The sequence below is a fragment of the Rhizobium sp. YAF28 genome (assembly GCF_052113285.1).
Classification (GTDB): domain Bacteria; phylum Pseudomonadota; class Alphaproteobacteria; order Rhizobiales; family Rhizobiaceae; genus Rhizobium.
In genome coordinates, this window is the sequence record NZ_JBFRCX010000012.1 from 1 (window position 1) to 55,492 (window position 55,492).

Here is a 55,492-nt window from a genome sequence, read left to right on the forward strand (position 1 = left end):
GGAGGACCCGATGTCTTCGTCCATGTCTCCGCGCTCCAATATGGCGACGCATTGAAGGAAGGTCAGAGCGTCTCCTACGATCTCGGCCAGGATCGGAAGACCGGCAAGTCGAAGGCGGAAAACGTCAGACCACTCTGATCTGCACGAGATATATTATCGCAAGAGACAGCTGATTGCGGGGCGTCCATGGAGGCGCCCGGCTTGTTTAAGACCTATACATCGCTGACGTATTCCAGGTGAAGGGCGAACCACCAGCAAATGGAGGAATTGCAAGGAGGCTTTCTTAGGCGAACCGGTTCGCCGACCGTGCCCGCGCTTTCGCGGCTACTTCATCGCGGTCGCGAGGAGGTTGAGAGGTCTCCAGCGAATTAAGCAGTTCCTTGGCGCATTTCGCGATCGACATCACCGCGTGTTCAAAAGCGGCCTCATTGCGTTTTGATGGCCTGGTGGTTCCGCTCAACTTGCGTACGAACTGAAGCGCCGCATCATGGATTTCCTCGTCCGTCGCTGGTGGATCGAAGTTGAAGAGGGGCTTGATATTTCGGCACATGCCTTGCTTTCCTTTTCGTCACGCCGCCGTTTCAAAGGGTACGGGGTATAAAAGCTAGTTCCGTGAGCGCTAATTGCAACGGACCGGGCGCCAACTCCCAGTCACCGATCACATTGAGTAGACAGCGCCGTTAACTCGGCCATGAAAAGATAGTTCACAAGCTCGCTTCTAACTCGGCCTCTACAAAGGCAGAGCTCCACGCCTACCGATTGCTTGCGAACTCAACCGATGATATTTCGACCGACCAATCCAGTTCCTGTGGCGTCAGTTTATCCGGCAAAGTCTGCAGGCCTCGATATTGGTTTAGCGCCCAGCAGTCGTCATAGGTGCCGCCAGGCTCGATAATTTTATAGCTCGTGAGGTGGTCGGAATAATACTCAATGCTGAAGCCGCGACGTTTTGCGATCAGCCGGAAGCGGACGACATCCACCTGCTGACGAGAGCCGTTGAAAAGCCGAACGAAAACGGGCCTGGCAGGATCTACGCATCCCTTAGTTCCACTGCTTGTTCCTTCTATCGAGCCGCTCGCTCCATCGCGGTTTGTTTGCTGAAAGTAGATGAAGGTCGCAACACCGCCGCCCACGACCACGAGTGCGGTGAGGGTAAGCAGCGTCGGCTTTGGAAACAGAAAGAAGAAGACGATAACGATCACCACCGCGACTATCAGCAAAATCATATGGCGGGTCTCGTTTCTTTACTTTTGTGCCGTCCTGAAGGACGCGCTGATATGAAGCCTTTGTCATCGCCTGGCTCTTGGCCGCTTGGATTAGTCGCGAACGCGATGTTTTGGTATCTCAACATGTAGGTGTTTGTCGGTTGATCTTCCAGCCGGTTAAGGGCGATCAAATGTCTGCCGGAGTGCGGGATTACTTAGCCCCGGTGTGGAGAGACATGATTTTTCCTTTTTCATTGGGATGATAGATATAGGCGGCGCAGTAACAACCGACGAAGGCCACAGGCAGACCCCATGGTTTTAATGCGATGGATGACATATGGCTTCGCAATTACGTTTCTTCTTGCCAGCATTGCCGATGTCGTTGCGGCAGACGAGCCAGATCCCTTTGACCAGTTCAATGAACGCTGCCTCAACCGGGGAACGGATTTTCAACGGACGGTCGCCGTAGCAAAGGACCGGGATTGGCCAGCACTTGCCGAGGATATGACTACAAGTCTGGTGCCGGTGGAAAATCCTGTCGCATTGGAAGGCTGGAACCTGAGCGCTGGCGAAGACGTACCATTCAGGGCGCTGGTGGTGGCACGGGCGTCCGTAGGCGACAACACCGTCGAAAGCTGCACCATGGCGTTCGCGGAAATCGATGCTGCGGCCTTCGAACGACGCCTGGTCAGCGAGACGCATGCTAAAGCGTCCGGAGAAGGGAATGGACAGGGGCGCGCCAGAAAGTTCTTCAAAGCATCGTCCCCGGAGCGCCGGGAAGCGATTACGCTCGACCTGCCGCTTTATCCGAACGGAAGCGACGAGGTCATCGTCAGCGTTGTTTCGGACCAACAGATAGAGAACTGATGCGCGTTCGATCGCAACTAACCAGGCCCGCCGAAATCGGTGAAGGCTTCCGACATCAAGCCGCTGAGGCCGCCGGGATGACTCTTGACGGTATTGCCGATGAGGCTGCCGGTATGTCGAGAAGACTCATTGCGTCCTCCTTACGTGGAGATGAGGCGTCGCGTCATCGCGACGCCTATCCATGCGATATGTGACCTCAGGATTTTAGCTTGCTGTTGCAGATGCTGTAATAGCCGCCGCCCTTCTTGATCCAGGTCAGGCCGTTCAGGCTGTTGTTGGCTTTATCGGCATTGTACTGATCGAGGCAGGTATGCATCCGGCCCTTGCCGGGTGTCTCACTCGCATATTTTGCATCGACCTTCGTTGGGAAGACCACGCCCTTCGGGACCACGGCCTTGGTTGCCGCGGGCTCGGCCGCATTCTCGGTATTGGCGGTCGTCGGCTCGTCGGTCGCGGCGGGCTTTGCGGGCGTCGCTGCAGTGGGTGCTGGTGTCGCTGCGGCGGTATCTGCTCCGCATTGCGCCTTGCGGAAGTCGTTCCACTTCATGCCATTGAGACTATTGGCTGCCTGCGCCGCTTTATATTTGGCACTGCAGTCCTGCATGGTCATTGCATCGGCGCTTGACGCGGCAATGAAGGCGCCGACACCAAGTGCTGCGGCGACCGCGAGAGAAGCAAGTCTGTACATGTTTTTCTCCTCCGATTTATTTGGCGCATGGGGTATGCGCCATGCCGGATGCCTTGAGCTTTCGGCACCCGGTCGAGCAAAAGTCGCGGAGCAATGAGGTCAATTTAGCGGCAGCGAACCGACTGCTACCCCATGCCGCAGCAAACACTAAAATGAGCTTGTTTTTCCGGTCTTTGGCGAGGGCGAGAGATTGAGAAAGGGGCCGCGCAACCCTCCGATCGCAGAGAAGCTGAGCGAAGCCTCCGAGCACCTGTAGGTACTAACGGGCGTGACGATCCCAGTCGGGGCATTGTATCGAGACACTTAAAGCCTCGGGAGGACCACCAACCCCAGATCGGTACTCCCGCTCCTGCGCGGCGGGCCGTAACCTTCCTCAAAGGTGATCAGACACCCCGCATGTTTCCCCAGAGCAGGACATGGAGCTGCGGGAGAACGCGCGCATTAAACCACCGGTCCGAGCCAACTCTGTCGACTAGCCACCGCATACGGTTGAGAATACCCTCGAGATCGATCAAGGCTTCATCTTCCACCGGCGGCGTGTGGTTGCCTGGCTGCAGGAAGATCGGAAGCTCTTTGAACTCCTTCGCGACAGACCTTGCAAACGCATAGTCAGCGTCGTCGAAGATGACGATCTTCATCGCAATCCCGGGGCCGTTGCGCGCGGCCGCCACGCAATCCTTTAGTTCGTCCAGCTTGAATTCCATACCGCTGGACGGTGGTTTGGGACTGAGGATCAAATGATCCAGCTCTGCAAACCAGTCTTGGGCGATCGATCCCTGCGTTTCCAAAGCGAACTGATAGCCATCGCGCTTTCCCCGAGCTATCAGCGGCCCGAGCGGCTGAATTGCCGGGTTTCCACCGGACAGGGAAATCGTCAGCGGACTGCCTTGAGAGAGCAACTCCACTTTCGACCAGATATCGTCGACCGTCATTGACGTCCACTCGTCGCGGAAGGCGCTGTCGACGGCATGGAGGGTATCGCACCATTCGCAGCGATAGTCGCAGCCGCCCGTTCTGACGAAGACGGTTGGAAGGCCGATGAGCGGCCCTTCCCCCTGGATCGTCGGTCCGAAGATTTCGCTGATGCGGATCTTTTGTTCCCTGCCTGTCATGGACGATATTCCGCCCATGTCTTCGGCGTCTCGCTCACCCTGACGGCAGACGTCTCGGGCAGGCGTTGCTTGCACCAGTCGTAAAAATGCCTGGCGAGCCATTCGGATGTCACCCGATCATGGCCCAGTACATCATTGAGGTGCCGGTGATCGAAGCTCTCGTCGATGTAGCGCTTGAGTGGCGAAAGCTCGTGATAATCGCGGACAAAGCCATCCTCGTTCAACTCAGAGGCGGCAAGCTCGACCTCAACTATGTAATTGTGGCCATGGAGACGCGCGCACTGGTGGTCGCCAGGAAGGTGGGACAGCTGATGCGAGGCGGAGAAATGGAATTCCTTGGTAATCCGGTACATTACTTTGCCTCATCTGCTCTGAATGCACCGGTCGCAGCAATCCAGAAATCCGGATCGTCGTAGGCGGTCGGATCCTTGACACCGGCGAGATGGAAAGCTTCACGACGCTCGACGCATGTACCACATCTCCCGCAGTGGAAACGGCCGCCCTTATAACAAGACCAGGTCTCTTCAAAAGGCGTCCGATGCTTCGCACCATCTGTGACAATGTCGGCCTTCGTGGCGTTCACATAGGGAGCGAGCAAGCTGACATCGGCATATCCCTCAAGGGCATGTTGTTGCATGACCTCAAACGACGAAATGAAGCCCGGCCGACAGTCTGGGTAGATGAAGTGGTCTCCGCCATGGACTGCAATCGCCACGGCATCTGCGTGGCGAGCAGCAGCAAGGCCGAACGCGATCGACAGCATGATGGCGTTGCGGTTCGGCACGACCGTTGCCTTCATCGTCTCTTCGGCGTAGTGCCCGTCAGGAACCTTGACATCGTCCGTAAGGGCGGAGCCGGTCAGATGCTTACCCACGTTCGATATGTCTATAATGTCGTGTGGCACGGCGAGCCTTCGTGCGCAGAGAGCCGCGAATTCCAGCTCTTTGACATGCCGTTGACCGTAGTTGAAGGAAATCAGACCGATCAGCTGGTGGTTCGCCGCAATCTTGTATGCAAGCGAAATGGAGTCGAGTCCGCCTGAGCAGACGACAAGTACTTTCATTTTAGTATCCCTTGTTTTGTTGAACCGGGTGGGCTGCGACCGGTTAGCGGGCACCTACTAAACTTCTGATGCTGCGATGTCTAGTAACTTTGCCGGCAGGAGCCGTTGAGGCCGATGCGTCCGCACAGAGCACGCGGAGCTCCTCCCCTCGAAGACGGGCTGCCGCGCAGTGTCGGGCAGAGACGAGCGGGTGATGCGTGTCTCCCATCCAGGCTTCGAAAGGAGAGTAGCCCGATCTTAATCCGGACGCTTGCGTGGTCTCAATCGCGAGGCCGCTGCGGCGCCAGCGATTGCGTCTGTGCATAGGCGAGCGGCGAACGGTTGCCGGGCAGATTTTCATCAAGGATCAGCGTCTTGATGTCGTCAGAGCGGACATCGAGCGCGATCACGCGTTCGAGCTTGTCCAACGACCAGACCGAATAGCCAAGTGCGTTCGAGTAGCCGCAATCGCATCCGCAGTCATCCCCCGGTATTTCCGTGGCCTTGACCGGGAGATACATGATCCGCGGCTTCGGGAGCTTGTAGCAATGGCCCTCATAGGCATAGCCATAGATTACACCGATGCTCTCTATCTCGACCTTGCCGGGATCGATCAGAATGAAGCAGTTGCCCACTTTAAGACTGATTTTATCCTTGCCTGCTTCAATGTCGCCATCCCGGATCGGTTTTACCTTGGCAGCTTCAGGCCGCCGCGGGGCATCCCCGGGTGGACAATATTCGTTTCGTCCATAGAGACGAACCTCGCTTGGATTGAATGGCAGATCACCTGTTCCAATGAACGGATTTTCGGAGCAGCAGCTCATTTCCCCCTCCTGTTCTGGCTCACCTCGAGCCGATGATTTCACGCCATACAAAATTTTCCTCCAGTTGCGCGGCAGCCTGTAGATCGGCAGCTGAGACGATCGCCAGCGCGGCATCCCGAAGACGCATCGTGTCCGGATCCAGCCTGTGAAGCGCAGCACCGATTGCCGCTCCCACTGAATCCCTCGCCTTGATCAAGGCGAGCTTGAAAAAGAGAGGTCTGTCCCGAAAAGCTTCCGCCGTCGTTTGCCGGAACCAGTCAAACTCGTCCTGCGTCAGATCGCGAAGATTGACTGAGAGCAGACGGTGATCGGCGCAGCCGCTGGCGACCAGTTCCCGATGATAGAGTTCGACGATCGTATCGAAGATCGCACCGAGAAGAGGCAGTGAGCGATCGTGAGCCTCGCTCGTGACTTCAGACATGCGCCGGAAGTTGGTCGCAAGGCGGATCTGCATCTCCGGGCTCGTTTCGGCGAAGCGATTGAGCTCGTTATAAAGAAGCAGATTTCCTTTCGTCCTGCGCAGCAACCGGTCGATGGCGGAATCGAAATGCAGGAACGAAATCAATGATATACTGTCCGAGATGGCCTCGGAGAATGGAAAGAAATCCGCGTCACGAGAAAGGTTGCCGGGAAGTCCCGTCTGCGAGAGCGTGATAAGATGACCGATCTCATGGGCAATTGTGTCGAAATTCAACGCGTAGGGCGACTGTTCGCCAGCCGCTTCCGAACAACCGAGTTCGATGAAGCCGAAGCCCGCATGTGCGTTGTCCCACCGAACAAAGGGAACGATTTCGAGCCGCGGATAGAAATCGGAGAAGAACCAATGCATCGGCCGGGCAAGATAATTGCGCCAGACATCCAGAACAAAATGAATGCATGCATAGGCATGGACACCGAGATAGTCGCGCGATCTTGGGTCCAGGCTATCGAAGTGGCGGTCCGGGCCTAACCGGAATGACCGCCGCCGAGGGCCGCGATAAGGGGGAAAACCGCTGAAACCATAGGGTTCCTTGTCGAACAGCGGATCTGCGACATACATCGATATGTCGCTCGGACCATCACCAATCTCGTCAGGTAATATCGACAGCCAGACACGGTCAGGCTGCTCATAACCAAGGATAAAAGGCGGCTGGGGAAATATCCAGCATCGCGTTCCAAGAGCCGGCGCGGACCTTTTAAGTGATATGTCAGGAGACAATTCCATAGCTCAACTACTCGAAGAGATGAGTTGTATGGCAATCAAACAATATTAGTAATTTCTAATTAACATTATGTCAATAGATCCAGCTTCTAGATCGCGCAGGAAAGTATTGGTTATCGTATAGGGCAACGTTGCCGGTTTTGACTTCGACAGTTCAGGAGCCAGCCGCAGTGCCAATAGAGCATCGGTTTTCTTCTGCGCGATCAGATGGCTGCGCAGCAGGACCGACTTTTCCGGCAGCCATTGCGCGGCGGCCAACACCTTTCGAAAGGATCGTTCCCGAAAGTTAAGCCGTTGAGCTGCTGCGATCCCGGCATCCATCTCGGCTTTAGAGATCAGGCCGTGACGAAAGAGCGCCTTAAAACTACGCTGAAGATCGACGAGAGCCTCGGTTAGAGGCGTGAAGCCGAGTTCGGCAGGGCCACATTGGACCGCGACCGCATCTTCCGCCGTCAGCGGCCACCGCCTGTACCAGCGATAGATGAGGCCTGCACCGATCATTCCGAATGGGTGCAGTTCGGCAGCCCGGAGCGCGCCCATGCTTGCCGCACCGATCATCACGATGCCCTGCGACAGCGCCCAGAGAATTTCCTTGTGGCGCACGGCAGGTCTGTCTTCGAAAAGACCGTCGATCAAGACCATCGCCCTCGGGCGAAATGCGTGCGCGGCAAGGATGATGTCTCCCTGCGAAACGGGCTGCAGGTATATGGCGTCGAGAATGCGCTGCGCCTCCGGCAAAGGGAGGGTCGGACCGAGAAAAACGAGTATCGGGCTGTCCGCTTTCTGATCCATCCCGGCTCACCGCTCGACTGCAAAAGGGCGCATGCCTGCAAGGATCGTGCGTACGCAATGAATGTTCGGATCGTTCTGCGAAGCGATTGGAACAGCGAGAACCGGCCCCAGTCCAGCGATAATGATCCGTTCCAGGAGATCGGCGAGGTGGGCAACCGCTGGCAAAACACCCGGAAAGTCAACCGATGGAACATTTTCGCCAAGGATGAGATCGCGCGCGTCGGCAAGCATTGTCTTGCTCGATCTCGCATAATGTTTGCGCGTCTGATCGTCGCGCGCACCCGATATCGCACCAGCGCGGGCCGCCAGTGCTTCCAGCAAGGCGCCGAACGCAGCCTGATGGAGATCAAGGCCAGCACAATAGCCTTCCGTCGGGAGGGCCAACGTGGCTTCGCCTTCGCCAGCTTCAATCGTCTGGCACCAGACGACCGGGACCAGTGCTGGCGACGGCGCATACCAGAAGGCAGCCGATATTCCATGCTCGGCGACTCGCGACAGAACATCCTGAGCTGCTGAGCCCAACTCGGACACCGGCAGCCTCATCCGGTCCATGAAGCCGTGGGTTTCGAAAGCCCAGGCCATCGCATCCCGCTCTAGGCACTCCAACAGCCCATGCTGAAACGCTCCAAAGTCTGACCGGTGGCATGCAAGGCCTGTCGTGCTGCGCAGAAATACGCCGTCACGCAGTGGTGGTGGATCGGTGTAGATCGTATGCACGAGTTCAAACGGAACGGGCGTGGGAGTGCCTGATGCCATATCGACGCCCATGATCCAGGCGATCTCGCGGTCACGCCAATTTGTGCGGGAAGCATGAAGGCAGAAACCATCGAAGGATCCAGCGCCGATCCCCAGCATTTCTGCGGTCGACAGGAAGACACGGGGGCCAGGGATCGCCTCGGCATAGAAGCGCTCGAGCGATTCCATGATTGCTCCGATTGCAGCAGCCGCTTTGCACATTCCGCGGCCGAGCGAGGTGACTTCCGACAACGCCGCCGGTCTTACGGCCTGGATAATTGGAAGCCCGATCCGGTCGAGGCCGGTCAGATCGGCGATGCGCGTGATCCGGACGCGACGGCAGAGAGGCAACAGGGAGCGGAAATAAGCCTCTGCAACTTCCGGGTCCGATTCCGGAGATATAAGAGACAAGCTTCCATCCCTGATCCCGGCATAAAACGCCGAGAGCATCTCGCTCACGCCTGCCGGGCAAACGTCAGAACTCGCCAGCAAGGCCAAGCTCCTTCACGGATCGTTGCGCCCGGTGCAGCAGGGCAATTGCGCCCTGTTCTTCCGCAATGGCAATCGCGGTCTTCAGATCAGAGAGGATAGCCGGCGTCTCCGCATTGGCGCTCGATAGCAGCAGTGCGCGACGGCGGTGAAGTTCCGCGAGCCAGTAACCATGGCCTGTCGCCCTCGCTTCACGAATAGCGTCGGTGGCGACTTCAATGGCCGCTTCATACTTGCGTGCATGGCCGAGCATGGTCGCATGCATGTAGAGATAGATCGGCAGATCGGCGACGGTTCCTAGCTCTTTCAGAAGCGCCAGGCCCGCGCGAAACATCTCATGACCGCGAGACAGGTTTTCGACATGCGCTGTCGCCCATCCGCGAAAGAGCATTGCGAGTGCCGACAGGGATTGCAGTTCATGCTTTTTCGCAAAATCACCCATCCTGCCGGAAATCTCGATCAGACGAGCATGGTCGTTGCGATAGAATGCCGATACTGCCTCGGTATCCAGCGAGTGCGCCTTGCTCGGCATATGGGCGATGCTGTCCACAAAGGCGACCATGTCGGCAAGCGCCTTGCTGGAAGCCTCGGTCTGACCCGTCAGCCAGAGGGATAGCGCCAACTGCCCGAGGCCACAGACCTTCGCATCATGGCCGCCGAAGGCATTGCGGCTCGCCTTAGCCGCCTCATCGTCGTAGAGCGCAAGCCCCGCCCGTATCGCATTTTGGGCATCCTGCTGTCTTCCGACATTAAACTCGATCGCCCAGATCGAATGATTGACCTGTAGTTCGATCTCGTGATCAGCAATTCCTGACAGCATCACCTGAACTTCACGAGCGCGACTGCGCATCTCCATGAAGTTCTGCCCGGTCAGCCACCAGCCCCAATAGACTGGAAACCACTTGGGCTGATCTTCTTTCGCTTGGCGGCGTGCGACCTCGACGCCTTTTTCGTAAAGGATTCGTGCTGGTGCCGAGTTGGGACCGACCGTTGCCGTCAGGAGCGGTCCGAGCTCGGTCAAAACCGAGAGGTACAAGCCATCGGCAGCACTTCCGGGCATGCTCTCACACAGCGCCAAGGCGCGCTCAAAATGGTGGCGAGCCTCCACCATTGCCGAACGGCTGGCATGTTCCTTTCCGGCCGTTATGAACAACGAAATCGCATGCTCCCGAAGGCCCGCGTACTCTGCGTGCTGGGCGAGTGCGCCCGCATCCAGCCAATTGGCGATCGGACGATTGCTGTTTGCGGCTGTGAACAGGCGCCGGTGAAGAAGCTGGCGTTGCGTTTTAAGCAGACCGTTATAGATCGTCTCCTGGATCAGAGCATGGCGAAAGCCATACGCGACACCACCATGAGCACGCATGCGGGTCAAAAATCCGGTCTCGCAGAGCGTTTCGGCGGCATGCAGGAGAGATTTCCTGCTCGCATCCGGCAGTAATGCGCGAAGCAGCGAAATGGTGAAACGATCACCTGCCACCGCCCCGGCGCGCGCCACGTCTCTGGCCGAACCCAGATGTTCGAGCCGAGAATCCAGGATTCCTTCGAAAGCCGAAACATGAGTGCGGGACGGATTTGGCGGCACGCGCATCATGTCTTCGGACGCGATCTCAGACGCCCACTGACATATCTCCTCGATGAACAGCGGCACACCGCCGGATATGCGTTCGGTTACTTCGAGCAGTTGCGGTAGCGCGTCCCGACGATCCCTCGGCCAGCGCGCGGCAATCGCCAGCCGCGTTTCATCGTGATCGAGCGGACCGAGCGAAATATGTTCCGGCGCGTCCCCGTCGAACATGCCGACATGGGAACCCGGCCGGCAGGTGACGATCAGCAGTATGGGAAGCGTGGGCACAAGCCGGGCCGCTTCGCGCAGTAAATGCTCGGAGGTAGGATCGATCCAGTGAATGTCCTCGACCGCAATGACCAGCGGCGTTTGCTCGCAGATGACGCTCAATGCTTTTGACAGGGCCTGTCGTGCGCGTTGCTGTATCGCCTTGGGGGAACTGTCGGAGAGAGCTTCATTGCGCCCATCCGCCCCGAGCAGATAAGAAAAAATGTCGATGACTTCGGGATCCTGGATGCCTTGGCGCGCAAACTGGGCGGCGACCATATCCATCGTCAGCCGACCGCCACCGGCGGTGTCGGACTGGGCCTGGGGAAAACTGTTGAGCAGCGGGTGAAGCGTGGAGCGAACCCCTCCTGGCAGGCATTGAAAGAGCAGCGATTTTGCGGGCCGCGTATGGATCATTTGCCGGACTTGTCGAAGCATCCGCGATTTGCCGATACCGGCCTCGCCGGTGATGACAAGGACCTTGCCCTGGCCGCCGACGGCTGATTTCCACGCTTTCCCGATCTGCTCAAGCTCCCCGACACGGCCAATGAATGTGCTGTCCAGCCTTCCGAAGGCGTGGAACCGATCGACCTCCCGTTTATGGCCGATTGCTCTCCAGACATTTTCTGGCTCCGAGAAGCCTTTCAATAAGCGGGCGCCTTCCGATACGAAGGCGTGCGAACGGCCGGCGAGGTTTCGGGTCTCGTCCGAAACCAACACGGTATTTGGCTGGGCAGCGGCCTCGAGCCGCGTCGCAAGAGCGAGTGCTGCACCCGTGACGGGCTCATGTATCCAGTTCTGCAGCTGCGCCTCCCGGATCAAGGCAACAGAGGTCGCGACGCCCACGCGCACCTGCATATCGTCGCGCCGGAGATCACGGGCGAGGCGCTGGCACGCTTCGACGATTCCAAGCCCGGCGCGGATCGCGGCCGATGCGGCATCCCTCGATCCGAGCTCGATCGGGAAAAGCGCCACTCCACCGTCCCCGGCTTCGACCCGGATGACGCCGGAATGCGCATTGATAGATTGGCGCGCCGCCTGCAGGAAGGCAGCCATCAGATCCTGATAGTCTTCGATATCCATTAGATTGAAAAGATTCGTAGAGCCGACCAGATCATAGCAAAGCGCGGTCACGACCCGCCGTTCGCCGTGATTTTCAGAAGAGCGGCTATCGCCTGTCGAGATGCTTGCAGACCGCCCTTGCTTATCGATTGGCGCGTCGCGAGTCATACGCGGCTCCTGCCCTCAGATATCGATAATCACATCTGTTCAAAGCGAACGATAACACACGTTATCCGCATTGTCGGCGGACAAATGTACGATCTCCAGCGGCTGTTTAGATTGGATCGAACGGTTAAAATGAAAGCGGCGGCCGAGAGGCCACCGCTAACGAAGTCGGGTCAATTTAACGCGCCGAAGAGCGAGTTTAAGCGACGTTTGCCTGTCGCTTCGGCAATTTCCAGCCGGGGCGAGCAAAATGGCATGTGTAGCCATTTGGAATGCGCTCGAGATAATCCTGATGTTCCGGTTCGGCTTCCCAGAAATCGCTTACGGGAACGACTTCCGTCACGACCTTGCCTGGCCAAAGGCCGGAAGCATCCACATCGGCGATCGTATCTTCGGCCGTCTGCCGCTGGTTTTCATCCGCATAGAAGATTGCCGACCGATAGCTTGCGCCAATGTCATTGCCCTGGCGATTGCGTGTTGACGGATCATGGATCTGGAAGAAGAATTCCAGAATATCGCGATAGCTTGTCTTTTGCGGATCGAAAATGATCTCAATCGCTTCGGCATGGTTGCCGTGGTTGCGGTAGGTTGCATTGGGGACTTCACCGCCCGTGTAACCGACACGCGTTGAAACAACGCCGGGCAGCCGTCGAATAAGGTCCTGCATTCCCCAGAAGCAGCCGCCAGCAAGTACTGCACGTTCTGTTGTCATGAACATGTCCTTTCCAAATGTACGCGAGATGGGCGGGAATCGTCAGGTGCGCTCCGCTGACGCCTATATGGGTATTCGGCTCAATGATCGCCAGTCCACTGCGGCGCCGTAGAGACCTTCCCTGAAACACATTCCGACTTCCGGCAGCTTGTCCAGCTCAAAGCATAATTTGCGCCGAACGAGATTGACCAGCAAGACAAGTCAAAGCACTCTGAATCGGTCGTTGCGCCGTCCGGTCATCCGGCCGGCGTTTTCTGGTTCGTGATTTCTGGCACCGCTCTCAAAATCAGCCACGGGCGTCGCACAGGGGGCGTTTAAACATGGCACCAGAAAGACGGGTGACCCTGGAGCTTGATAGGGAAACAGTTCAGCGGATCGTCCAAAACCTCGATCCCAGCTTTATCGCCGGCGGCTTTTCCCGTCTGCACGGCGGCAGTACGGAAGTCTACAGGATCGATCTTGCAGGCGCGAACCGCGAACCGCTGGTGCTGAAAATCTATCCCGACGAACCCGAATGGGGGCCGGCGAAGGAGAGGCTTGTGGCGGGTCGGTGCGCGGAGCTGACAGCGCTCGTTCCAAAGTGGCTGGAGATCGACGAGTCGCGAAGCCTCTTGCCGCTGCGCTACGCCTTGCTGCCGCTGCTACCCGGCCGCTCGCTGCGTGACTGGATGGCTGAGCCGGATATTGAGAATGCTTACCGCCAGATGGGAGAGTTGCTGAGACGCATCCATGCGATGCCAATGCCTGCCTATGGCTACGTACTCGGCCAAGGGATCCACAGACCGAAATCGACGAATGCGGACTATATGACGTCAGCGTTCGAAGACGTGTTTCGGCGCTTCCGCGATTTGGGCGGCGATGCCGATCTCGGGCGCCGTCTGCAACAGCTGGCAGAAGGAAACTTCGGCCTTCTGCAGGAAAGCAGCGGCGCCGTGCTCTGCCACGACGATTTTCACCAAGGCAATGTGCTGGCCCTGCGTGACGACATAGGCCGGCTCCAGCTCAGCGGGCTTATCGACTTCGGTAATGCACGGGCGGCAGACAGGCTCTTTGATCTTGCCAAGGCCCTCTTCTGTTCGGCACATGAAGACCCGCGCAGCCATAGACCCATTCTTGAAGGCTATGGTCCGGTCGATCACCCCGATATCGACCGGACGCTTTGGCTCTATACGCTCTTCCATCGGGTCAGCATGTGGTGCTGGCTAACGAAATTGGGCGTGGATCAAGTCACCGAGAATGGCCCCGACGGATTGATCCGGAACCTCCACACGATGGTCACAGGGCCTGACCCTTGGTATGATGAGGCATGACGGCTCGCGCAGCTACCAAAGAAGATGCTGACTGGATTTCGAAACTCCTCGTGCAACGATGGGGTAGCACGACGATCATCGCTCACGGCGAAGCCTTCGACTTGCTGACGCTTCCGGCGCTGGTGGCCGACCCCGAGCGCGGGCTGGCGACGTATCGGCTAGAGGGCAACGACGCAGAATTGATGTCGCTGGACGCGGTCTCTCCCGGCCAGGGGGTCGGTACCCTGTTGATCGAAGCCTTGGCCGATGTTTTGCGCGAGCAGGGTATTGGGTGCCTTTGGGTCATGACAACCAACGACAACCTCGCCGCATTGCGCTTCTACCAACAGCGAGGCTTCGAGCTGCGGCGGGTTCGACCTGGCGCAGTTCATGAGGCGCGATTACTGAAGCCCGCCATTCCCGATATCGGCGATCACGGGATTCCGATCCGGGATGAAATAGATTTGTGCCGCCCGCTTCTCTGAGCGGGACAGACCAAGCGCTCCCAAAGTCTTGGGCTCTTCAGCGTTCTGCTATCGATAGGGCAATGCTGACGGCCTCGATGCCGATTTGACGCAACAGGCCTGTGGAGGCCGTGTTGAATCCGCAGAAATACAGGCCGTCATTCCCGGGCTGGAGCTCTCCTCTTTTCGGCCTTTCCGCGCCCTCAAACTTCTCGGCGAAATCAGGCAATATTGTCTCCAGCGAGGGCCGATAGCCCGTTGCCAGGATGATCGCATCGAAATCCGCCGATCGGCCATCGACGAAATGCACCTGCTGACGATCCGAGCTTTCAATGCCTGGATATATCCTGATCTTGCCAGCTCTGATCTCAGCCATGGTTCCGATATCGATCAGGGGCGTGCGGCTTTTCTCCGCCATATTGGTCAGAGGACCCTTGGCGGATTTTTGCAGCCCCAGTTTTCCCATGTCGCGATAGCGCAAGCGCAGGAATGGTGCATTGACTGCGTCAGCAAATCCGTATGGAAAATGCTGTTGTGCGATGGCGATTGTCGCGGTTGGAATTCCGAACATTTCCAGCGGAACGATGTTTATCGGCCCACGCACCGACATGCCGACCTCAAGACCCGCCTCAGCGCATTCGAGCGCGATCTCGCCGGCCGAATTGCCAAAACCAACGACAAGCACCCTGCGCGCGCCGAGTGCTCCCGCATTGCTGAACTCGGAGGAATGCAGGAGCTTTCCGCTGAAGCTTTCCTGGCCTTTCCAGACCGGCTTTATGGGAGCTTTGGAAAGCCCGGTCGCGATCACGACGGTTTCGGCCTCCAAGGCGTCTCCGTCATTCGTCTCGACGATCCAGTCTTGGCCCTGCCTGACGCTGATGACGGATTTGCCAAACCGTATCCTGATATCGTTGGCGCGCGCGTAGGCTTCGAAATAGTCGATCACCTGCAGTCGCGACGGATATCTTGGAAACGCCCTCGGCATGGGCATTCCGGGCAGCCCTGAATGCGCCTTGGCGGTGTGCAGATGCAGCCGGTCATAATGCCTTCGCCACGAGGCAGCCAGATTATCCGCACGTTCGAGGATTATAGAGGAGCGGCCGTTGGCCCCGAGCGCTGCCGCACAGGCGAGCCCGGCGGGGCCTGCGCCGACAATTACTGTGCCCGCAACGGTCATGAGCCCCTCCCTGCCCATTTAACGTGGCAGGAAGGGTACATCATAATCGTAATGCCAGACAGCAGCTTAGATCACGCAGCCAGCGTTATCCTCGCGCGGGATATTCCCGCTCCATCTTATTTTGCAAACAGGTTTTTGAGCTGCGACGGCTGGCAACGGAGATATTGATTGGCCGCTTTCACCTGCCCGCCGAGCTCGGCGGCTGCGTGCCACGGCCATCGCGGATCGTAGAGGACGGCGCGAGCAAGCGCGATGAGGTCTGCATCGCCCGTCGCAACGATTGCCTCGGCCTGCGTCGGCTCGGTGATCAGACCGACGGCGATGACCGGCATTTTTACGGCGCTTTTGATTGCCCGGGCGAGCGGCACTTGGTAGCTCGGGCTGATCGGGATTGCCTGAGAGGGATGCAGGCCGCCGCTCGATACATGGATGGCATCGCAGCCTCTCGCTTCGAGCATCCTGGCAAATTCGACGCTCTCGGAAATCTCCAGACCGCCTTCCACCCAGTCTGTGGCGGAAACGCGCATCGTCACCGGCCGATCGGAGGGAAAGGCATCCCTCACCGCATCGAGAACCTCCAGCGGAAATCGAGCACGGTTTTCCAGCGAGCCGCCATATTCGTCAGTTCGCTGGTTCGATAAAGGCGACAGGAACTGGTGCAGCAGATAGCCATGGGCGCCATGGATCTGGACGGCATCAATGCCGATTTTCGCAGCCCGCCGTGCGGCAGCTGCAAAGGCATCGCGGACACGCTTCATGCCATCGCGGTCGAGTGCAGTCGGCGGCACATAGTTCGGGTTGAAAGCGACAGAGGAAGGCGCTTCGGTCTGCCATCCGTTCGGATCGGTCGGCGAAAACTGACCGCCGCCTCTCCAGGGAACCTCGGTCGAGGCCTTGCGGCCGGCATGCGCCAATTGCACGGCAATCGGCATATCCGACCATTTCCTGATGCTTTCGAGCGTACGAGCCATCGCGGCCTCGGAAGCGTCATCGTAAAGGCCGACATCGGCAAAGGTAATGCGTCCTTCGGGAACGACAGCGGTCGCTTCGATAGTCAGCAATGCCGCGCCGGAAAGCGCAAGCTGTCCGAGATGGATCAGATGCCAGTCCGTCATGCAGCCGTCGACGGCCGAATACTGGCACATGGGCGCGATCACGATTCGGTTGGCGAGTTCGAGATTGTGCACGGAGAAGGGGGAAAACAGGACGGGTTGGGGCATGACGTTCCTCGAAGCAGTATTCGGTTGTCTTGGTTTATAGCACTCAGTCGGATCTTTGCGACGGTTAGCAGAGCCTCCCAATGTCAGGAACTGTTCTTTGGTGTGGGTCCGTTTTGCGGAGAGGCTTCGCGAGGTAGCTTCGTCCGATTGTTGCGTCAGGGGGAAGAAAGCCTTCAGCAGAATGTCAGTTCAGGCTGGCTGCGGCCGGGTGTATTGCTCCACCAACAATATTCCGTCTGCGAACGGCCCCGCCTACCAAGCGTCAAGCAATATCTTCCGGCAGGCTCGAAACGGTGACCGAAGAGACGATGGCTATCGCAGCCTATGGAGAATGGCTTGAGCAAGAACCTCATCACTCCCCTGGTGCGCATACAAATCGAACTTGCACTTGCAAGTTCGAGAAGCGATTTCGACGCTCTTCGATCCCTGGAGCTCGAGGCGAAGCAAATGGCGCTAAGTGGAGCTGAAATCGACGCTGCAAAGCGCGGAGGCAGTTTCGACCTGTTTGTCGAAATCGCCGTCAAATTCGCGCTGGCGATAGAAGCCGGTGACGGAGCGGCAGGCGCCCTCGCAAGTCGGCAATTGAAGGCTTTCGGCGCTCCCGACATCGCTTCGGAACTGCGAGCCCTCGTCAAGAAGCTGAAGCCGTCGACGGCGAGATCAAAAGCCGGACGTTCAGCGGCTTGCCGCTATGGGTCCGATAGATTGCGATCGGAATAAAAGCGTTTAAATCTCTGTCAGGGACTTAAGCTTTTGAAGACAGTGTGAACCGCATGGATCGATGGCAGGCAATGAGGGTCTTCGTGAAGGTCGCGGAGGCCGAGAGCTTTGCAGACGCAGGACGGCAACTCCACATGAGCCCTCCCGCAGTCACTCGCATGGTGTCTGCCCTGGAAGATATCATCGGTACGCGCCTGCTGACGCGCACGACGCGGTCCGTCAAGCTGACAGAAGCAGGTGCCCAGTATTTTGCAGACTGCCAGAGGCTGCTCGCCGATCTCTCGGAGGCGGAAGCTGCCGCAGCCGGCGCCTACGGCAGACCGACGGGCACTCTCACCGTCACTACCTCTGCCATGTTCGGCACAATGTTCGTCCTGCCGCTAATGACCGAATATCTGGATCTCTACCCTGATGTGATCGGTCGCGGCCTGTTCGTCGACCGTGTTGTCGGCATGGTCGAAGAAGGTATCGATGTCGCGATCCGCATCGGTCATCTGCCCGACTCCGGCCTCACCGCCACGCGCGTCGGCCAGGTGAGACGCGTCATCTGCGGATCCCCTGTCTATTTTGAAAAGCATGGCGTTCCGATGACGCCCGGCGATCTGTCGAACCATCGCATTGTCGCCTCTACCAGTGCGTGGACGTCGCTCGAATGGCGTTTTGGTGTGCACAGGAAGTCAACCGTCCACGTCAGTCCCCGTCTCTTCTGCAGCACCAACGAGGCTGCCATCTCGGCGGCGGCTTCCGGCTGGGGCCTGACGCGCGTTCTGTCCTACCAGATTGCGCCGCAGCTTGAGGCCGGCGAATTACGCACGATCCTGGCTGAGTATGAGGAGGAGGCTTTGCCGATCCATGTCGTCCATCCGGAGGGCCGGTATGCTTCGGCAAAAGTGCGAAGCTTCATCGATTTTTCGGTGGAAAAGCTGAGATCCAACAGGCACTTCAATTGATAACTAAAGGCCCGCGTATTCATCTCTGAATGCGCGGGCCTTCATGTAGGCGATTGTTACTTTGCGATCTTGCGATCGAGGAAATCGCGGATGAGGGGCGCCATCTCATCCAGCTTGTCTTCAAGGGCGAAATGACCTGTGTCGAGGAGGTGCATTTCAGCGTCCGGAAGATCACGCAGGTAAGGATGTGCGCCGATCTCCGGGAAGATCTTGTCGTTCTTGCCCCAGACGATCAACGTCGGCGGCTTGCGTTCGCGGAAGAAGGCCTGGAACTGCGGGTAGAGTGGGACGTTCGTGCCGTAATCGTGGAAGAGGTCGAGCTGGATATCCTTGTTACCCGGCCGGTCGAGCAAGGCCTGATCGTGAACCCAGTTGTCGGGGCTGATGCGGGTGAGGTCCTTGACGCCGTCCGTGTACTGGAACTTGGTGGTATCGAGGACTACCAGATTGGAGAGCGCCTCGCGCTTCTCGTTCGAATCGTCGGCCCAGTAGGCCTTGATCGGATCCCAGAACTCGCGCAGGCCTTCTTCATAGGCATTGCCGTTCTGGACGATCAACCCGCTCACCCGTTCCGGATGCTTGAGAGCCAGACGGTAGCCGACCGGTGCGCCGTAATCCATGACATACATGGCGTATTTCTTGGCGCTGAGTTGGGTCATCAGCGCATCGACCATGTCGGCATAATGGCTGAAGGTATAGGCGAACTTGGCGTGATCGGGTGCATCACTCTGACCGAAGCCCGGATAGTCGGGCGCGATGACGTGATAGCGATCTGCCAGCAGCGGAATGAGGTTGCGGAACATGTGCGAGGATGTTGGGAAGCCGTGCAGAAGCAGGACGACCGGGCCGTCGGCCGGGCCGGCTTCACGATAGAACATGTCGACGCCATCGATCTTGGCCGAACGATAGTGCACTGTCACCGGCACCTGCTGGGTGATCGCAACCTGCTTGACAGGAGCGGCGACGGCTTGGGAAAGGGGAGCGATGCTGACGGTTGCCAGCATCAGGGAAAGGATCAGTCTGTTCATCTCAGTTCTCCGTTTTGACAAATTCACCAACAGCCCTTGCTGGCCTGACACCAACATAGCCATTCACCGGAATCCGTTAATCGGCAGAACGTGGAAGGTATTATTCCACTTACTGGAAGAATTCGCAGTCCATGACGGGCAGAATCGCGATCAGCCAGCGGTGACGGCGCAGAACCACCTGTGCATATGCAAACCAGCTAACTGTTTCTTCACGCCGGGCAGATAGTTCAAGCAGATGATGATCTGTTCTGAGGGCATGATGACCTTGGGTGACACGGAAGCGATGTTGCAAATGGCGCAGCTTATGGAAGCTGCGGGCGTCATGGTTGCGGTCTACGACCAGGATGACCGGTTGCGTTTTACAAATCGCGCATTTCGCGATGCCTGGTTTATCGCAGAGGACGAACGACCACTCTGGTCCGAGCTGGTGCGGCGCAATTTTAACGCCCGCCGCGGCACGATTATTGCCGCGGCTGACTTTGAGAGCTGGCTGCTGTCGACGCTCGCCCGTCGAGGCAAAAGCGGATTTCGCGCCTTTGAGACCGATCTTCATGACGGCCGATGGTTGTGGATGACCGAGACCATGCAGACCAATGGCTGGATGCTCTGTGTCGCAAGTGACGTGACACCGATCCGCTCCGATCAGAGGACGCTGCGGCAAGATCGCGACAGCGCGATCAAAGCCTCCCAGACCGACGAGCTGACCGGTATCCCGAGCAGACGTTTCGTCATGTCGAAGCTTGAGGAGCTGGTACGCAGCTATGGCAACCAACAAGAGAAGGTCGGTTGCCTCGCGGTTCTCGACATCGACAATTTCAAGTATATCAATGACCGTTTCGGCCATACTGCCGGCGATGCCGCTCTCAAGGATTTCGCGGCCACGCTGCAGAAAATGGTGCGCAAAACGGATATTCTCGGTCGCGTCGGCGGCGAAGAGTTTGTTTTGGTTCTTCCGAACACGGTTCCCGAAGAAGCGGCAGAGATCGTCAATCGCATGCTGGTTGCCGTGAGGCAGTCTCGCCCGCTGGCTGACCAGCTCAGCTTCCGCTACAGTTTTTCTGCAGGTATTGCCTGTGTCATGAGCGGAGACTATGCCAATGATATCTATCGCAGGGTCGATCTGGCGCTCTACGCGGCCAAGATGAGGGGCCGCGACCAGATCAGCATCGATCCCCATGCGCACCCGCTTGGGCGACAGACATCATAGCCAGGCCGCCAGTCGGGCCATAAGCCAGGGAGTTTCAATGGTCGAAAAGATTGCGCCCACCTCGCCCACGGCAGCCTCCTCGGCCACACACGTGAACCACAGCACCTCCATCGGCTCCGAACCTGACAATGCCTGGGTCGCCGAGCGACAGGCAAAGATCACCGCCGGCAATGGGAAAAAAGACGATCACCATACCGCCGGTAGCGATGAAGATCGTATCGATGCGGATGATGATCCGGCAGCGGATCGGCATCTGGACCATCATTCCTCCCACCCCCATGCAGAGGCTTCCGATCCGGACGAAGAACGCCTGTCCGGCGAAAGCGAACGTATCGGCAGCGGCAACCTGGATGAGGATATCCCATTCGGCGACCATGTCGGATACCTGTAAGTGATTGCGATCACAGACTGACAAGCCCAACGCGCCTACCTCCGATCAGAAGCCGGCTCATCATTGATACCAGTTCATCTCTGCTCATCGGCCCTAGACCTGGTCAACGATAGCTGAGAAAACCTTTTCTCACTTGACAATTTTACAGGGAAAAGCTTTTCTCATCGCAAGTTCGATGGAGGAGTTGCTGGACACAACAGGAGGAAAAAGAGGCCGGATCACCATCCATGATGTCGCGGCTGCCGCTGGAATCAGCATCTCGACGGCATCGAAGGCGCTGAACGATACGGGGCGGATGGGACTGGAAACGCGCGAGCGGGTCAAGCGCATTGCGGCGGAGATCGGGTACAGGCCGAACGCTTTGGCGAGAGGCCTGCTCAGCAAGCGTAGTTTCACGATCGGGCTTCTCACCAACGATACCTATGGCCGTTTTACCCTGCCGGTCATGGCAGGCATATCGGATGCTCTCGTCGACCATGGCGTTTCGGTCTTTCTGTGCGCGATTGAGGAGGACCCGGCGCTGGCGCAGATTCATGTCGAGGCTATGCTCGACAAACAGGTTGATGGCATCATCGCAACAGGAAAGCGTCTGGATAGACGGTTACCGGTCGATCTGTCGAATTTGAATGTGCCTGTGGTCTACGCATTTACGGAAGGAGCGCCCGGAAGTGTCACCTTCCGCTCCGATGATGCGCAGGGCGCGCGCCTTGCCGTCGAGTGGCTGGCAAAGCTCGGGCGCAAGCGGACGGTGCATGTCACCGGACCGGAGAATTTCTTCTCGGTGCGCGAGCGTGCCGATGCCTATCGCAGGGTCGCGGGAGAAGAGCGGCCGGTCCTGTTCGGGGTCTGGTCGGAAAGCTGGGGCCACGAAGCCGTCGCAAGATTGTGGAGCGGCGGCGGCGAAAGGCCCGACGGCATCTTCTGCGGCAATGATCAGATTGCGCGTGGCGTCATCGATGCACTGCGCGAACGCGGCATCAGGGTGCCGCAGGATGTTTCGGTGGTGGGATTCGACAATTGGGAGATTGTCGCCGCCCAGACGCGACCGCCGCTGACGACGGTGGATATGGAGTTGAAGGAACTGGGGCGGCAGGCCGGATTGACGGTTCTGGCGCTTGCGGAGGGACGCTCGGTGGAGCCCGGCATCAGGAAATTGCCGTGCCGTCTCGTCGTGCGGCAATCATGCGGGGGTGACACCCTCGGAATATAGCAACGGCGCGAAGGAGACGCGCCAACTTGGGAGGAGAGCCATGATGAAGCGTCTATTGGTGGCAACCGGTATTGCCACCCTCTGCCTGGTCTCGACAGCCTCGGCTGCCGAAAAGATCGAAATGTGGGTCCGCACAGGCATCGGCGATGCCTTCAAGAGGGTTGTCGAGGCCTATAATGCGAGCCACGAAAACCAGGTGGTCACGACCGAAGTGCCCTTCGGCGAACTGGTGCAGAAATATGCAACGGCAATCGCCGGCGGCCAAGCGCCCGACGCCCTGTCGATGGACCTGATCTATAACCCGGCCTTCGCCGCTGCGGGCCAGCTCGAGGACCTGACGGACTGGGCAAAGAGCCTGCCCTATTTCAATTCGCTGTCGCCATCACATGTCAAACTTGGCACTTATCAGGACAAGATCTATGGCCTGCCGCTGTCGGTCGAAACTTCTGTCTTTGCCTGGAACAAGGACCTCTACAAGAAGGCCGGCCTCGATCCTGAAAAGGCGCCCACGACCTGGGAAGAAATCGAAGCCAACGCCGAGAAGATCCGCAAGCTCGGCGACGATACTTACGGCTTCTACTTCTCTGGCGGCGGCTGCGGCGGCTGCATGATCTTCACCTTCACGCCGCTCGTCTGGGGTGCAGGTGCCGATATTCTCTCGGAGGACAGCAAGACCGCAACGCTCGACACGCCGCAAATGCGCAAGGCCGTCGGCTTCTATCGCGATATGGTGAAGAAGGATCTTGTTCCGGCAAGTGCTGCGAGCGATAACGGCACGAGCTTCCTGAGCTTCACAAACGGGAAGATCGGCCAGCAGAGCCTCGGCGCCTTCGCCATCGGCACGCTGGTCACCCAGTATCCGGATATCAACTTCGGCGTGACGCTGATCCCCAGCGTCGACGGCAAGACTTCGTCCTTTGCTGGCGGCGACAATTTCGTCATCACCAAGGGCACGAAGAAGATCGATGCGGTCAAGGAATTCCTCGAATACATCTATTCGGTGGACGGCCAGAAGGTCATGGCGAAATACGGCAGCCTGCCGACACGCGGGGATATTGCCGATCAGGTTCTTGCCGGGCTCGACCCCCGCATGCAGGTGGGCCTGAAGGCGATCTCCGTTGCCAAGACACCCTATACGCTGCAGTTCAACGATCTGATCAACAGCGCCAACGGACCCTGGGCGACCTTCACCAACGCCGCGATCTTCGGTGATGACGTCGATGGCGCATTCTCGAATGCCCAATCCGAGATGCAGTCCATCATCGACAGCGGCCAATAACTCTCCCGGCCGTGGCCGGGGGACGGTGGCAGTTCCCCGGCCGATTCACAGGTTTAAGAAATCGTAAAATGCGGAGGTTTCGATGACCGGTTCCGGTCCACAGCGCATCCGCGCTGTCCGAAAACGGCGAAAGTCGCAATGGCGCGGCTTTCTCTACATTGCGCCGGCCATGGCGCTCGTCATCGTCTTCTTCGTTATGCCCGTGCTATTCACCGGCTGGATGAGCTTGCATAATTGGCCGCTGATGGGCGCCTCGCGCTGGATCGGCTTTGCCAATTATACTCGCATGTGGAACGACAGCCGCTTCATGGCGGCCCTGAATTTCACCGCCTATTACACCGTCATCGTGACCATCGCGATCTTTGCGATCGCCTTCCCGCTGGCGATTTTCGTGGAAAAGGAGCGTCGCTTCGTCAGCACCTACCGGACGATCATCTTCCTGCCCGTCGTGGTGGGGCTCGCGACGGCTTCGCTTCTCTGGGTCTGGCTTGCCAATGTCGATAGCGGCTTCTTCGGCCCTGCCCTTCGCGCCCTCGGCCTCGTCGAGCGAAGCCCCAATATCATGGCGAGCTTCGACACGGCGTTCGCAACGATCATCGTCATGGTCGTCTGGAAGATCGCGGGCTTTACGATGATCATCCTGCTGACCGGCCTGCAGGCCATTCCGTCCGAACTGACTGAGGCAGCCCGCATCGATGGGGCCGGACGCTGGCAGCGCTTTCGCCATCTAACCCTGCCGCTGATGCGAAAGACGATTGCCCTGGCGCTGATCGTCTCGGTCACCGGCTCGATCCTCGCCTTCGACCAGTTCTACATCATGACGTCGGGCGGGCCGCAGAACAAGATGATCTCGGTCGTCTACTACATCTTCAACCAGTCCTTCGTGTCCTTCAATCTGGGCTACGGATCCGCCCTTTCGATTGTACTTCTGGCAATCCTCGTTGCGATCTCCATCGTCCAGCTCTGGCTGCTGCGTGTCGGGGAGGAACGCTGATGATCTCGTCCCGACAACGCCGCGCCCGCAAGCGCTTCAGATCGCAATCGGCCTATCATGTCGCCGGCATCGCCATTTCGATCTTCTTCCTGGCGCCCTTCATCATCACGCTGCTCGCTTCCTTCCGGCATGGCACGGAGGCAAGCCTGCCGCCGCTGCCGCCCTGGCCTACGACCGGGGTCAGCTTCGATGCCTATACGCTGCTCGATACGTTCGGCGCCGGCATCTGGCAACACATGATCAACTCACTGTTCGTCTCGCTGGCGACAGTGCTGCTGACCGTCACCGTCAGCCTGCTCGCAGGCTATGGCTTCTCGCGCTACCGTTTCCCGCTGAAGAACGCACTTTTCGTGCTGATCATCGCGACGCTGATGATCCCGTTCCAGTCGATCCTGACGCCGCTCTTCATCATTCTGGCGAAGCTCGGCCTCAACAACTCGCTGCTGGGGCTCACCCTCGTCTACGTCACGCTGCAACTTCCTTTCTCCGTTTTCATGATGCGCAATGCCTTTGACGCCGTGCCGAAGGAGATCGAGGAAGCAGCCCGCATCGACGGCGCGCGGGATCTGAGACTGCTCGTCCGCGTACTTCTGCCGCTGGTGCTGCCGGGTATTGCAACAGTGGCGATCTTTGCTTTCCTCAATGCCTGGAACGAATTCCTGGCTGCCCTCGTGCTGCTCTCCAGCAACGAGAAATACACGCTTCCCGTCCTGATGACGGCGGTGCGCGCCGGTCGCCTCGGCGCCATCAACTGGGGCGCGGTCCAGGCCGGCGTCGTCGTCATGACGATCCCCTGCCTGATCGTCTTCCTGCTCCTGCAACGCTACTACATGCGCGGGCTGATGGCCGGCGCGGTGAAATGATGACCTTTCAACGAAATGGATGAAGCCATGAATAAGCTGAAGAGAGACCGCCAGTTCCGTCCCCTGCCCGTGCCGAGCGTCGAGTTGCAGGGCCTGTTTGGCGATCGCCAGGATGCGATCTGCGATTCCACCGCCGAAACGCTGCTCGACCGCTGTGTCGAGGCGGGTATGCTGCAGGCGATCGACGTGACGCAGCCAAGCCCCGGCGTGGTCATCCCCATCGGCCCCTGGGGCGGCACGACGCAGATGTTCTGGGACAGTGACCTCGGCAAGTCGATCGAGACGGTCGCCTATTCGCTGTATCGGCGGCCCAATGCGAAGCTCGAAGCCCGCGTCGATGAGATCATCGACATGTATGAGAAGCTGCAGGACAAGGACGGCTATCTGAACGCCTGGTTCCAGCGCGTGCAGCCGGACCGGCGCTGGACGAACCTGCGCGATCATCACGAACTCTATTGCGCCGGGCATCTGATCGAAGGCGCCGTCGCCTATTACCAGGCGACCGGCAAGAAGAAGCTGCTCGACATCATGTGCCGCTATGCCGATTACCTGATCACGGTCTTCGGCCACGGCCCCGACCAGATGCCAGGCTATTGCGGCCACGAGGAAGTCGAGCTGGCGCTGGTCAAGCTGGCGCGGGTCACGGGCGAGAAGAAATATCTCGACCTTTCGAAGTTCTTCATCGACGAGCGCGGCACTGAACCGCATTTCTTCACCGAAGAAGCGACCCGTGATGGCCGGAGTGCCGCCGACTTCCACCAGAAGACCTATGAATATAGCCAGGCACATGTGCCGGTGCGCGAACAGAAGAAGGTCGTCGGCCACGCGGTGCGCGCCATGTATCTCTATGCGGGCATGGCCGATATCGCCACCGAATATAATGACGACACGTTGACGGCTGCACTCGAAACCCTCTGGGACGATCTGACGACCAAGCAGATGTACGTCACCGGCGGCATCGGCCCAGCCGCATCCAATGAAGGTTTTACCGACTACTACGACCTGCCGAATGAAAGCGCCTATGCCGAGACCTGCGCCTCGGTCGGCCTCGTCTTCTGGGCAAACCGTATGCTCGGCCGCGGTCCGAACCGGCGCTATGCCGATATCATGGAGCAAGCGCTCTACAATGGCGCCATGGCCGGCCTTTCACTCGACGGCACCCGTTTCTTCTATGAGAACCCGTTGGAAAGCGCGGGCAAACACCATCGTTGGATATGGCACCATTGCCCCTGCTGCCCGCCGAACATCGCCCGTCTGCTCGCCTCCGTCGGCTCCTACATGTATGCGATCGCCGAGGATGAAATTGCCGTCCATCTCTACGGGGAAAGCAAGGCACGCTTCGATCTCGCCGGCGCCAAGGTCGAGCTTTCGCAACAGACCCGCTATCCCTGGGATGGCGCGATCCATTTCGACCTGACGCTCGATCGTCCCAAGCGTTTCGCGCTTTCGCTGCGCATTCCGGAATGGGCTGAGGGTGCTGCGCTCTCCGTCAACGGCGAAAAGCTCGATCTTCAATCCGCTGTAGTGGACGGCTATGCCCGGATCGAACGGGATTGGAAGAGCGGCGACAAGGTCGATCTGTCGATCCCGCTGGCTGCCCGCAAGCTCTTTGCCAATCCACTGGTCCGCCAGGATGCCGGCCGCACGGCGCTGATGCGCGGTCCGCTCGTCTATTGCGTCGAAGAAACAGACAATGGCGAGGGGCTGCATGGCATTACCCTTTCCGCCGATATTTCGCAGGCGAAGACATCAGAAATTGCCGGCCTTCGCGGCGCCGTCGCGCTCGACCTTCCCGTCAGCCGCGACACGGCAGATTGGGGTTCTGCGCTCTACCGTACGTCTCCGCCTGCCGCAAAACAGGCGAGCGCGCGTTTCGTGCCCTATCCTTTCTGGGACAATCGTGAGCCGGGCGAGATGCTCGTCTGGGTCAGAGCGGGCGAGGCGCGCGGTGAATAACATGGCGGATACGGGCGTCGTGCTGACCGAAATTCGCAAGAGTTTCGGAAATCTGGAAGTCATCCATGGCATTGACCTAACCATTTCCGAGGGATCCTTCGTCGTTTTCGTCGGCCCCTCGGGATGTGGGAAATCGACCCTCCTGCGCATGATTGCCGGGCTGGAGGATGTCACTGACGGCGAGATCGAGATTAAGGGTCGCAATGTCACCGATCTCGATCCCTCCAATCGCGGCATCGCCATGGTCTTCCAGTCCTACGCGCTCTATCCGCATATGAGTGTGCGCGAAAACCTTGCCTTCGGCCTGAAGATGGCAAGAACGCAGGCATCGGAGATCGAGGCCCGCGTCAAGGCGGCCTCGGCGATCCTGAAGATCGATCACCTCCTCGATCGCCGGCCGGGCCAGCTCTCCGGCGGCCAGCGGCAGCGCGTGGCGATCGGCCGCGCGATTGTCCGCAAGCCGGATGTCTTCCTTTTCGACGAACCGCTGTCGAACCTCGACGCGGAACTGCGCGTCTCCATGCGCATCGAAATCGCCAGACTCCATCGCGAGCTCGGCAATACGATGATCTATGTCACGCACGACCAGACCGAAGCGATGACACTCGCCGACAAGATCGTCGTGCTTCGTGATGGGCATATCGAACAGTCGGGAACGCCCCGCGAGATCTACGAGCGCCCGAACAATGTCTTCGTCGCGGGGTTCATCGGCTCGCCGCGCATGAACCTGCTCGAGGCAAGCTGGGCAGGTGACGGCACCATCCTGGCGGCCGGAAATCGCATTCGTTCGCCGATCGGCGGCGCTGGTCTAGCGGCGGGCCAGAAGATCACCCTCGGCGCGCGGCCGGAGCATCTGAGTATCGTCTCGGGGCCGGAGGGTGACGTGTTGCGGGCCAGGGTTGATTTCGACGAATATCTCGGCGGCACGCAATTCCTCTATTGTCAGCTTGGCGACGGCCAGCCTTTGACCGTCGAATACAGAGGATCGGTTGACATTAAGACCGGCAGCCAACTCGCCTTCACCTGCGATCCCGCCGATCTGCACATCTTTAATGCCGATGGCATGCGGCTCGACAAATAAACGCAGGCAGCTATAGGCTGCGTCCTGTTCGCTCGAACCGGTCCCAAAGGCTTGAATAGATTTCGAGGCGATGAGCACCGGACGATCGGGACAAGTCTTTCGCTGGAGGACAGCACTCGCCTGTCGCGTTGCATTGATCGTTTTCCTGGATTTCGAGGCCTCGTCCCTCAGCAAGAAAAGTGTTCCCATCGAAATTGCCTGGGTGTTCGAAGACGGTCGCTCGCGCTCGGCCCTGATCCGACCCGCCGCCGACTGGGACGACTGGGCGGCCGATGCGGAAGCAATCCATGGGATTTCTCGGGAGTTGCTTGCATCGGAGGGCGTGCCGGTAGAGCAGGTCGCCAGTGAAATGGTCGAGGTTTTGACCGGGCACGATCTCTATGCGAGCGCCCCTTCGTGGGATGGGAAATGGCTGAGCGTTCTCCTGCGCGCCGCCGGCTTTCCTCGGCATGCCCTCCGGCTTGGTAAATCACGTGACGCCTTTATGGCCGCGGCGCGTGAATTAACGGGAGCGACCATCACGGAAACAGAGCTATCGAAGCTCATCGACGGCATCGTCGAGGAAAGCAAAGCGGCAATCCCGGCGCATCGCGCATTGGCGGACGCCACGCTTGAGCTTACCCGATGGAAGCTTGTCCGCGAGGCGGCCAAGAAGCGGATGGCGACAGGCGGGTAGAGGTCAGCGTTTGTGAAAGCTCTCGGTCACCCAGCGCGCAAAATCGGCAGCCGGGCGCGCAAGGCGGTCGTAGCTGCGGGCAACCAGCCAGTAGGCGCCGTTCGAAACAGTGAGGTCGAAGAGCCGACGCAAGCGGCCGGCCCGGATTTCCTCTTCTGCAAAGGCTTCATCCAGGAGCGCAACGCCCTGGCCACGCAGCGCCGCCTGCAGCACAAGGCCGTCATCGGCATAGACTGGCCCCCTCGCCGTCTCGGGCATGGAAATGCCGGCCGCCTCGAACCACCGGCTCCAGGCGTCGCGGGTTTCCTCATGCAAGAGCCCATAAGCAAAAATGTCATGCGGGGAGGAAATCGGCGGGCCGCGCTCCAGAAGATCGGTTGCGATCACCGGCAGCATCCGGACATCGATCAGGTGCCGGCTCTCAGTGCGCGGCCATGCTGTGACGGTGGCGCTGTGCCTGATCGCGATCTGCGCCTGCCCGGTACGGAATTCGATCGTCCGCGGATCAGCATCGAGCGATATCTCGACGTCAGGATGAAGTTTGCGAAATTCCGGCAGCCGCGGCACGAGCCAGCAAGCGGCAAAGGAAGGTTCGACGCTGACTTTCAGATCCGCAGACACTGAAGCTCTGCGGATATCGTCCAGGCACTCATCGATCCGGTCGAAGGAAGGCGTGAGCACGGCAAGCAGCTTCCGGCCGCTTCCAGTCAGGATGACACTTCGATGGCGCCGCTCAAAGAGCGGCTCGCCCAGTAGCTGTTCCAGCTCGCGGATCTGCCGGCTGACGGCCGCCTGCGAGATGAACAGCTCCTCGGCCGCAAGCGTGAAGCTCTCGAGCCGTCCCGCGACCTCGAAACTGCGCAATGCCGTCAGCGGCAGCCGACCACGTTTCATCCCATAACCTCAAGTCATCCGAAGTCGACGATAAGCTCGTTTGAAGACCGGGCGCAAGGGGAAGAGAACAACAGGAAAAGGAGAGAAGCCATGTGGAAGCAAATCGTCTCCATCCTGATGGATGCCATTCGCCTTGTCACCTTCGCATCGGACGGCAAAGACAACCGGCGGCGCCGGGACTGCTGAACGCTCACGCAGCTTATCGGGATTTTCGCGCATTCATAATCCTGCACCGAGGTCTATATAGACCTCTCCTTACTTGAGAAGCAGGAGCATCACGATGCAGAAGCGCAAACTCGGCAGCCAGGGACTTGAAGTATCGGCCATCGGCCTCGGATGCATGGGCATGAGCCAGTCCTACGGCCCGGCAGATGAGACGGAATCCATCGCGACCCTTCACCGCGCCATCGAGCTCGGCTGCACTTTCCTCGATACGGCCGAGGTTTACGGCCCCTATAAGAATGAGGAACTTCTCGGTCGAGCTCTCAAGGGCCGTCGTGACGAGGTGACGCTGGCCACGAAATTCGGCTTCCGCCTGAAAGACGGCAAGCAGGTTGGCGCCGAGCGTGACAGCCGGCCGGAAACCATTCGCAGCGCCGTCGAAAGCTCGCTCAAGCGTCTTGCCACCGACCATGTTGATCTTATCTACCAGCACCGCGTCGATCCGGCTGTCCCGATGGAAGATGTCGCCGGTACCGTCGGCGAACTCGTCAAGGAGGGCAAGGTTCGCTACTTCGGCCTCTCCGAAGCCGGTGTCGCCAATATCCGCCGCGCCCACGCCGTCTATCCAGTGTCGGCCGTGCAAAGCGAATATTCGCTGTGGGAGCGCAATCTCGAAGCCGACGTGATCCCGGCACTGAAGGAGCTTGGCATCGGCCTCGTGCCCTTCAGCCCGCTCGGCCGCGGCTTCCTGACCGGCGAGGTCAAGCGCGCCGAAGAGTATCCGGAAGGCGATTTCCGCCGCGGCGACCCACGCTATCAGGGCGAGAACTACGATGCGAACGTCCGCGCAGCCGAGGCGGTGCGTTCGGTCGCATCCGCGCTCGGCGTCAAACCCGGCCAAGTGGCGATCGCCTGGATCCTGCACAAGGGCAGCGACTTCGTACCGATCCCCGGTACCAAGCGTCGCACCTATCTGGAAGACAATATCGCCGCTGCCGAAATTGCGCTCAACGCCGAACAGGTGAAGGCGCTCGATGAAGCGCTTGCCCCCGGCAAGGTCTCGGGCAAGCGCTACAACGACACGATCATGTCGACCATCGATCGCTGAGGGTGTTCACGCGTCGATGTCGGTCGACAGCGTGATGTCCTTCTGCGCTTCCAGCTCGGCAAGCCGCTCGTTCAGGGCCTTGCGGATCGACTGATAGGTCGTGCTGCCGAGCGCGAGCCTTTTGGGCGCCGGTTGTTTTTCGGCCGCTGCGATCATCGCGTCGGTCATCTTCACAGGGTCGCCCAGGATCTTGAACGAGCCGTCAACAATTGCCCTGCGTACCTGGCCGGCCGGCGTGTCCTCATAGATATCCATCTGCGGCGGCCTGACGAGGCCGGCGCCAAAATCCGTGCCCGCCGGCCCCGGTTCAGCAATGATGATGTCGATGCCGAAGGGGGCGACCTCTTGCGCCACAGCCTCGATGAAGCCTTCGATCCCCCATTTGCTCGCGTGGTAGAGACTGAAATTCGGATAGGCGATCTGCCCGCCTTCCGAAGCGACCTGCAGGATGCGACCACCGCCCTGCTGACGCAGATGCGGCAAGGCCGCCCGGATCACCTGGATGGAGCCGATCAGGTTGGTATCAATCTGATGGCGGATCTGTGCATCGCTCACCTCTTCGGAGGCGCCGAACAGGCCATAGCCGGCATTGCTGACAACGACATCGATGCGTCCCATCTGTTCGAAGGCGGCGTCGACGACTGCATGAACGGCCCGGTCATCGGTGACATCGAGGGTCGCGACCCAGAGCCGCTCGCCATACTGCGCTTCAAGCTCAGCCAGGGCTTCGCGCTTGCGCAAGGTTGCGGCGACGCGGTCGCCGCGCGCCAGCAGCTTCTCGGTCATGATCCGGCCGAAACCGGAGGATGTGCCTGTGATGAACCATGTCTTTGTCATCGTCTCTACCTTTCTGACGCCGCTGGATCGCGGATTGATGACAGCAAAGATAGAGACGTTTATTGATGTGATAATCCGTTCAAATCTGCATGAGCTGTTGAAAAATACCCATGAGTTATCGACCGACACTTGATGACCTCAATGCCTTCTCGGCAATCGTCACCCACAGCAGCTTTCGCAAGGCGGCCGGTGAACTCGGCCTGTCGCCTTCGACGCTGAGCCACATGATGCGCAATATGGAGGCGCGCATGGGCGTGCGCCTGCTGCATCGCACGACACGCAGCGTCGCGGCCACCGAAGCCGGCGAAATGCTTCTCGACAGGCTGAAACCGGTCTTGCGCGATCTCGATCTGGCGCTCGATGCGGTCGGCGAATTCGGCGGGCAGCCGAGCGGTACGCTACGCATCAACGCTAGCGAAATTGCCGCCCGCGTGCTGTTGAATGCCACCATTCCTCTGTTTCTCGAACGCTATCCGGGGATATCGCTCGATATCGTCACCGAAAACCGACTGGTCGATATTGTCGGCGACGGCTTCGATGCCGGCATCCGCCTGCGGGAATCCGTGCCGCTTGATATGATAGCGGTCGAATTCGGCGGCGAGGCACGTTTCCTCGCGGTTGCCTCATCAGCCTACTTGAAAAACCACAAGCGACCGAGGACGCCTGAAGACCTCAAGCGCCACCGCTGCATCCGCCTGCGTATGCCGAGCGGCAAACTCTACCGCTGGGAATTTGAGAAACACGGCCAGGAAATGACTATCGAGGTATCGGGTGCGCTCACGCTCGATCACGTAGAACTGATGGCGGAAGCGGCGGTCAAAGGGCTCGGCATCGCCTATGTGCCGGAAAGGGTCGCGCGGCCCTATCTTGCCAGCGGTGAGATTATCTCTGTGCTTGACGATTGGTGCCCGTCGATCCCTGGACTCTGCCTCTATTATCCCGGTCACAGGCATGTGCCGCAAAGCCTCAGGGCTTTCATATCCGTGCTGACGGAAGTCGAGCGACAAGGTGCTTAGCCTCCCCGCGCATCACCCCTGCCCACTCTGTCTTGTCTGCTCCGCAGCGCGGAAGCGCGCCGGCGTTATGCTGCGTCTTGCCTTGAAAGCCTTGCCGAAGGCGGCTTCCGATTCATAACCGACCTCTGCAGCGATATCTGCAACCGTTCGGCGCGTCCTGAGCAGTAGGTCACTCGCCAGCATCATCCTGATATCGGTCAGGAACGCGCCGACCGTCATTCCCGCGCGCTCGCGAAATTGCCGGGCATAGGTAGCCCGCGACATGGCCGAATGACGGGCAAGATCATCGATCGTCCAGCCAAAGGCCGGCGAGGACATCATTGCCACGACGGATTTGCCAAGCCTGGCATCCCCAAGCAATTGCAGCAGCCCAGTGGACGCGACGGGCGAGACCTTGCCCGCCCTCACCGCCATGATGAAAAGCGAGAGACAGGTCGCGGTGATGATCGCCAAAGCTCCCGGCCTCTCTTCAGCTGTCTCCCTATAGAGCATGGCGACCAGCGTCTTCAGCAGTTCCTCCGACTCCTCGGCGAGCGATACGTGAAAGACATCAGGCAGGCTATCGAGCAGCAAGGCAGCCGATGCCGGCGCGCAATCGAAATGACCACAGAGCAGATCGACATCTGCCTCACCTTCGCCGTTTTCGCGCAAAGGCAGCATGCCACCCGCGGCAATGCGCAGAGGCTGTGCCTCGCCGCGTGGCCGCAAGCCAACGATCGCATGCGCATCCCCGCGCGGCAGCAGCAGGAAATCGCCAGAGCGCAAGGTGATCTCACGACCGGAGCCGACGCGAATGAGACAATCGCCGCCGAGGATCAGATGAAACGGCAACATCCCTGCTGCGACGGGTTCGTGGTCGATATGAAACGCGCCCTGCAGCCGGCAGCGAATGTCGAGCGTCGGCTGCAGGCGGGCGAGTTCGATAAGGCGGCTTAAAACATCCATGAGACGATCGCGCTAGAAAATGATTTTTTTGAGCATTCAAACTATCATCTTTAAAGGTCATAGTCACATCCAACAGTCGAGGCAATCACGCCGTCGCTGATATGAGAAGGAATGATTTTCATGTTGGATTGGAAGGAATATCGCGGCGAACTCCTGGGCCGGATCGGCGAAATCGCCAGGATCGTGCCAGAGACGATCAAAGGCTATCAAACCCTTTCGACCGCCGGACAGAAGACCAACCATCTCGACGCCAAGCAGCGCGAGCTGATCGCCCTTGCCGTCGCCGTCACCGTCCGTTGCGATGGCTGTATTGCCGTACATACGACCGAAGCCCAGAAAGTCGGCGCCACCAAGGAGGAAATTGCTGAGGCCCTCGGTGTCGCGATCTCTGTTAATGCCGGTGCGGCTCTTGTCTATTCGGCCCGCGTGATGGACGCTGCCGACGCCATTGCAAAGTAAAACATCCAAAGTGAACCGCTTGCCGCACCGGCAGGGCATGACCCTGCCGGACCAATCCGGAGAAACGAACATGTCGCTCCCCCGCATACCCGCTGCATTCTTTGGCATTGTTCTTGGCGTTGTCGGGCTCGGCAACAGCTGGCGCGCCGCCGCAGCCATCTGGCCGGTTCCGGCCAGCGTGGGCGAAGCCATCAGCCTTCTTGGCTTTGCCATCTGGCTCGTCCTCATCCTGCTCTACGCCGCGAAATGGTTTGTCGCGCCGAAGGAGGTGACGGCGGAACTTGAACATCCCATCCAGTGCTGCTTCGTCGGTCTTATCGGCGTCGCGACCATGCTGGCGGGACTTGCGATCCTTCCTTATTCGCGCGTCGCGACTGAAGTTCTGGTTCTGGCGGGGTTCGCCATCACCCTGTTTTTCCTGCTGTGGCGAACCGGTCTGCTCTGGCGTGGTGGGCGTGATCCGGTGACCAACACGCCGGTTCTTTATCTGCCGACTGTTGCCGGTTCTTTCGTCACCGCCATCGCTGCAGGCACGCTTGGTTATTCCGACTGGGGCCAGCTCGCCTTCGGCGCCGGTTTCTTTTCCTGGCTGGCGATCGAATCCGTCTTGTTGCACCGGCTGCTGATGGCGCCGGAGCTAGCCGCACCGCTGCGCCCGACTCTGGGCATCCAGCCTGCCCCGCCCGCCGTCGGCAGCGCCGCCTATCTGAGTGTGACGACCGGCACGCCCGATATTCTCGTGCATGCCATGTTCGGCTACGCCATCCTGCAGGTCCTGATCATTGGCCGCCAGCTGCCCTGGATCATGCAACAACCCTTCGCCGGCTCCTATTGGGCCTTCACCTTCGGCCTTACAGCGCTTTCGACAGCAGCACTGCGCATGACGGCACGCGGCGACACCGGCGCGATCAGCGAGCTTGCGCCCGTTATCTTCGTGCTGGTCAACATCGCGCTTGCGATCATTGCAGTCGGAACGCTCTGGCTGCTGGTGAGAGGCAAGCTTCTTCCCGCTCCCGTCCGGGCCTGAGAGCCAGCACAGCGCTAAACCCTCGCCATTTCCTGCTGCAGATCGACCACCGCCTTGATCGGCAGGTGGTCGGACGCCATGCGGGCAAGTGGAGTGTCATGCACCTCCACGGCGGAGATGATACCTTTCCGGTTGGCAATGATGCGGTCGAGCGCCAGGACCGGCAAGCCGGCAGGAAAGCTCGGAACGGCGGGCGGCAGCGGACCGAATGCCATCTGGAAGGTATTGAGGGACGAGCGGTCGCCGAGCCGCCATTCGTTGAGATCGCCAAGCAGGATGGTCGGCATTTCGTGACGGTCGCTGATGAGATCAACCAGCGTCTTTGCCTGTTGCGCCCGCGAATGCCGCAGCAGGCCGAAATGGGCGGCGATGATGCGCAGCGTCCCGCCAGCTTCGAGCTCTATTTCCGCAACCAGCGCGCCGCGTGGTTCCAGCCCCGGCAGCTTCACCTGATGCACATCATGCACCAGACCTTTGCGGACAAGCACGACATTGCCGTGCCAGCCGTGCGCCTTCGTCACACCCGGGATCGGAACCGGCACCAGCCCGGTCTCGCGCTCCAGCCGGGCGAGATCGAGAATGCCGGTCCGTTCGCCAAAGCGTGTATCGGCTTCCTGCAGCGCGATCACATCGGCATCTATCTCATGGATGACACGGCTCGTGCGTTCCGGATCGAAGCGTCGGTCAGTGCCGACGCATTTATGGACATTGTAGGAGGCGATAAGTGTGCCGTCATTGCGCGGTTTCGGCCCCGCACGCCAGGTCTCAACGCGCTTCTTCCTGTTCTTGATGGAAGCGATGATACTGGCGGGCAGACTGTCTTTCTTCTTGACTTGCATCGGAAGGAACGCCGGCTCCATTGCTCGAAAAGCTCTTTTTCAGGATTATAGGCAGCGCAGCAAAACTTGCCATGCCGCAATCACAAAAACTCTGTCAAAGATATGGGGAACCCAACCACAGCACCTTTTCGAGGAGCCGCACCAGGAAGGGCCGCGACCACAGCCCCTCAAGCGTAACCGGCGTGGCGGACTTGATGGCATCGTCGATGCGCTCATCGATTTCGGCAGCAAAGCCGGCATTCAGCACTTCGAGATCGACTTCGAAATTCAGCCGCAGCGAGCGCGGATCGAGATTGGAGGAACCGACATAGGCCCAGGTTCCGTCGATAGAGAGAAGCTTGGAATGGCTGAAGCTGCCGGTCGAACGCCAAATGCGGCAGTAGTTCTTGACGATCTGGTCGAACTGCGCCGTCATCGCCCGGTCGACCAGAACGAGATTGTTGGCAGCAGGCACAACGATATCAACCTCCACGCCACGCCGGGCCGCCGTCGTCAGCGCACTGATCAGCTCCCGGTCCGGCAGAAAGTAAGGCGACATGATCCGGATCGACTGGCGCGCTACGGAAAAGGCACCTATCAGCATCTTGTGGTTCGTTTCCACGCTCCGGTCCGGTCCGGAAGCGACGACGCGCAAGAAGACCGGATCGCCACGCTTGCGCTCCAGTCGGTCGCCGCGCCAGACTTCACTGTTCAGAACTTCGCCTGTCGTGAAACGCCAGTCCTCGGCCGCGACGTCGAAGAGATCGGCAACCGCCGGGCCGCTGACGCTGAAATGCGTGTCATGGGCAAAACTTCCGCCGACCGCCTCCTCGCTGAAGCCTTCGCGGATATTCATGCCACCCGTCAGTGCGATCTTTCCATCCGCGATCAGGATCTTGCGGTGTGTGCGCAGGTTTGCGTAGGGCAACCTCAGGCCCATGATGACATTGCCATTGAAGACATCGACGGTCACGCCGCCGTCCTTCAGGTATCCGAGAATGCTCGGCACCGAATAGCGCGCACCAACCGCATCGATCAGCACGCGCACTTCCACGCCGCGCTTGACGGCTGCAATCAGCGCATCGGCGATGCGCAGCCCGATCCTGTCACGGTCGAAAATATAGGTTTCCAGCAGGATACTGCGCCCGGCGCCCTCGATTGCGGTCTTCATCGCCGCATAGGCTTCGTCGCCATTTTCCAGCATGTCGATCGTATTGCCCGTCGTCAACGGATAGCGCGTGACGCGATCGCCGAGCGTCTGCAGGGCAGCAAAACGCCGGCCGAACTGGCTGATGACGGCATCGGTCTCTGCGTCAAACTCTTCGAGCTCGTCCAGATCGGCGGCAGGCAGCAACGCGTCGCGGCGAAGGCTCAGCGACTTGCGGCGGATACGGTTGATGCCGGCAATCATGTAAAGCAGCGCACCGATGATCGGCGAGAGGAGGATCACACCCACCCAGCCGGTCGCGGCCCGGACCTCTTCCTTGGTCATGGTGGCGTGGATCGCCGCCGCTGCCCCCATGGCAATGGAGATGACGAAGAGGATATGCGGCCAGTAGGTCGACAGCAGTTGGAACATCGCCACAGGATATAGCCGCGAATCGTCTGCGTTCAATCAGTACGCGACCCGCTCCCAGCGCGAAATTTTCGGATGCTTAATTTGCCGGCTCAATATCGATGGCAAAGACGACGGAATGCGGCGGCAGCGCGCCATTCTCGGCAGGCTTTGCTTCCTTGCCGTAGCGCTCGTAGATTACCGTCCCGGCGACCGACGGCAAGACCATCCCCTGCCCCGACAAATTGGCGCGCAACGCCAAGGTCAAATTCGCAAACTTCCACCAGATGGCGAGCGTCCCTTCGGGCGCCTCCAGCGCGCCGCTTTCGATAGCCCAGCTCTGCCGCAGCAGCGGCACGATATAGGTCTTGCGCAGTTTCAGGAGCTCAGTGACGAAAGCCAGGCTTTTCCGGCCCTCTTCGTTCTCCCGCCATTGCCAGCCGAGTTTCGAATTCTCGAAGGTCGAAAGGGCGTTCGGATCGGGCAGATCGGCCGCGGTCCTGCCGGCGTTCAATCCGCCGAAACCCTCGGCTTCCCCCATACGACCCTCGCGGACTATTTTGGCGAGCTCACCCGTGTAATCGGTAAAGAAATAAAAGGGCTGCCTCTCCCCATACTCCTCCCCCATGAAGAGAAAGGGAATGTGCGGTGAGAGCAGGAGTATCGCTGTCAACGCATCCAGCATATCGGGATCGGAAAGGCTCACCAGCCGCTCGCCGAAAGCGCGGTTGCCGATCTGGTCGTGGTTCTGCAGGAAATCGACAAAGGCGGTCGGCGGCAGGTAGCGACGATCGCCGACAGGGAGTTCCGGCGGATCGGTTCGATCCGGATAGATGAAGCCATGCTGAAGCGCCAGGCGAAGCTTGTGCCAGAGCTGATCGGCGAAAGGCTTGTAGTGGCCAATGGTTTCGCCGGTCGCGATGATCTGCGCCACATGATGGAAATCATCGTTCCATTCGGCCTCGTAGGCTTTGGGAGCGCCGTTCTCGTCACGGACCAACAGTTCCACGAGATTGCGCTGGTCTTCGACGACGAGATGAACCTGCCTGTCGGCGAAGGCGGCTTTCACCTCTTCGGCCATGGCCGAAAGCACATGCTTTTCAGAGGTATCATGGATCTGCTCCACGGCATCGAGCCTGAGCCCATCCAGCCGGAATTCACCGATCCAGTAGAGCGCGTTCTCGATGAAGAAGCGCCGCACCGGCTCCTGCCCGAAATCGATCGCCGCTCCCCAGGGCGTTTCCCGGTCTTTGCGGAAGAAGCCGGGCGCATAGCTGTGAAGATAATTACCCTCGGGTCCGAAATGATTGTAGACGACGTCGAGCAGCACCATGATGCCGAGGCCATGCGCCGTATCGATGAAGGCCTTGAAATCGGCCGGCGTGCCATAAGCGGAATGCGGCGCATACTGCAGCACACCATCGTAACCCCAGCCGCGATTGCCGGCAAATTGCGCAACCGGCATCACTTCGACAGCCGTGATGCCGGTTTCCGCAAGATGCTTCAGCTTCTCCGCCGCAGCCCGGAACGTACCCTCGGGCGTAAAGGCACCGATATGGATTTCGCTGATGACGGCCTCTTGCCAGGGACGGCCGCGCCAGCGCGGATTCTGCCATTGGTAGCTTGGATCGACGATCAGAGACGGCCCATGCACGTTGCCGGCCTGCGCCCGCGACGCCGGATCCGGCACTGCTTTTCCATCAGGGAGGACGAACATGTACTGATCGCCGGCGGATGCTTCCGCAACAGTGGCTTCGAACCAGCCGCCACCGACGTCCTGCATCGGGATATCCTGGTCGCGGTGCCGCAGCGAGATCGCATTCTCACCCTGCGTCCAGAGACGAAAACGCGCGCCCCCACCCGCGAGCAGCTCTGCGCCCCAACGTCCCGTGCCTTCCGTGATCGCGCCTGTCTGTGAAATCTGGTTCATCCCTCACCCCGTGTGATTTCCATCAGCATCAAATTCCTGAGGCTGCGGGTTGTTCCGAACGGGCAGGAACAATCCGTAGCGCGATCGGTTGAGGGTGAAAGCCAACGGATTGCCGCCATGAACGTCGCAGAGAAACTCGGCCCCGCCTTCACGCTTGAAAGCGCCGACGCTGCCAGCCTCGATCAGCTCAGACATCAGGCGGAAGGCTGCAGACGCTGCGAACTCTACAAGAACGCCACCCAACTCGTCTTCGGCGAGGGATCGCAAAAGGCCAAGCTCATGCTCGTCGGCGAACAGCCCGGCGACAAGGAGGATATTGCGGGACGTCCCTTCGTAGGCCCGGCCGGACGCCTGCTCGACATCTGTCTCGAGGAGGCCGGGCTCGATCGCTCGCGATGCTACGTCACCAACGCCGTCAAGCACTTCAAGTTCGAGCCTCGCGGCAAGCGCCGCCTGCATTCGAAACCCAATGCGGGGGAGATTCAGCGCTGCTCCTGGTGGCTCGGTGCCGAAGTCAACATCGTGCGGCCGAATCTCCTCGTCGCACTCGGTGCGACAGCACTTTATTCTCTTCTTGGCTCTAAGGTGAAACTGACACCCGAGCGCGGTCATATCCTCACACCAGAGAACCATCCGCCGGTTCTCGTGACCATCCACCCTTCCTTCCTCCTGCGGATTCGCGAGGAAGAGGATGTCGCGCGCCAACGTGCCAATTTCATCGAGGACCTGCACCGTGCTGTCCAATATCAAGGCAACTAGAACGAGTTATTGCCTATAAATACTGCAACGCAAAAATATTCCCGATTTACTTGGCAAATCCACTTGAAACCGGCCCCATAGTCTGGAACCTTTTCAACGGTATCGCGTTCGAACGACGGCATGTTGTGACTGGAGATCAGCGATGGCAGAAACTCGGGAAGAGTGGATAAAGAAACGTGCATATGCCCTCTGGGAAGAAGAGGGACACCCGACGGGACGGGATTCCATCCATTGGGAACAAGCAAGGGCCGAGCATGACACGCTCAAGGGGGCTTCAAAATCTCCAAACGGCAAGGAAGTGAAACCTCGAGCGAAGCGGGCGGCGGCGGCCAAGACGGCGGCACCGGCAGTAGCGGCCGAGGTCACCAATGGCGGCGAAGCCAAGAAACCCGCCAAGAAGGCGGCAACAAACACAAAGACCAACGGCATCGTCAAACCGGCCCCGAAGCGGACAGCCGTACGCAAGTCGGTTTCCTGAAGAGAAATATTCAAATTGCAATGAAAAGGGCGCCTTCGCGGCGCCCCTTGGCTTTTTTTGTCATAAGTTTGAATTAGTTGCGCGCTAAGAAACTCATGAAGCGCCAGCTTCTATGCGGGGGTGACCACAAGCCGAATGAAACGTCCGTCTGGACAGCTTTTTAAAAAGGCTGCGTCCACCCCTCGAAACGGGGAACAAGAGTATCCTCCGGCGGTTTATGGGCAAACAGGGGAAGTTGCCATGAACAACCATTTCGCCCATGCCCTTGCCATCCCAGTTCCTGCGGCCTCCGGCCGAGGTTTTCCAGCACAGGTGTGAGGGATGGAGATGTCGCTTCTTCTGATCGCCGCTTTGCTCTATGTCGGTTTCGCGCTGGGGCTCATCCTTCTGGTTGATAATATAGTCGGCGTATTTTTTCGCGATCCGCGCAAGCCAATCCAGATTCGTTCTTTTGCTCTGAGCCGCGCCTTCATCGCCTCGCAGAAGCTGGACCAAGAATAACAAACATAAACAGCTTTTTTGCGAGTAATCGGACGCTTTGCTCGGTGAACGATATTTGCAGCTCGCTCTTTTCCTCCTGCCCGACGCCTCTATTTTGTCGACGGTGGACCGGCAGACCCGGCTCGGGTGATGCCATAGTAAGATTGAAAGCGATTTTTGATGGCACGGGTTGGGGGTCGCTGGCCGGAAGGCGATAGCGAAATCGGGAATTTGTTGCGCCGGAATGGTTTGGATGCTGCAGGGATCGGGTCAGTCGAGGCATGGCCGAGTTCACTCCGGCATATCGCGGAAATGGTTGTCAATTCACGCCAGCCGAAATTCGTCGCCTGGGGTCCCGAACTCGCCTTCATCTATAACGACGCCTATGTCGCGATCTTTCCCGAACGGCATCCTGCCGCCCTCGGAAAGCCATTTCAGCAGGTGTGGTCGGATATCTGGCCGCAGTTTGAGCCGATCGTGGAAGCCACGCTTAACGGTCAGTCACAGCTCTACAAGGAGCTGCACGTTCCCATGCGGCGCGAGGGACAGACGGAAGACACCTGGTTCACCTTTTCCTATACGCCGCTACGGGACGATGACGGCAAGGTCGCCGGCATTCTCTGCGCGACGATGGAAGTGACGGACCAGGTGCTTGCCAAGCACCGAGAGCGCATCGCTTTGGATGAGGCGCGGGAAAAATCCGCAACACTCGCCGTCGTTAATAGGGCCGGCTCGGCGATTACCGCCGAACTCAATGTCGATCGCCTGACACAGATCGCGGTTGATGCAGGGGTAGCGTTGACGGGCGCCGAATTCGGCGCCTTCTTCTACAATGTCGATGATGGTGAAGGCGGCAGTTACATGCTTTACGCGCTGTCGGGTGTCGACCGGAAACATTTCGACAAGTTTCCGATGCCGCGCAACACCAAGGTTTTTGCACCGACTTTCAGCGGCGAGGGCGTCGTGCGCTCCGACGATATCCTGCTTGATCCACGCTACGGGCAGAATGCGCCACATTTCGGTATGCCGAGCGGCAACCTGCCTGTGCGCAGCTATCTCGCCGTGCCGGTCAAGTCACGCGACGGCAACGTCATTGGCGGGCTGTTCTTCGGTCACAGCCAGCCCGCCCGCTTTTCGGATGCGGCAGAGGCAAGCCTCGTCAGCCTGGCTGGCCAGTCTGCCGTCGCAATCGACAACGCCCGGCTCATCCGCGCTGCCGAACTTGAGATCGTCCAGCGCCGCGGGGCCGAGGCCCAGCTTCGCAAACTGAACGAAACGCTTGAGGTCCGTGTCGCCGCCGAAATCCTCGAACGCCAGCAGGCGGAAGCAGCCCTGCAGCAGGCGCAGAAGATGGAATCGATCGGCAAGCTCACCGGCGGCGTCGCGCACGATTTCAACAACCTGCTGCAGGTCATTTCAGGCAATCTCCAGCTTCTCGGCAAGGATGTGACGAATAATGGCTGGGCCAAGGAGCGCATCTCCAACGCGCTATCCGCCGTCGAGCGCGGATCGCGGCTCGCCAGCCAGCTTCTCGCCTTCGGCCGCCGCCAGCCGCTGGAGCCGAAGGTGATCAATATCGGCCGCCTCGTCTCTGCCATGGATGACATGCTGCGCCGCACGCTCGGTGAGGAAATCGAAGTGGAGACCATGCTCTCCGGCGGGCTCTGGAACAGTTTTGCCGACCCGATCCAAATCGAGAACGCACTGCTGAACCTTGCGATCAACTCCCGCGATGCAATGGATGGAGCAGGCAAACTGACGATCGAAGTGGGAAATGCCTTTCTCGACGATTCCTATAGCCGCACTCATCCGGAGGTCGCAGCCGGCCAATATGTGGTGCTCGCTGTGACCGACACTGGCGCAGGCATGCCACCGGAGATCATTGCGCAGGCTTTCGAACCGTTCTTCTCCACCAAACCGGAGGGCAAGGGCACCGGTCTCGGCCTTTCCATGGTCTACGGTTTCGTCAAGCAGTCCGGTGGTCACGTGAAGATTTACAGCGAGATCGACGAAGGTACGACGGTGAAGCTCTATCTTCCCCGCTCCTTCCAAAGCGAGGACCGGATCACAACTGGCGACAACGTTCCCGCCAGCGGTTGAGCCTCTTTCGAACCAGAGGAGGCAGCCATGCCGAGAGGTGACAAATCCGCTTATACCGATAAGCAGAAGAGAAAGGCCGAGCATATCGAGGAAGGCTATGAGGACCGCGGCGTCTCCCAAGGGGAGGCTGAACGCCGTGCATGGGCAACCGTCAACAAGGAAAGCGGCGGCGGCAACAAATCAGGCTCCGGGCGCGGCAAGAAGGATACGAACGAATCCTCCGAAAAGGGCGGACGGATCGGCGGCCACGCCTCCGCATCCCGCTCGAAGGAAGAACGTTCCGCTTCCGCCAAGAAGGCAGCCGCCACGCGCAAGCGCAACGAACACCCACCCATCACTGACGGCACCATCAGACACCAGCAACACGGTGTGGCCTCGCGCCGCATGCCGCTGCTCTAAAGGACACTCGCAATGGCGAAGAGCAAGCAGAAATGGTCACAGGGTGTCACCGAAAACAGTGACGCCATGGACCTCAAGGAAGGTGTCTTCACATCCAACGATCCGAAGAAGATCGCCGCTTCCCTGAAACACTCGGCCGAAAACAGCGACCGGCGCAAATCGAGCCCCCTCCGGTCGGCTATGTCGATGCTGAATTTCTACATCAACCGTGCCGGAGACCAGTTGACGAAGAAGCAGAAGGGCACACTTGAAAAGACGAAGGACGAACTTCGCAAGGATTTCGGCCGCGAAACAAGGCGTTAAAGACATTACGAGGGCAAATGACTTACGAGCTTTATTATTGGGACGGCATCCAAGGCCGTGGAGAATTTGTGCGGCTGGCACTTGAGGAAGCGGGTGCCGACTATCTCGACATTACCCGCCAGTCCGGTCGCGGGCGCGGCACCGGCGCGATGCTGAGCATCATGCAGAGCAATAGCGAAGCGCATATTCCATTCGCCCCACCCTTCCTCAAGGAAGGCGATCTCATCGTTCCGCATGTCGCCAACATTCTGCTGTACCTCGGCCCCAAACTCGGCCTGGCGCCTGATGACGAAGGGCTGCGCTATGTCGTAAACGGGTTGCAGCTCACGATCACCGATTTCGTCGCCGAGGTGCATGACACACATCACCCGATTGCCACCTCGCTCTACTACGAGGACCAGAAGGAAGAAGCCAAGGCCCGCTCGGCCGATTTCATCAAGGAGCGCATCCCAAAATTCCTCGGCTATTTCGAGCGCGTGCTGCGGCAGAATCCCCATGGCTCCAAACATGTAGCCGGCAATGCACTGACTTATGTGGACCTGTCGCTCTTCCAGATCGTCGAGGGTCTCGTTTATGCCTTTCCAAAGGCGATGGGCAGCTACCGCAGCAAATATCCGCTGCTAGCCGCCCTCCATGACAGCGTCGAGCATCGCCCCAACATCGCCCGCTATCTGAAATCCGACCGCCGCCTGCCTTTCAGCACGGAAGGCATTTTCCGCCACTATCCGGAACTCGACATGGATGCGCCCTGATCAGGCATTGCTTTCAATTTTTCGGGATCGATGTCTTTGCCATCGGTTTTACCTTCGATCCAGAATTTGAAATGTCGAGAGGTCGAGGAGGGCCGCCACGAGAACGTGTCGCCATACTCGCCTGTTGAACGCGTAATCTGCGGCTTCGCAGCGGGTTCTTTTTATTCACTTGGCAATGGTGTGACGCGTCAGGAAATCCAGCATGCGGTTCTCATCCGCCCGAAGCCCACGCAGGGGTTCGCTACAGCCCTCCTCCAGCGTCTCATCCTTGGCTGAAAGCGCAATGATTGCCGGGTGGATGTAGCTGGAGCGCGAGATCGCCGGCGTATTATGCAGGACGTCGGCCGCAGCTTCCGACATCTCCTTGACGGTCGGCCGTCGTCCTTCCGATATGGCGTTGCGCGCCGCGCCGAAAGCGGCAAGCGAACCTGCCCATGTGCGGAAGGTCTTGGCGGAAATGGCAATGCCCGAGATGTCAGCGAGATAGGCATTCAGCCGGCCGGAATCGATCGGTTTCAGCGCACCTGTCTCGTCTTTCCAGACGAAGAGCTGCCTGCCCGGCAGATCGGCGATCTCTTCCAACATCTTCTGCAGGCGTGGATGCTTGAGACTGCGCTGCACGCGCTTGCCGCCCTTGGCGCGGAATTTCAATTCGATGCGACCGTCAACGATCTTCAGATGGCGCTTCAGCAATGTTGTTGCACCATAGGTATCGTTCTCCTTCACATAGGCCTGGTTGCCGACGCGCAGATGCGCTTCGTCGAGCAATATCGTCAGCGCTGCAAGCACACCGTTGATGTCCTCTGCGCCGGTATCGAGATGGCGCAGCACCGTTCGCCGGATCTTTGGCAGTGCATTGCCGAACTCGATGAGTTGATGGAATTTGCCGGTGCTGCGGAAGGCCTGCCAATCCTTGTGATAGCGGTATTGTTTGCGGCCACGGACATCGAAGCCGGTGGCCTGCAGATGACCGTTCTCGTCAATGCAAATCCACACATTTTCATAGGCCGGCGGCAGTCCGAGCGCATGGATACGGGCCCGCTGGATCTCGTCGGCCAGCGTTTTCCCGTCCGGCAGCGTATAGCTGAAGCCCTTGCCTTTTCGTCGTCTGCGGATACCCGGTTCGGTATCGCTGACATAAATCAGACCAAGCTCAGTGATGACGTCGGCATTCATTGCTTGCTACTGATCCGTCACCTGCTCCGCCGACCGAAGTGGAACCACCTGCGCCGTTCGGCCTTGCTTGCATCCTTTGGCGGCCGGGTCTGCCCCTTCGGCGCAAAGACTGCAATGCTTTGGGCATAAACCATGACGGGACCTTCCTGCTCATGGAGCTTGAAAGCATCCTCCTCAGCGCCGGTATCGAGTACACGCGCCCAGTGCTTCAGCCCGTTGACCTCGGGCAAATGCACCTCGCAATCACCGCCGGCGTTGAAGACCAGATAGAGATCATCCATCTCCTCGGTATCGGGGGAATGCGCACTCGTCGAGAGATAGACGCCGAGCACTTGAAGTCCGTCGTCGTTCCAGGCGCCGTCATCCATGAAACTGGCGTCCGGCTTGTGCCAGGCGATTTCGATCCGCCCGTCCTCGGTACTGTCGCCTGTCAGAAAGCGCTCCTGCCTCAGCACCGGATGCGCCTTGCGGAACGCGACGACCTTGCGGCAGAAAGAAAGGAACGGATCATCGAGGCCGTCCCATTTCGTCCAGCCAATCTCATTGTCCTGACAATAGGCATTGTTGTTGCCGCCCTGACTGTTGCCGACCTCATCGCCGGCAAGGATCATCGGCACGCCCTGGGAGAGCATCAAGGTCGCCATCATGTTACGGCGCCGGCGTACTCGCAGCCTGTTGATGTCCTCGTCATCGGTCACCCCCTCGACACCCATATTGTCCGAATGATTGTCTGAATGACCGTCCCTGTTGTCCTCACCATTTGCCTCATTGTGCTTGTCGTCGAAGGAAACCGTATCCATCAGCGTGAAGCCGTCATGCGCCGACAGCAGATTAATTGATGACGTCGCCCCGCGAGCCGAGTGATTGAACTGCACCGCCGAGCCGGTGATGCGCTGCGAGATCTCCGACACCATTCCGCCGTCTCCCTTCCAGAAGCGGCGTACATCGTCTCGGAACTTATCGTTCCACTCGCGGAAAGGATGCGGGAAGCCGCCGACCTGATAGCCGCCGGCTCCGACATCCCAGGGTTCGGCGATCAGCTTGACCCCGGCAAGGATCGGATCCTGGCGGATCGCGCCGAAGAACAGGCCCTGCCGGTCGAATTCCATATCCTGGCGGCCGAGCGTGCTGGCAAGATCGAAGCGGAAACCATCGATATGCATGGCGCCGACCCAGTAACGCAGACTGTCCAGCACCATGCGCATGACCATCGGATGAGCAACGTTCAGCGTATTGCCGGTGCCTGTCGTATCGAAAGTATGGCGCGGATCGTCGGGCGAGAGGATGTAGTAGCTTGCGTTGTCGAGACCGCGGAAAGACATCGTCGGCCCCTTCTCGCTGCCCTCGGCCGTGTGGTTATAGACGACATCCATGATGACTTCGATGCCGGCGGCATGGAACTTCCTCACCATGGTCTTGATCTCAATGATCTTGTCACCCGAGAGATAGCGTGCCTGCGGGGCGAAGAAACCGAGCGTCTGGTAGCCCCAGTAATTCGTGAGCTTCTTCTCTTCGAGATAGCGGTCGTTCGGGAAGAACTGGATCGGCAGCAGCTCGATCGCGGAAATGCCGAGCTTCACGAGATGATCGATGATCGGATCGCTGCACATGCCGAGAAAGGTGCCACGCAATCTGTCCGGCACTTTCGGATGCAGCATCGTCAGTCCCCGGACATGCGCCTCGTAGATGATTGTTTCCGGCCATGGCCGCCGGATCGCTTCCTCACCGGCCCAGTCGAAATCCGGATCCTGAACGACACCCTTGACCATGTAAGGCGCGCTATCGCGCTCGTCGAAGGAAAGATCGTCCTTGCCGATCGTATAACCATAGAGCGCGTCGTCCCATTTGAGATCACCGAGCACCTGCTTGGCATAGGGATCGAGCAGCAGCTTGTTGGCATTGAAGCGATGGCCGTTCTTCGGGTCGTAAGGACCGTGCGCGCGGTAGCCATAGACCGTGCCAGGGCCGACGCCGGCAATGTAGCCCGACCAGATATCACCCTCGCGCTTCGGCAGCGGCAACCGGGCAATCTCTTTCTTGCCATCGGGAGAGAACAGGCAGAGCTCCACCTGTTCTGCGTGTGCGGAGAAAACCGCAAAATGCGTGCCTGAACCGATATATTCCGCCCCCAGCTCCGGTTTCAGGAAGTCGAGTTCGGAAAAGGAAAAGCTCATGACGCCCCCGTTTGCTGAATGGCCAAGCGGGAAACGTCATTGCAGTGCGAAAGTTCCCTCAGTTTGCGTCGTTTTGGCCCAGATCAGGGCATCAGCTGGCCGCCATTGACCTCGATGATCTGGCCGGTGATGTAACCTGACAAGGTCGGCGAGGCGAGGAAGAGATAAGCGCCGACGCAATCTTCCGACGTGCCAACGAAGCCCATCGGGATTGACTTGCGTTGCAGTTCCATCTGCTCGTCATTCGTATAGCGCTCGTGGAAGGGCGTCGCGATGACGCCCGGCGCGACCGCATTGACACGGATCTTGTCGGCGACAAATTCCTTGGCGTGGCCGTGGGTGATCGTCGAGACGAAACCCTTCGAAGCCGCATAGAGAATTGCACCATTGCCGCCGCCATTGCGCGCCGCAATCGAGGTCGTGTTGATGATGAAACCGCCCTGCTTCTTCAGCCAGGGATGGGCAGCGCGCGTTGCCGCCAGCACCGAGCGGGCATTGAGGTTCATGACCTTCTCATAATGCTCATCGGTATATTCCGAAGTCGGCTTGCGGCCGAGCATGCCGCCGGCATTGTTGATCAGGCCGTCGAGATGGCCGAAGGTCTTGGCCGTCTCTTCGACGACACGCTCCGTCTCACCTTCCCGCGAGACGTCGCCATGCACCAGGTGCACCGTACCCCCAGCTGCCCTGATCTCCTCGGCAAGCTTTTCGGCCGGTTCACGGCTGGCATTGTAGTGCACGCCGACCTTGACGCCCTGGGCGGCCAGAGCGCGGGCGACGGCAGCGCCGATGCCTGTCGAGGCGCCGGTGATCAGCACGGCCTTGCCGGCGAGGTCTGGAATTCTGATGGATGCAAGCAATTGAGCAAGATCTGCCATGGCGACGATAGCCTCCCGAAAAACCAAGGACATAGGTGATGAAACGATATGTGCCAGTCTTAGCAGGCGAGATCGTGGAAGGGCAATGCACGAAAGAGCGAGATGGGCAAGCCTGCGGCAACGGGTGCTTCCGTTGACAAATGACCGGCAGGCCATAGTCTCAGCCTTCGGTCCGCGGTGAGGGTTGCGGCTCTTTGAGGGGAAGACATGCTCAAGCGCGTGAGATGGCTGCTTTTTCTGGGCCTTGCCCTCGGTCCTTCTGCATACGGGCCTGCAGATGCCCAGACACTCGACACGATCAGGCAGAGCAAGATCATCCGTCTCGGCTATATCGCCGACGAGAAGCCCTTCTCCTTCAAGAAGGCGGACGGCAGCCCTGCCGGCTATGCGATCGATCTCTGCCGCCGCATCGCCGATGAGATCGGCCTTAACGTTTCCGGCCTCAAGAAGAACTATATCGAGACGACGCTGTCTGATGGTTTCGGCGCAGTGAAGGACGGCAAGATCGATCTGCTCTGCGGTGCGACCACGATCAATCTTGCACGACGCGAAAACGTCGACTTCTCCCAGCCTATCTTCCTGACGGGTGCCAGTGCGCTCCTGCGCAAGGATTCACCCGATTACCTGCAGATTCTCTTTCTCGACAAGCGCCCCGTCAGCGCTGTCGACCTGAAGTCGCCCGCTCAGAGCTCGATCGGCGTGCGCGCCGGCACGACGACCGGTGCAACGCTGCGCGACGCCATTGGTCCCGACGTGCCGCAGACCCGCATCGTCGATTTCCCGACGCATGAGGACGGTTTGAAGGCGCTTGAGGAGCACAAGATCGATGCCTATTTTGCCGACCGGTCGCTTCTCATCGGCCTTGCCGACCGGGCGGGCAACCCTTCCAAACTCGAGCTCGGCAGCCGCCTTTTCACCCATGAGCCCTATGGCATCGCGATGCGGCGCGACGATTCCGACTTCCGGCTTCTCGTCGACCGCACGTTGACGGGCCTCTACACCTCGAACGATTTCCCAAAGTTGCTCAAGACCTATTTCGGCGCCGAGGCACCGGCCCTGCGCAGCGAAATCATGATGCAGTCGATCCCCGAATAGGCCGCTCTCAGACCCGTTCGAGCGCCACGGCAATGCCTTGGCCGACCCCGATGCACATGGTCGACAGCGAATAACGACCGCCGGTTTCACCAAGCTCCAGTGCCGCGGTGCCGGTGATGCGGGCACCCGACATGCCGAGCGGATGGCCGAGCGCAATCGCACCGCCATTGCGGTTTACGCGCTGATCGTCATCGGCAATGCCGAGCTCGCGTAGAACGGCAAGCCCCTGGCTGGCAAAGGCTTCGTTGAGCTCGATCACATCAAACTGTTCCTGCCTCATGCCAAGCCGCGTCATCAGCTTTCGCGAAGCCGGGACGGGGCCGATGCCCATGACGCGCGGCGGGACAGCCCCGGCCGCACCTCCGAGAATACGGGCAATCGGCGTCAGGCCATATTTCCTGGCCGCAGCTTCCGAAGCGATGATGAGGGCAGCCGCTCCGTCATTGACGCCGGAGGCATTGCCGGCCGTTACCGTACCGCCCTGACGGAAGGGCGTTGGCAGCTTCGCGAGCGCTTCCATGCTGGTTGCGCGCGGATGTTCGTCCTTCTCGACGATGATCGGATCGCCCTTGCGCTGCGGGATGGTCACCGAGGTGATTTCCTTGGCCAGCCTGCCGCTTGCCTGAGAGGCCGCAGCCTTGGCCTGTGAGCGTACGGCAAAGGCGTCCTGATCCTCGCGGCTCACTTTGTAATCCTCGGCAACGTTCTCGCCGGTTTCCGGCATGGAATCGACGCCATACTGCTTCTTCATCAGAGGATTGATGAAGCGCCAGCCGATCGTCGTGTCGTGGATTTCGGCAGAGCGCGAAAAAGCGGTATCGGCCTTCGGCATCACGAAGGGGGCTCGCGACATGCTTTCCACGCCGCCGGCAATCATCATTTCGGCTTCGCCTGATCGGATGGCGCGCGCCGCGGTGATAAGGGCATCCATGCCCGAGCCGCAGAGCCGGTTGATCGTTGTGCCCGGCACAGAGACCGGAAGGCCGGCGAGAAGCAGCGACATGCGGGCGACATTACGATTGTCCTCGCCCGCTTGATTGGCGCAGCCGAAGACGACGTCATCGACCGCTTCCCAGTCGACGGAAGCGTTCTTCGCCATCAGCGCCTTCAGCGGAATGGCGCCGAGATCATCGGCGCGCACGGAGGAGAGCGAGCCGCCATAACGGCCAATGGGCGTGCGGATATAATCGCAGATAAAGGCTTCGGTCATGGACTTGTCCTCAGAGTTCGGGAACGATGAGATCGGCAACCGGCCCCTCGATATGGAGCGGCGCACCGGTCATGGCCTGCAGTTCCTCGACCGACATCGCGGCAAGTTTCTCGCGCAGCACGAAACGCCCGTCCTTGATGTCGATGACGGCATGGCTCGTATAGATGCGGGTGATGCAAGCCACCCCCGTCAGCGGGAAGGTGCACTTGTCGACCAGCTTCGGCTCACCATTCTTGGTAACATGCTCGGTGATGACGCAGACCTGCTTGGCACCATGGACCAGATCCATGGCGCCGCCGACGGCCGGCACACCCTTGGCGCCGACGCGCCAATTGGCGAGATCGCCGTTTTGAGCGACCTGATAGGCGCCGAGGATCGCGACGTCGAGATGGCCGCCGCGTACCATGGCAAAGCTGTCGGCGTGATGGAAGAAGGCTGCACCCGGCTTCAGCGTCACTGCCTTCTTGCCGGCATTGATAAGGTCCCAATCCTCTTCGCCTGACGGTGGCGCCTCGCCGAAGTTGAGGATGCCGTTTTCCGTATGGAAGATCGCCTGCCGGCCCGGCGGCTGATAGCGGGCAACCATTTCCGGAAAGCCGATGCCGAGGTTCACATAGGCGCCGTCGGCGATGTCCTGCGCCGCCCGCCAGGCGATCTGGGCGTTGGAGAGCTTGATGTCTTCTCTAATGTCGACGGTCATACGTAGGCCACCCCGGCTCGAATAAGCTCTTCTTCCTGTTGCGGATTGGCGATCTCGACGAGGCGGTCGACGAAGATGCCGGGTGTGACGACATGCTCAGGATCGATGCCGCCGGCCGGCACGATGCTCGAGACCTGCGCGATCGTCTTGGCAGCCGCCATGCACATCAGCGGGTTAAAGTTGCGGCCGGCCTTGTTGTAGGTGAGGTTGCCATGGGTATCGCCGACATGCGCCTTGACGATCGCAAAATCGGCCTTCAGCCAACGTTCCTGCACATAGTGGCGGCCGTCGAACTCGGCGATGACCTTGCCTTCTGCAAGCTCGGTCCCATAGCCGGTCGGTGTATAGAAAGCAGGAATGCCGGCTCCGCCGGCGCGGATCCGCTCGGCGAGCGTTCCCTGCGGCACGAGCTCCAGCTCGATTTCGCCTGCAAGATACTTGTCGGTGAAGGCACGCGGGTCGGACGAGCGCGGGAAGGAGCAAATCATCTTCCTGACCATGCCGGCATCGATCATGGCGGCGATACCGATGCGGCCATTGCCGGCATTGTTGTTGATGACCGTGAGGTTCTTCGGGCCCTTATCGATCAGGGCGTGAATGAGCTCGATCGGCGCACCCGAACCTCCAAAGCCACCAATCATGACGGTGGCACCATCGCCGATTTTGGAGACGGCGTCAGCCGCGCTCCCGATTGTCTTGTCCATGCGGGATCTCTCCTTGCCGGATGAGGCCTCCTCGTGCCTCCCTGACAACAGGCATAAAGCGAGAGCCATCCCGACGGCAAGAATTTTGTGCGTTATTTGATATTTGTTCGCATATCGCACAGAATAAATTCGCGTGCGGAACTGTCACGCGACCTACCAGGGCTCGTGCAAAAGCCGCTCCGCCTCCATGGATAGGCGGCCATCCGGTTCATAATGACGTCAGATTGTTGGTAGGTCGGCCGAGGCAAGACCGGCAGAAGAGAAAACGCTCAAAAAGGGATAAGACACGGCCAAAGCTGCGCGAAGGCTCGATTTGGCGGGATTGCTTTCGGCCGTGTCGTGCGTCGGACCTAGCGTCCTCTGTTTTCCCGCGATGCCGGCAATGTCGCGCTCTCCCAATGCCACTCGACATTTCCGGGTACGAAACCGAGCTTGAGGTTCCTGCGACCAATAATTCGACGGCTTCCGGTGTTCGGCGCCAGATGATCAATATCCGTCAGGAACGCGTCGAAACTGTCGCGCCAGCGTGGATCGATATGGTGGTCAGACGCAAGCATGCGTCGGTATTGTTCCCGCAGGAACTTGTGCTTATGAGTTTTTGGCATGGCGCTCAGATGGGAATGTTGGGGTATGGGAGCAATAGCGAGCGCGCCGTATAATTTGAGTTTATGTTCGTTGTAAAGTGCCTCTTGTCGTAAACTTGGATTAGCCGCCGCTTTCATCCGGCTCGCTGCGTCGGGAGGAACTTGGCCGCGAAGCGACATAGGTGGCACAAGCCAGGATCAATGCACCGACGATGATCGCAATGGAAACCGATGGCTTCGAAGTAACGAAGAATATCGCATATCCGGCCAACATCCCCATCAAGGCTAAAATCTTGGATTTCCTGGAAATCGCGCCATTTTCACGCCAGTCGCGCAGCGAGCCGCCAAATCGACTGCGCATCAGATAGGCCTCCAGGCGTGGGGATGACCGGCTGAAAAACCACGCAGCCAGGATCAGGAAGATCGTCGTCGGCATGAGCGGAAGAATGGCACCGATAATTCCAAGACCGACCATCAGCAGACCAAGGCAAATGTAGACCGCCCGTTGGAACGAACTGCGCGGCGGGCCGGGCATAGAACTCAATTCACGCACTCCTTATCAGGTCGTCAGCCTCACGATGGCCCGCAACGAAAAGATCAAAATCTCCTGCTGCCTCGCATCTTCGAGTCTCGGCGCCATATTTCACCACACACCCATGGAAGCCCGAATATTTCACGTCGACGGTTGCCCACCAGACGCGTAAGTTCGTCGAACCAGCACATCACCTTGCGCACCCATTCCCAACACCCATTCCCAACACTCGAGCGGAACACATAGAATGACGACCCACCATTTCGTCGCAACTGCCTTTTACAACGTTATTGGAACCATGCCTCCGGCTTTGAAGATCGCGAGCGGCGACACGGTCGTAACCCGCACACTTGACGCTTGGGGTTATGACGAGAATGACGTCCGGCAGGCACACGGTCCAAATCCCATGAACGGGCCGGTCTTCGTCGAGGGTACCGAACCCGGAGATGCCCTCAAGGTCGAAATCCTGGACATGAACCCCACGAGGGATACTGGGTTCACGCGCAGCGTGTTGGCGGCAAATGTCATTGATCCCGAGGCCGTTCGCGACCTTCCAAGATCTGAAAAGACGCTGTGGGATATCGACCGGCAAGCGATGACGGTGAAACTGAAGGAACCTGTTGCCGGCATCGAAAATCTGGTCCTGCCATTGTCACCGATGATCGGATGTTTCGGCGTGGCGCCGAGCTTTGGTCAGGCGATCTCAACGGCGACGAGCGGTGCGTATGGCGGAAATATGGATTATCGCGTGCTCGGTCCAGGCGCGACGATCTGGTTCCCCGTCTTCGCGCCCGGCGCGTTGTTCTTTCTTGGCGACTGTCATGCGGTCCAGGGTGACGGCGAAATCGTCGGCACTGGTGTGGAGACGACGTTCGAAGTCACTGTCCGGCTGACGGTTGAAAAGGGAAGGCCAATGTCCTGGCCGAGGGCTGAAACTGCTGATGACGTCATCACCATCGGCAATGCAAGGCCGCTCGACCAGGCTCTGCAGCATGCGACGACCGAAATGTTGAACCTGCTTGTTATAGACTACGGCCTGACCACGGTGGCGGCCAGCCATCTGCTCGGCCAGGTGATCCGTTACGACATCGGCAACGTCTTCGACCCCGCATATACGGTTGCCTGCCGGGTTGCGAAGAAATGGCTTCCAGCGCGCTGACCGATCGCCACCGGCGAAGGCAGCCAGG

Annotated in this window: 56 protein-coding genes and 1 pseudogene; 28 read left to right on the forward strand and 29 right to left on the reverse strand. The window is 59.2% G+C overall.

The window, feature by feature from the left end; genetic code table 11:
* The coding region (locus AB4Z13_RS24975) for a cold-shock protein (protein ID WP_442207162.1) at positions 1-138 on the forward strand (138 nt) is incomplete at its 5' end.
* Between the two features lie 145 nt (positions 139-283).
* Here AB4Z13_RS24975 and AB4Z13_RS24980 read toward each other — a convergent pair.
* Positions 284-550 (reverse strand): DUF2277 domain-containing protein, encoded by a 267-nt coding sequence (locus AB4Z13_RS24980; protein ID WP_442207059.1) that lies wholly within the window; start codon positions 548-550, stop codon positions 284-286.
* Between the two features lie 202 nt (positions 551-752).
* Positions 753-1,226 (reverse strand): hypothetical protein, encoded by a 474-nt coding sequence (locus AB4Z13_RS24985; RefSeq protein ID WP_442207060.1) that lies wholly within the window; start codon positions 1,224-1,226, stop codon positions 753-755.
* A gap of 291 nt (positions 1,227-1,517) precedes the next feature.
* On the opposite strand from AB4Z13_RS24985, the gene AB4Z13_RS24990 reads away from it, so the two are divergent.
* A complete protein-coding gene (locus AB4Z13_RS24990; RefSeq protein ID WP_442207061.1) occupies positions 1,518-2,072 on the forward strand; it encodes a hypothetical protein in 555 nt (184 codons plus the stop codon).
* 196 nt (positions 2,073-2,268) lie between these two features.
* Here AB4Z13_RS24990 and AB4Z13_RS24995 read toward each other — a convergent pair whose 3' ends face one another.
* The 10 genes from AB4Z13_RS24995 to msrA all read right to left on the reverse strand — a co-directional run bounded on the left by AB4Z13_RS24995 (position 2,269) and on the right by msrA (position 12,725).
* Complete coding sequence (locus AB4Z13_RS24995) at positions 2,269-2,760, reverse strand: hypothetical protein (RefSeq protein WP_442207062.1); 492 nt, start codon at positions 2,758-2,760, stop codon at positions 2,269-2,271.
* Between the two features lie 383 nt (positions 2,761-3,143).
* The gene (gene queE, locus AB4Z13_RS25000) at positions 3,144-3,872 is read right to left on the reverse strand and encodes a 7-carboxy-7-deazaguanine synthase QueE (RefSeq protein ID WP_442207063.1); all 729 of its coding nucleotides are present in this window, start codon (positions 3,870-3,872) and stop codon (positions 3,144-3,146) included.
* On the reverse strand, positions 3,869-4,225 hold the full coding sequence (gene queD, locus AB4Z13_RS25005; protein WP_310382508.1) for a 6-carboxytetrahydropterin synthase QueD: 357 nt from the start codon (positions 4,223-4,225) through the stop codon (positions 3,869-3,871). The genes queE and queD overlap by 4 nt, the downstream gene beginning before the upstream one ends.
* Complete coding sequence (gene queC / locus AB4Z13_RS25010) at positions 4,225-4,935, reverse strand: 7-cyano-7-deazaguanine synthase QueC (RefSeq protein ID WP_442207064.1); 711 nt, start codon at positions 4,933-4,935, stop codon at positions 4,225-4,227. The genes queD and queC overlap by 1 nt, the downstream gene beginning before the upstream one ends.
* A 260-nt stretch (positions 4,936-5,195) precedes the next feature.
* Positions 5,196-5,738 carry a hypothetical protein gene (locus tag AB4Z13_RS25015; RefSeq protein ID WP_442207163.1) on the reverse strand — a complete coding sequence of 181 codons (543 nt, stop codon included), beginning with the start codon at positions 5,736-5,738 and terminating at the stop codon, positions 5,196-5,198.
* Positions 5,739-5,757: 19 nt separating this feature from the next.
* Positions 5,758-6,942 (reverse strand): hypothetical protein, encoded by a 1,185-nt coding sequence (locus tag AB4Z13_RS25020; RefSeq protein WP_113323728.1) that lies wholly within the window; start codon positions 6,940-6,942, stop codon positions 5,758-5,760.
* Positions 6,943-6,987: 45 nt separating this feature from the next.
* A complete protein-coding gene (locus tag AB4Z13_RS25025) occupies positions 6,988-7,731 on the reverse strand; it encodes a TfuA-like protein (RefSeq protein ID WP_442207065.1) in 744 nt (247 codons plus the stop codon).
* A 6-nt stretch (positions 7,732-7,737) separates the two neighbouring features.
* Entirely contained in the window at positions 7,738-8,916 is a 1,179-nt protein-coding gene (locus AB4Z13_RS25030; protein ID WP_442207164.1) for a YcaO-like family protein, read from the reverse strand.
* A gap of 25 nt (positions 8,917-8,941) precedes the next feature.
* The gene (locus AB4Z13_RS25035) at positions 8,942-12,016 is read right to left on the reverse strand and encodes an ATP-binding protein (RefSeq protein WP_442207066.1); all 3,075 of its coding nucleotides are present in this window, start codon (positions 12,014-12,016) and stop codon (positions 8,942-8,944) included.
* 196 nt (positions 12,017-12,212) lie between these two features.
* Complete coding sequence (gene msrA, locus AB4Z13_RS25040) at positions 12,213-12,725, reverse strand: peptide-methionine (S)-S-oxide reductase MsrA (RefSeq protein WP_025668763.1); 513 nt, start codon at positions 12,723-12,725, stop codon at positions 12,213-12,215.
* Positions 12,726-13,045: 320 nt separating this feature from the next.
* On the opposite strand from msrA, the gene AB4Z13_RS25045 reads away from it, so the two are divergent.
* Together AB4Z13_RS25045 and AB4Z13_RS25050 are read left to right on the forward strand one after the other, a co-directional pair.
* Complete coding sequence (locus AB4Z13_RS25045; protein WP_442207067.1) at positions 13,046-14,035, forward strand: phosphotransferase family protein; 990 nt, start codon at positions 13,046-13,048, stop codon at positions 14,033-14,035.
* A complete protein-coding gene (locus AB4Z13_RS25050; RefSeq protein ID WP_439017699.1) occupies positions 14,032-14,499 on the forward strand; it encodes a GNAT family N-acetyltransferase in 468 nt (155 codons plus the stop codon). The genes AB4Z13_RS25045 and AB4Z13_RS25050 overlap by 4 nt, the downstream gene beginning before the upstream one ends.
* A 37-nt stretch (positions 14,500-14,536) precedes the next feature.
* Here AB4Z13_RS25050 and AB4Z13_RS25055 read toward each other — a convergent pair whose 3' ends face one another.
* Both AB4Z13_RS25055 and AB4Z13_RS25060 read right to left on the reverse strand, forming a co-directional pair.
* The gene (locus tag AB4Z13_RS25055) at positions 14,537-15,673 is read right to left on the reverse strand and encodes a flavin-containing monooxygenase (RefSeq protein ID WP_442207068.1); all 1,137 of its coding nucleotides are present in this window, start codon (positions 15,671-15,673) and stop codon (positions 14,537-14,539) included.
* 98 nt (positions 15,674-15,771) lie between these two features.
* A complete protein-coding gene (locus tag AB4Z13_RS25060) occupies positions 15,772-16,875 on the reverse strand; it encodes an NADH:flavin oxidoreductase/NADH oxidase (RefSeq protein ID WP_439017697.1) in 1,104 nt (367 codons plus the stop codon).
* 336 nt (positions 16,876-17,211) lie between these two features.
* Here AB4Z13_RS25060 and AB4Z13_RS25065 point away from each other — a divergent pair, with 336 nt between their 5' ends.
* Both AB4Z13_RS25065 and AB4Z13_RS25070 read left to right on the forward strand, forming a co-directional pair.
* A complete protein-coding gene (locus AB4Z13_RS25065; RefSeq protein ID WP_442207069.1) occupies positions 17,212-17,595 on the forward strand; it encodes a hypothetical protein in 384 nt (127 codons plus the stop codon).
* Positions 17,596-17,648: 53 nt separating this feature from the next.
* Positions 17,649-18,545, forward strand: a complete 897-nt coding sequence (locus tag AB4Z13_RS25070; RefSeq protein ID WP_113323720.1) for a LysR family transcriptional regulator — start codon at positions 17,649-17,651, stop codon at positions 18,543-18,545.
* Between the two features lie 56 nt (positions 18,546-18,601).
* Here AB4Z13_RS25070 and AB4Z13_RS25075 read toward each other — a convergent pair whose 3' ends face one another.
* Positions 18,602-19,573 carry an alpha/beta fold hydrolase gene (locus tag AB4Z13_RS25075; RefSeq protein ID WP_442207070.1) on the reverse strand — a complete coding sequence of 324 codons (972 nt, stop codon included), beginning with the start codon at positions 19,571-19,573 and terminating at the stop codon, positions 18,602-18,604.
* Between the two features lie 259 nt (positions 19,574-19,832).
* Between AB4Z13_RS25075 and AB4Z13_RS25080 the strand changes: the two genes are divergently transcribed.
* From AB4Z13_RS25080 to AB4Z13_RS25120, 9 genes are all read left to right on the forward strand, one after another.
* Positions 19,833-20,780, forward strand: coding sequence for a diguanylate cyclase (locus AB4Z13_RS25080; protein WP_442207165.1), 948 nt, complete (start codon positions 19,833-19,835; stop codon positions 20,778-20,780).
* 37 nt (positions 20,781-20,817) lie between these two features.
* Complete coding sequence (locus AB4Z13_RS25085) at positions 20,818-21,171, forward strand: hypothetical protein (protein ID WP_113323718.1); 354 nt, start codon at positions 20,818-20,820, stop codon at positions 21,169-21,171.
* A gap of 175 nt (positions 21,172-21,346) precedes the next feature.
* Complete coding sequence (locus AB4Z13_RS25090) at positions 21,347-22,381, forward strand: LacI family DNA-binding transcriptional regulator (protein ID WP_442207071.1); 1,035 nt, start codon at positions 21,347-21,349, stop codon at positions 22,379-22,381.
* 40 nt (positions 22,382-22,421) lie between these two features.
* Positions 22,422-23,660: an ABC transporter substrate-binding protein gene (locus AB4Z13_RS25095; protein ID WP_442207072.1), complete on the forward strand. Its 1,239-nt coding sequence runs from the start codon at positions 22,422-22,424 to the stop codon at positions 23,658-23,660.
* 82 nt (positions 23,661-23,742) lie between these two features.
* Positions 23,743-24,654: a carbohydrate ABC transporter permease gene (locus AB4Z13_RS25100; protein ID WP_025669883.1), complete on the forward strand. Its 912-nt coding sequence runs from the start codon at positions 23,743-23,745 to the stop codon at positions 24,652-24,654.
* Positions 24,654-25,517: a carbohydrate ABC transporter permease gene (locus AB4Z13_RS25105; RefSeq protein WP_442207073.1), complete on the forward strand. Its 864-nt coding sequence runs from the start codon at positions 24,654-24,656 to the stop codon at positions 25,515-25,517. The genes AB4Z13_RS25100 and AB4Z13_RS25105 overlap by 1 nt, the downstream gene beginning before the upstream one ends.
* 27 nt (positions 25,518-25,544) lie before the next feature.
* Positions 25,545-27,473: a glycoside hydrolase family 127 protein gene (locus AB4Z13_RS25110; protein ID WP_442207074.1), complete on the forward strand. Its 1,929-nt coding sequence runs from the start codon at positions 25,545-25,547 to the stop codon at positions 27,471-27,473.
* Position 27,474: 1 nt separating this feature from the next.
* Positions 27,475-28,554, forward strand: a complete 1,080-nt coding sequence (locus AB4Z13_RS25115) for an ABC transporter ATP-binding protein (protein WP_442207075.1) — start codon at positions 27,475-27,477, stop codon at positions 28,552-28,554.
* A gap of 133 nt (positions 28,555-28,687) precedes the next feature.
* A complete protein-coding gene (locus AB4Z13_RS25120; RefSeq protein ID WP_442207076.1) occupies positions 28,688-29,230 on the forward strand; it encodes a 3'-5' exonuclease in 543 nt (180 codons plus the stop codon).
* Between the two features lie 3 nt (positions 29,231-29,233).
* On the opposite strand, the gene AB4Z13_RS25125 is transcribed toward AB4Z13_RS25120, so the two are convergent.
* Positions 29,234-30,124 (reverse strand): LysR substrate-binding domain-containing protein, encoded by an 891-nt coding sequence (locus AB4Z13_RS25125; protein ID WP_442207077.1) that lies wholly within the window; start codon positions 30,122-30,124, stop codon positions 29,234-29,236.
* 280 nt (positions 30,125-30,404) lie between these two features.
* On the opposite strand from AB4Z13_RS25125, the gene AB4Z13_RS25130 reads away from it, so the two are divergent.
* Positions 30,405-31,394, forward strand: a complete 990-nt coding sequence (locus AB4Z13_RS25130) for an aldo/keto reductase (protein ID WP_442207078.1) — start codon at positions 30,405-30,407, stop codon at positions 31,392-31,394.
* 6 nt (positions 31,395-31,400) lie between these two features.
* Here the strand turns inward: AB4Z13_RS25130 and AB4Z13_RS25135 are convergent, their stop codons facing one another.
* Complete coding sequence (locus tag AB4Z13_RS25135; RefSeq protein WP_442207079.1) at positions 31,401-32,231, reverse strand: SDR family oxidoreductase; 831 nt, start codon at positions 32,229-32,231, stop codon at positions 31,401-31,403.
* 110 nt (positions 32,232-32,341) lie between these two features.
* Between AB4Z13_RS25135 and AB4Z13_RS25140 the strand changes: the two genes are divergently transcribed.
* The gene (locus AB4Z13_RS25140; protein ID WP_442207080.1) at positions 32,342-33,247 is read left to right on the forward strand and encodes a LysR family transcriptional regulator; all 906 of its coding nucleotides are present in this window, start codon (positions 32,342-32,344) and stop codon (positions 33,245-33,247) included.
* A gap of 12 nt (positions 33,248-33,259) precedes the next feature.
* Here the strand turns inward: AB4Z13_RS25140 and AB4Z13_RS25145 are convergent, their stop codons facing one another.
* A complete protein-coding gene (locus tag AB4Z13_RS25145) occupies positions 33,260-34,192 on the reverse strand; it encodes an AraC family transcriptional regulator (RefSeq protein ID WP_442207081.1) in 933 nt (310 codons plus the stop codon).
* 120 nt (positions 34,193-34,312) lie between these two features.
* On the opposite strand from AB4Z13_RS25145, the gene AB4Z13_RS25150 reads away from it, so the two are divergent.
* Together AB4Z13_RS25150 and tehA are read left to right on the forward strand one after the other, a co-directional pair.
* Complete coding sequence (locus AB4Z13_RS25150; protein WP_113323707.1) at positions 34,313-34,651, forward strand: carboxymuconolactone decarboxylase family protein; 339 nt, start codon at positions 34,313-34,315, stop codon at positions 34,649-34,651.
* Between the two features lie 70 nt (positions 34,652-34,721).
* Positions 34,722-35,678, forward strand: a complete 957-nt coding sequence (tehA, locus tag AB4Z13_RS25155) for a dicarboxylate transporter/tellurite-resistance protein TehA (RefSeq protein WP_442207082.1) — start codon at positions 34,722-34,724, stop codon at positions 35,676-35,678.
* Between the two features lie 14 nt (positions 35,679-35,692).
* On the opposite strand, the gene AB4Z13_RS25160 is transcribed toward tehA, so the two are convergent.
* From AB4Z13_RS25160 to treZ, 3 genes are all read right to left on the reverse strand, one after another.
* On the reverse strand, positions 35,693-36,517 hold the full coding sequence (locus AB4Z13_RS25160) for an endonuclease/exonuclease/phosphatase family protein (RefSeq protein WP_442207083.1): 825 nt from the start codon (positions 36,515-36,517) through the stop codon (positions 35,693-35,695).
* A gap of 94 nt (positions 36,518-36,611) precedes the next feature.
* The gene (locus tag AB4Z13_RS25165) at positions 36,612-38,075 is read right to left on the reverse strand and encodes a phospholipase D-like domain-containing protein (protein WP_442207166.1); all 1,464 of its coding nucleotides are present in this window, start codon (positions 38,073-38,075) and stop codon (positions 36,612-36,614) included.
* A gap of 76 nt (positions 38,076-38,151) precedes the next feature.
* Complete coding sequence (gene treZ, locus AB4Z13_RS25170; RefSeq protein WP_442207084.1) at positions 38,152-39,981, reverse strand: malto-oligosyltrehalose trehalohydrolase; 1,830 nt, start codon at positions 39,979-39,981, stop codon at positions 38,152-38,154.
* Positions 39,982-40,098: 117 nt separating this feature from the next.
* On the opposite strand from treZ, the gene AB4Z13_RS25175 reads away from it, so the two are divergent.
* From AB4Z13_RS25175 to AB4Z13_RS25205, 7 genes and pseudogenes are all read left to right on the forward strand, one after another.
* Entirely contained in the window at positions 40,099-40,740 is a 642-nt protein-coding gene (locus AB4Z13_RS25175; protein ID WP_442207085.1) for a UdgX family uracil-DNA binding protein, read from the forward strand.
* 142 nt (positions 40,741-40,882) lie between these two features.
* Positions 40,883-41,218: a DUF2934 domain-containing protein gene (locus AB4Z13_RS25180; RefSeq protein ID WP_113323704.1), complete on the forward strand. Its 336-nt coding sequence runs from the start codon at positions 40,883-40,885 to the stop codon at positions 41,216-41,218.
* A 321-nt stretch (positions 41,219-41,539) separates the two neighbouring features.
* The gene (locus tag AB4Z13_RS25185; protein ID WP_439017676.1) at positions 41,540-41,719 is read left to right on the forward strand and encodes a hypothetical protein; all 180 of its coding nucleotides are present in this window, start codon (positions 41,540-41,542) and stop codon (positions 41,717-41,719) included.
* Between the two features lie 159 nt (positions 41,720-41,878).
* Positions 41,879-43,798 (forward strand): ATP-binding protein, encoded by a 1,920-nt coding sequence (locus AB4Z13_RS25190; RefSeq protein WP_442207086.1) that lies wholly within the window; start codon positions 41,879-41,881, stop codon positions 43,796-43,798.
* 27 nt (positions 43,799-43,825) lie between these two features.
* Positions 43,826-44,139 (forward strand): annotated as a pseudogene (locus tag AB4Z13_RS25195) (plasmid stabilization protein).
* 70 nt (positions 44,140-44,209) lie between these two features.
* Positions 44,210-44,500: a DUF3175 domain-containing protein gene (locus AB4Z13_RS25200; RefSeq protein WP_113323701.1), complete on the forward strand. Its 291-nt coding sequence runs from the start codon at positions 44,210-44,212 to the stop codon at positions 44,498-44,500.
* Positions 44,501-44,517: 17 nt separating this feature from the next.
* Entirely contained in the window at positions 44,518-45,252 is a 735-nt protein-coding gene (locus AB4Z13_RS25205; protein WP_442207087.1) for a glutathione S-transferase, read from the forward strand.
* Between the two features lie 165 nt (positions 45,253-45,417).
* Here AB4Z13_RS25205 and AB4Z13_RS25210 read toward each other — a convergent pair whose 3' ends face one another.
* The 3 genes from AB4Z13_RS25210 to AB4Z13_RS25220 form a co-directional block, all read right to left on the reverse strand.
* Positions 45,418-46,428, reverse strand: coding sequence for a DNA topoisomerase IB (locus AB4Z13_RS25210; RefSeq protein WP_442207088.1), 1,011 nt, complete (start codon positions 46,426-46,428; stop codon positions 45,418-45,420).
* Positions 46,429-46,445: 17 nt separating this feature from the next.
* Positions 46,446-48,602, reverse strand: coding sequence for a glycogen debranching protein GlgX (gene glgX, locus AB4Z13_RS25215; protein WP_442207089.1), 2,157 nt, complete (start codon positions 48,600-48,602; stop codon positions 46,446-46,448).
* An 83-nt stretch (positions 48,603-48,685) separates the two neighbouring features.
* Complete coding sequence (locus AB4Z13_RS25220) at positions 48,686-49,480, reverse strand: SDR family oxidoreductase (RefSeq protein WP_113323697.1); 795 nt, start codon at positions 49,478-49,480, stop codon at positions 48,686-48,688.
* A 207-nt stretch (positions 49,481-49,687) separates the two neighbouring features.
* Between AB4Z13_RS25220 and AB4Z13_RS25225 the strand changes: the two genes are divergently transcribed.
* Entirely contained in the window at positions 49,688-50,575 is an 888-nt protein-coding gene (locus AB4Z13_RS25225) for an amino acid ABC transporter substrate-binding protein (RefSeq protein WP_439017670.1), read from the forward strand.
* A gap of 7 nt (positions 50,576-50,582) precedes the next feature.
* On the opposite strand, the gene pcaF is transcribed toward AB4Z13_RS25225, so the two are convergent.
* The 5 genes from pcaF to AB4Z13_RS25250 form a co-directional block, all read right to left on the reverse strand.
* Positions 50,583-51,785, reverse strand: coding sequence for a 3-oxoadipyl-CoA thiolase (gene pcaF / locus AB4Z13_RS25230; RefSeq protein WP_113323695.1), 1,203 nt, complete (start codon positions 51,783-51,785; stop codon positions 50,583-50,585).
* A 10-nt stretch (positions 51,786-51,795) separates the two neighbouring features.
* Complete coding sequence (locus AB4Z13_RS25235) at positions 51,796-52,485, reverse strand: CoA transferase subunit B (RefSeq protein ID WP_113323694.1); 690 nt, start codon at positions 52,483-52,485, stop codon at positions 51,796-51,798.
* Positions 52,482-53,189, reverse strand: a complete 708-nt coding sequence (locus AB4Z13_RS25240; protein WP_113323693.1) for a 3-oxoacid CoA-transferase subunit A — start codon at positions 53,187-53,189, stop codon at positions 52,482-52,484. The genes AB4Z13_RS25235 and AB4Z13_RS25240 overlap by 4 nt, the downstream gene beginning before the upstream one ends.
* Positions 53,190-53,539: 350 nt before the next feature.
* Positions 53,540-53,911, reverse strand: a complete 372-nt coding sequence (locus AB4Z13_RS25245) for a hypothetical protein (protein WP_162748048.1) — start codon at positions 53,909-53,911, stop codon at positions 53,540-53,542.
* The gene (locus tag AB4Z13_RS25250; protein ID WP_162748050.1) at positions 53,895-54,308 is read right to left on the reverse strand and encodes a YbaN family protein; all 414 of its coding nucleotides are present in this window, start codon (positions 54,306-54,308) and stop codon (positions 53,895-53,897) included. Before AB4Z13_RS25250 ends, AB4Z13_RS25245 begins: the two co-directional genes overlap by 17 nt.
* Before the next feature lie 244 nt (positions 54,309-54,552).
* Here AB4Z13_RS25250 and AB4Z13_RS25255 point away from each other — a divergent pair, with 244 nt between their 5' ends.
* On the forward strand, positions 54,553-55,464 hold the full coding sequence (locus AB4Z13_RS25255) for an acetamidase/formamidase family protein (protein ID WP_442207090.1): 912 nt from the start codon (positions 54,553-54,555) through the stop codon (positions 55,462-55,464).
* Positions 55,465-55,492 lie beyond the last annotated feature (28 nt).

Bases quoted from the DNA above. Each gene is read 5' to 3' on its own strand.
- AB4Z13_RS25250 (WP_162748050.1), bottom strand. From the start codon at position 54,308: ATGCCCGGCCCGCCGCGCAGTTCGTTCCAACGGGCGGTCTACATTTGC.
- AB4Z13_RS25045 (WP_442207067.1), top strand. From the start codon at position 13,046: ATGGCACCAGAAAGACGGGTGACCCTGGAGCTTGATAGGGAAACAGTT.
- AB4Z13_RS25110 (WP_442207074.1), top strand. From the start codon at position 25,545: ATGAATAAGCTGAAGAGAGACCGCCAGTTCCGTCCCCTGCCCGTGCCG.
- AB4Z13_RS25225 (WP_439017670.1), top strand. From the start codon at position 49,688: ATGCTCAAGCGCGTGAGATGGCTGCTTTTTCTGGGCCTTGCCCTCGGT.
- AB4Z13_RS25115 (WP_442207075.1), top strand. From the start codon at position 27,475: ATGGCGGATACGGGCGTCGTGCTGACCGAAATTCGCAAGAGTTTCGGA.
- AB4Z13_RS25075 (WP_442207070.1), bottom strand. From the start codon at position 19,573: ATGAACAGACTGATCCTTTCCCTGATGCTGGCAACCGTCAGCATCGCT.
- AB4Z13_RS25200 (WP_113323701.1), top strand. From the start codon at position 44,210: ATGGCGAAGAGCAAGCAGAAATGGTCACAGGGTGTCACCGAAAACAGT.
- AB4Z13_RS25090 (WP_442207071.1), top strand. From the start codon at position 21,347: ATGGAGGAGTTGCTGGACACAACAGGAGGAAAAAGAGGCCGGATCACC.
- AB4Z13_RS25175 (WP_442207085.1), top strand. From the start codon at position 40,099: ATGAACGTCGCAGAGAAACTCGGCCCCGCCTTCACGCTTGAAAGCGCC.
- AB4Z13_RS24985 (WP_442207060.1), bottom strand. From the start codon at position 1,226: ATGATTTTGCTGATAGTCGCGGTGGTGATCGTTATCGTCTTCTTCTTT.
- glgX (WP_442207089.1), bottom strand. From the start codon at position 48,602: ATGAGCTTTTCCTTTTCCGAACTCGACTTCCTGAAACCGGAGCTGGGG.
- AB4Z13_RS25050 (WP_439017699.1), top strand. From the start codon at position 14,032: ATGACGGCTCGCGCAGCTACCAAAGAAGATGCTGACTGGATTTCGAAA.
- AB4Z13_RS25060 (WP_439017697.1), bottom strand. From the start codon at position 16,875: ATGCCCCAACCCGTCCTGTTTTCCCCCTTCTCCGTGCACAATCTCGAA.
- AB4Z13_RS25255 (WP_442207090.1), top strand. From the start codon at position 54,553: ATGACGACCCACCATTTCGTCGCAACTGCCTTTTACAACGTTATTGGA.
- AB4Z13_RS25080 (WP_442207165.1), top strand. From the start codon at position 19,833: ATGACCTTGGGTGACACGGAAGCGATGTTGCAAATGGCGCAGCTTATG.
- pcaF (WP_113323695.1), bottom strand. From the start codon at position 51,785: ATGACCGAAGCCTTTATCTGCGATTATATCCGCACGCCCATTGGCCGT.
- AB4Z13_RS25235 (WP_113323694.1), bottom strand. From the start codon at position 52,485: ATGACCGTCGACATTAGAGAAGACATCAAGCTCTCCAACGCCCAGATC.
- AB4Z13_RS25030 (WP_442207164.1), bottom strand. From the start codon at position 8,916: ATGCTCTCGGCGTTTTATGCCGGGATCAGGGATGGAAGCTTGTCTCTT.
- AB4Z13_RS25210 (WP_442207088.1), bottom strand. From the start codon at position 46,428: ATGAATGCCGACGTCATCACTGAGCTTGGTCTGATTTATGTCAGCGAT.
- AB4Z13_RS25245 (WP_162748048.1), bottom strand. From the start codon at position 53,911: ATGAAAGCGGCGGCTAATCCAAGTTTACGACAAGAGGCACTTTACAAC.
- AB4Z13_RS25205 (WP_442207087.1), top strand. From the start codon at position 44,518: ATGACTTACGAGCTTTATTATTGGGACGGCATCCAAGGCCGTGGAGAA.
- AB4Z13_RS25165 (WP_442207166.1), bottom strand. From the start codon at position 38,075: ATGTTCCAACTGCTGTCGACCTACTGGCCGCATATCCTCTTCGTCATC.
- queC (WP_442207064.1), bottom strand. From the start codon at position 4,935: ATGAAAGTACTTGTCGTCTGCTCAGGCGGACTCGACTCCATTTCGCTT.
- AB4Z13_RS24995 (WP_442207062.1), bottom strand. From the start codon at position 2,760: ATGTACAGACTTGCTTCTCTCGCGGTCGCCGCAGCACTTGGTGTCGGC.
- AB4Z13_RS25125 (WP_442207077.1), bottom strand. From the start codon at position 30,124: ATGAAACGTGGTCGGCTGCCGCTGACGGCATTGCGCAGTTTCGAGGTC.
- AB4Z13_RS25015 (WP_442207163.1), bottom strand. From the start codon at position 5,738: ATGAGCTGCTGCTCCGAAAATCCGTTCATTGGAACAGGTGATCTGCCA.
- AB4Z13_RS25160 (WP_442207083.1), bottom strand. From the start codon at position 36,517: ATGCAAGTCAAGAAGAAAGACAGTCTGCCCGCCAGTATCATCGCTTCC.
- tehA (WP_442207082.1), top strand. From the start codon at position 34,722: ATGTCGCTCCCCCGCATACCCGCTGCATTCTTTGGCATTGTTCTTGGC.
- AB4Z13_RS25105 (WP_442207073.1), top strand. From the start codon at position 24,654: ATGATCTCGTCCCGACAACGCCGCGCCCGCAAGCGCTTCAGATCGCAA.
- AB4Z13_RS25035 (WP_442207066.1), bottom strand. From the start codon at position 12,016: ATGACTCGCGACGCGCCAATCGATAAGCAAGGGCGGTCTGCAAGCATC.
- AB4Z13_RS24980 (WP_442207059.1), bottom strand. From the start codon at position 550: ATGTGCCGAAATATCAAGCCCCTCTTCAACTTCGATCCACCAGCGACG.
- AB4Z13_RS25130 (WP_442207078.1), top strand. From the start codon at position 30,405: ATGCAGAAGCGCAAACTCGGCAGCCAGGGACTTGAAGTATCGGCCATC.
- queE (WP_442207063.1), bottom strand. From the start codon at position 3,872: ATGACAGGCAGGGAACAAAAGATCCGCATCAGCGAAATCTTCGGACCG.
- AB4Z13_RS25070 (WP_113323720.1), top strand. From the start codon at position 17,649: ATGGATCGATGGCAGGCAATGAGGGTCTTCGTGAAGGTCGCGGAGGCC.
- AB4Z13_RS25085 (WP_113323718.1), top strand. From the start codon at position 20,818: ATGGTCGAAAAGATTGCGCCCACCTCGCCCACGGCAGCCTCCTCGGCC.
- AB4Z13_RS25140 (WP_442207080.1), top strand. From the start codon at position 32,342: ATGAGTTATCGACCGACACTTGATGACCTCAATGCCTTCTCGGCAATC.
- AB4Z13_RS25220 (WP_113323697.1), bottom strand. From the start codon at position 49,480: ATGGCAGATCTTGCTCAATTGCTTGCATCCATCAGAATTCCAGACCTC.
- AB4Z13_RS25180 (WP_113323704.1), top strand. From the start codon at position 40,883: ATGGCAGAAACTCGGGAAGAGTGGATAAAGAAACGTGCATATGCCCTC.
- AB4Z13_RS25020 (WP_113323728.1), bottom strand. From the start codon at position 6,942: ATGGAATTGTCTCCTGACATATCACTTAAAAGGTCCGCGCCGGCTCTT.
- AB4Z13_RS25240 (WP_113323693.1), bottom strand. From the start codon at position 53,189: ATGGACAAGACAATCGGGAGCGCGGCTGACGCCGTCTCCAAAATCGGC.
- AB4Z13_RS25190 (WP_442207086.1), top strand. From the start codon at position 41,879: ATGGCACGGGTTGGGGGTCGCTGGCCGGAAGGCGATAGCGAAATCGGG.
- AB4Z13_RS25185 (WP_439017676.1), top strand. From the start codon at position 41,540: ATGGAGATGTCGCTTCTTCTGATCGCCGCTTTGCTCTATGTCGGTTTC.
- treZ (WP_442207084.1), bottom strand. From the start codon at position 39,981: ATGAACCAGATTTCACAGACAGGCGCGATCACGGAAGGCACGGGACGT.
- AB4Z13_RS25055 (WP_442207068.1), bottom strand. From the start codon at position 15,673: ATGGGCAGGGAGGGGCTCATGACCGTTGCGGGCACAGTAATTGTCGGC.
- AB4Z13_RS25095 (WP_442207072.1), top strand. From the start codon at position 22,422: ATGATGAAGCGTCTATTGGTGGCAACCGGTATTGCCACCCTCTGCCTG.
- msrA (WP_025668763.1), bottom strand. From the start codon at position 12,725: ATGACAACAGAACGTGCAGTACTTGCTGGCGGCTGCTTCTGGGGAATG.
- queD (WP_310382508.1), bottom strand. From the start codon at position 4,225: ATGTACCGGATTACCAAGGAATTCCATTTCTCCGCCTCGCATCAGCTG.
- AB4Z13_RS25025 (WP_442207065.1), bottom strand. From the start codon at position 7,731: ATGGATCAGAAAGCGGACAGCCCGATACTCGTTTTTCTCGGTCCGACC.
- AB4Z13_RS25145 (WP_442207081.1), bottom strand. From the start codon at position 34,192: ATGGATGTTTTAAGCCGCCTTATCGAACTCGCCCGCCTGCAGCCGACG.
- AB4Z13_RS25100 (WP_025669883.1), top strand. From the start codon at position 23,743: ATGACCGGTTCCGGTCCACAGCGCATCCGCGCTGTCCGAAAACGGCGA.
- AB4Z13_RS24990 (WP_442207061.1), top strand. From the start codon at position 1,518: ATGGTTTTAATGCGATGGATGACATATGGCTTCGCAATTACGTTTCTT.
- AB4Z13_RS25150 (WP_113323707.1), top strand. From the start codon at position 34,313: ATGTTGGATTGGAAGGAATATCGCGGCGAACTCCTGGGCCGGATCGGC.
- AB4Z13_RS25135 (WP_442207079.1), bottom strand. From the start codon at position 32,231: ATGACAAAGACATGGTTCATCACAGGCACATCCTCCGGTTTCGGCCGG.